Source organism: Allocatenococcus thiocycli (genome assembly GCF_921292965.1).
In the GTDB taxonomy this organism is placed as follows: Bacteria; Pseudomonadota; Gammaproteobacteria; order Enterobacterales; family Vibrionaceae; genus Vibrio; species Vibrio natriegens.
On the sequence record NZ_CAKLCK010000005.1, the window covers coordinates 57,672 to 115,342 of the forward strand.

At 43.0% G+C, this 57,671-nt stretch carries 50 protein-coding genes and 3 pseudogenes (2 of these 53 cut by a window edge); 21 read left to right on the top strand and 32 right to left on the bottom strand.

Translation table 11 applies throughout. The features are described 5' to 3' along the window. Positions 1 to 333, bottom strand: partial view of a GTP cyclohydrolase II gene (locus L9Q40_RS03170; protein ID WP_014232379.1) — the 5' portion only. The gene continues 315 nt to the left of window position 1, outside the view; only the first 333 of its 648 coding nucleotides appear in the window; it begins with the start codon at positions 331 to 333; its stop codon lies beyond the left edge, outside the window. Between the two features lie 680 nt (positions 334 to 1,013). Between L9Q40_RS03170 and L9Q40_RS03175 the strand changes: the two genes are divergently transcribed. Beyond that, the gene (locus L9Q40_RS03175) at positions 1,014 to 2,252 is read left to right on the top strand and encodes an ISL3 family transposase (protein ID WP_498791601.1); all 1,239 of its coding nucleotides are present in this window, start codon (positions 1,014 to 1,016) and stop codon (positions 2,250 to 2,252) included. 243 nt (positions 2,253 to 2,495) lie between these two features. Here the strand turns inward: L9Q40_RS03175 and L9Q40_RS03180 are convergent, their stop codons facing one another. After that, entirely contained in the window at positions 2,496 to 2,834 is a 339-nt protein-coding gene (locus L9Q40_RS03180) for an NfeD family protein (RefSeq protein WP_025767088.1), read from the bottom strand. A 326-nt stretch (positions 2,835 to 3,160) separates the two neighbouring features. Here L9Q40_RS03180 and L9Q40_RS03185 point away from each other — a divergent pair, with 326 nt between their 5' ends. From L9Q40_RS03185 to L9Q40_RS03195, 3 genes are all read left to right on the top strand, one after another. After that, positions 3,161 to 3,538 carry a DUF3316 domain-containing protein gene (locus tag L9Q40_RS03185; protein WP_025767089.1) on the top strand — a complete coding sequence of 126 codons (378 nt, stop codon included), beginning with the start codon at positions 3,161 to 3,163 and terminating at the stop codon, positions 3,536 to 3,538. Between the two features lie 104 nt (positions 3,539 to 3,642). Continuing rightward, positions 3,643 to 4,335, top strand: coding sequence for a heavy metal response regulator transcription factor (locus L9Q40_RS03190; protein ID WP_025767090.1), 693 nt, complete (start codon positions 3,643 to 3,645; stop codon positions 4,333 to 4,335). Beyond that, complete coding sequence (locus tag L9Q40_RS03195) at positions 4,328 to 5,683, top strand: heavy metal sensor histidine kinase (protein WP_498791990.1); 1,356 nt, start codon at positions 4,328 to 4,330, stop codon at positions 5,681 to 5,683. Before L9Q40_RS03190 ends, L9Q40_RS03195 begins: the two co-directional genes overlap by 8 nt. A 247-nt stretch (positions 5,684 to 5,930) precedes the next feature. Here L9Q40_RS03195 and L9Q40_RS03200 read toward each other — a convergent pair whose 3' ends face one another. Together L9Q40_RS03200 and L9Q40_RS03205 are read right to left on the bottom strand one after the other, a co-directional pair. Next, positions 5,931 to 6,374 (bottom strand): DUF411 domain-containing protein, encoded by a 444-nt coding sequence (locus L9Q40_RS03200; protein ID WP_025767091.1) that lies wholly within the window; start codon positions 6,372 to 6,374, stop codon positions 5,931 to 5,933. A gap of 18 nt (positions 6,375 to 6,392) precedes the next feature. Further along, positions 6,393 to 7,034 (bottom strand): c-type cytochrome, encoded by a 642-nt coding sequence (locus L9Q40_RS03205; protein ID WP_025767092.1) that lies wholly within the window; start codon positions 7,032 to 7,034, stop codon positions 6,393 to 6,395. 261 nt (positions 7,035 to 7,295) lie between these two features. Here L9Q40_RS03205 and L9Q40_RS03210 point away from each other — a divergent pair, with 261 nt between their 5' ends. Then, positions 7,296 to 7,481 (top strand): hypothetical protein, encoded by a 186-nt coding sequence (locus L9Q40_RS03210; RefSeq protein WP_148299820.1) that lies wholly within the window; start codon positions 7,296 to 7,298, stop codon positions 7,479 to 7,481. 260 nt (positions 7,482 to 7,741) lie between these two features. On the opposite strand, the gene L9Q40_RS03215 is transcribed toward L9Q40_RS03210, so the two are convergent. Both L9Q40_RS03215 and L9Q40_RS03220 read right to left on the bottom strand, forming a co-directional pair. After that, positions 7,742 to 8,104, bottom strand: coding sequence for a cupredoxin domain-containing protein (locus L9Q40_RS03215; RefSeq protein WP_025767093.1), 363 nt, complete (start codon positions 8,102 to 8,104; stop codon positions 7,742 to 7,744). A 14-nt stretch (positions 8,105 to 8,118) separates the two neighbouring features. Continuing rightward, positions 8,119 to 9,843 carry a copper-translocating P-type ATPase gene (locus tag L9Q40_RS03220; protein WP_498791993.1) on the bottom strand — a complete coding sequence of 575 codons (1,725 nt, stop codon included), beginning with the start codon at positions 9,841 to 9,843 and terminating at the stop codon, positions 8,119 to 8,121. Positions 9,844 to 9,924: 81 nt separating this feature from the next. Between L9Q40_RS03220 and L9Q40_RS03225 the strand changes: the two are divergent. Continuing rightward, positions 9,925 to 10,958: pseudogene (locus tag L9Q40_RS03225) on the top strand (IS110 family RNA-guided transposase). 169 nt (positions 10,959 to 11,127) lie between these two features. Here the strand turns inward: L9Q40_RS03225 and L9Q40_RS03230 are convergent. The 4 genes and pseudogenes from L9Q40_RS03230 to L9Q40_RS03245 all read right to left on the bottom strand — a co-directional run bounded on the left by L9Q40_RS03230 (position 11,128) and on the right by L9Q40_RS03245 (position 14,065). Beyond that, positions 11,128 to 11,706: a cation transporter gene (locus L9Q40_RS03230; protein ID WP_025767094.1), complete on the bottom strand. Its 579-nt coding sequence runs from the start codon at positions 11,704 to 11,706 to the stop codon at positions 11,128 to 11,130. A 47-nt stretch (positions 11,707 to 11,753) separates the two neighbouring features. Beyond that, complete coding sequence (locus L9Q40_RS03235) at positions 11,754 to 12,269, bottom strand: c-type cytochrome (protein WP_025767095.1); 516 nt, start codon at positions 12,267 to 12,269, stop codon at positions 11,754 to 11,756. 93 nt (positions 12,270 to 12,362) lie between these two features. Beyond that, positions 12,363 to 12,779, bottom strand: a complete 417-nt coding sequence (locus L9Q40_RS03240) for a hypothetical protein (RefSeq protein ID WP_498791995.1) — start codon at positions 12,777 to 12,779, stop codon at positions 12,363 to 12,365. 198 nt (positions 12,780 to 12,977) lie between these two features. Next, positions 12,978 to 14,065: pseudogene (locus L9Q40_RS03245) on the bottom strand (IS3 family transposase). 362 nt (positions 14,066 to 14,427) lie between these two features. Here L9Q40_RS03245 and L9Q40_RS03250 point away from each other — a divergent pair. From L9Q40_RS03250 to copI, 6 genes are all read left to right on the top strand, one after another. Next, entirely contained in the window at positions 14,428 to 14,805 is a 378-nt protein-coding gene (locus L9Q40_RS03250) for a DUF3316 domain-containing protein (protein WP_025767097.1), read from the top strand. 141 nt (positions 14,806 to 14,946) lie between these two features. After that, positions 14,947 to 15,342 carry a hypothetical protein gene (locus tag L9Q40_RS03255; protein WP_498791997.1) on the top strand — a complete coding sequence of 132 codons (396 nt, stop codon included), beginning with the start codon at positions 14,947 to 14,949 and terminating at the stop codon, positions 15,340 to 15,342. A gap of 82 nt (positions 15,343 to 15,424) precedes the next feature. Next, positions 15,425 to 16,789 carry a TolC family protein gene (locus tag L9Q40_RS03260; RefSeq protein WP_025767098.1) on the top strand — a complete coding sequence of 455 codons (1,365 nt, stop codon included), beginning with the start codon at positions 15,425 to 15,427 and terminating at the stop codon, positions 16,787 to 16,789. 15 nt (positions 16,790 to 16,804) lie between these two features. Then, positions 16,805 to 18,280 (top strand): efflux RND transporter periplasmic adaptor subunit, encoded by a 1,476-nt coding sequence (locus L9Q40_RS03265; protein WP_025767099.1) that lies wholly within the window; start codon positions 16,805 to 16,807, stop codon positions 18,278 to 18,280. Continuing rightward, positions 18,277 to 21,396, top strand: coding sequence for an efflux RND transporter permease subunit (locus tag L9Q40_RS03270; protein ID WP_025767100.1), 3,120 nt, complete (start codon positions 18,277 to 18,279; stop codon positions 21,394 to 21,396). Before L9Q40_RS03265 ends, L9Q40_RS03270 begins: the two co-directional genes overlap by 4 nt. A 30-nt stretch (positions 21,397 to 21,426) precedes the next feature. Further along, positions 21,427 to 21,921, top strand: a complete 495-nt coding sequence (gene copI / locus L9Q40_RS03275; protein ID WP_014204085.1) for a copper-resistant cuproprotein CopI — start codon at positions 21,427 to 21,429, stop codon at positions 21,919 to 21,921. 106 nt (positions 21,922 to 22,027) lie between these two features. On the opposite strand, the gene L9Q40_RS03280 is transcribed toward copI, so the two are convergent. Further along, positions 22,028 to 22,948, bottom strand: coding sequence for an IS5-like element ISVa2 family transposase (locus tag L9Q40_RS03280; protein ID WP_010446562.1), 921 nt, complete (start codon positions 22,946 to 22,948; stop codon positions 22,028 to 22,030). A 288-nt stretch (positions 22,949 to 23,236) separates the two neighbouring features. On the opposite strand from L9Q40_RS03280, the gene L9Q40_RS03285 reads away from it, so the two are divergent. Next, the gene (locus L9Q40_RS03285; protein ID WP_118121343.1) at positions 23,237 to 23,593 is read left to right on the top strand and encodes a hypothetical protein; all 357 of its coding nucleotides are present in this window, start codon (positions 23,237 to 23,239) and stop codon (positions 23,591 to 23,593) included. 322 nt (positions 23,594 to 23,915) lie between these two features. Here the strand turns inward: L9Q40_RS03285 and lamB are convergent, their stop codons facing one another. From lamB to L9Q40_RS03355, 14 genes are all read right to left on the bottom strand, one after another. Next, positions 23,916 to 25,145 carry a maltoporin LamB gene (gene lamB, locus L9Q40_RS03290; protein ID WP_118121342.1) on the bottom strand — a complete coding sequence of 410 codons (1,230 nt, stop codon included), beginning with the start codon at positions 25,143 to 25,145 and terminating at the stop codon, positions 23,916 to 23,918. 496 nt (positions 25,146 to 25,641) lie between these two features. Then, positions 25,642 to 26,979, bottom strand: a complete 1,338-nt coding sequence (locus tag L9Q40_RS03295; protein WP_025767103.1) for a heavy metal sensor histidine kinase — start codon at positions 26,977 to 26,979, stop codon at positions 25,642 to 25,644. Then, entirely contained in the window at positions 26,976 to 27,659 is a 684-nt protein-coding gene (locus L9Q40_RS03300; protein WP_118121341.1) for a heavy metal response regulator transcription factor, read from the bottom strand. Before L9Q40_RS03300 ends, L9Q40_RS03295 begins: the two co-directional genes overlap by 4 nt. Before the next feature lie 167 nt (positions 27,660 to 27,826). After that, complete coding sequence (locus tag L9Q40_RS03305) at positions 27,827 to 28,198, bottom strand: DUF3316 domain-containing protein (protein ID WP_025767105.1); 372 nt, start codon at positions 28,196 to 28,198, stop codon at positions 27,827 to 27,829. A gap of 364 nt (positions 28,199 to 28,562) precedes the next feature. Beyond that, positions 28,563 to 29,909, bottom strand: coding sequence for a hypothetical protein (locus L9Q40_RS03310; protein WP_025767106.1), 1,347 nt, complete (start codon positions 29,907 to 29,909; stop codon positions 28,563 to 28,565). 1,188 nt (positions 29,910 to 31,097) lie between these two features. Then, positions 31,098 to 33,050, bottom strand: a complete 1,953-nt coding sequence (locus tag L9Q40_RS03315) for a HAMP domain-containing methyl-accepting chemotaxis protein (RefSeq protein WP_025767107.1) — start codon at positions 33,048 to 33,050, stop codon at positions 31,098 to 31,100. Between the two features lie 180 nt (positions 33,051 to 33,230). Next, complete coding sequence (locus L9Q40_RS03320; RefSeq protein WP_262668358.1) at positions 33,231 to 33,524, bottom strand: hypothetical protein; 294 nt, start codon at positions 33,522 to 33,524, stop codon at positions 33,231 to 33,233. A gap of 100 nt (positions 33,525 to 33,624) precedes the next feature. Continuing rightward, positions 33,625 to 33,948, bottom strand: coding sequence for a hypothetical protein (locus tag L9Q40_RS03325; protein WP_025767109.1), 324 nt, complete (start codon positions 33,946 to 33,948; stop codon positions 33,625 to 33,627). Positions 33,949 to 34,129: 181 nt separating this feature from the next. Then, positions 34,130 to 35,965 (bottom strand): copper-translocating P-type ATPase, encoded by a 1,836-nt coding sequence (locus L9Q40_RS03330; RefSeq protein WP_498792004.1) that lies wholly within the window; start codon positions 35,963 to 35,965, stop codon positions 34,130 to 34,132. Further along, entirely contained in the window at positions 35,917 to 36,849 is a 933-nt protein-coding gene (locus tag L9Q40_RS03335; RefSeq protein ID WP_244265801.1) for a cation transporter, read from the bottom strand. Before L9Q40_RS03335 ends, L9Q40_RS03330 begins: the two co-directional genes overlap by 49 nt. Then, positions 36,839 to 37,285, bottom strand: coding sequence for a MerR family transcriptional regulator (locus L9Q40_RS03340; protein ID WP_025767110.1), 447 nt, complete (start codon positions 37,283 to 37,285; stop codon positions 36,839 to 36,841). The genes L9Q40_RS03335 and L9Q40_RS03340 overlap by 11 nt, the downstream gene beginning before the upstream one ends. Positions 37,286 to 37,748: 463 nt before the next feature. Further along, positions 37,749 to 38,195, bottom strand: coding sequence for a c-type cytochrome (locus tag L9Q40_RS03345; RefSeq protein WP_025767111.1), 447 nt, complete (start codon positions 38,193 to 38,195; stop codon positions 37,749 to 37,751). A gap of 643 nt (positions 38,196 to 38,838) precedes the next feature. Further along, positions 38,839 to 39,051, bottom strand: a complete 213-nt coding sequence (locus L9Q40_RS03350; protein WP_201769216.1) for a hypothetical protein — start codon at positions 39,049 to 39,051, stop codon at positions 38,839 to 38,841. Positions 39,052 to 39,057: 6 nt separating this feature from the next. Then, positions 39,058 to 39,507: a hypothetical protein gene (locus tag L9Q40_RS03355; protein WP_201769222.1), complete on the bottom strand. Its 450-nt coding sequence runs from the start codon at positions 39,505 to 39,507 to the stop codon at positions 39,058 to 39,060. 625 nt (positions 39,508 to 40,132) lie between these two features. On the opposite strand from L9Q40_RS03355, the gene L9Q40_RS03360 reads away from it, so the two are divergent. From L9Q40_RS03360 to L9Q40_RS03385, 6 genes are all read left to right on the top strand, one after another. Further along, complete coding sequence (locus tag L9Q40_RS03360) at positions 40,133 to 42,379, top strand: heavy metal translocating P-type ATPase (protein ID WP_498792008.1); 2,247 nt, start codon at positions 40,133 to 40,135, stop codon at positions 42,377 to 42,379. Between the two features lie 11 nt (positions 42,380 to 42,390). Further along, complete coding sequence (locus L9Q40_RS03365; RefSeq protein ID WP_118121338.1) at positions 42,391 to 42,744, top strand: cupredoxin domain-containing protein; 354 nt, start codon at positions 42,391 to 42,393, stop codon at positions 42,742 to 42,744. 41 nt (positions 42,745 to 42,785) lie between these two features. Next, positions 42,786 to 43,121, top strand: coding sequence for a DUF2933 domain-containing protein (locus tag L9Q40_RS03370; protein ID WP_025767114.1), 336 nt, complete (start codon positions 42,786 to 42,788; stop codon positions 43,119 to 43,121). Then, on the top strand, positions 43,114 to 43,776 hold the full coding sequence (locus L9Q40_RS03375) for a methyltransferase family protein (protein ID WP_025767115.1): 663 nt from the start codon (positions 43,114 to 43,116) through the stop codon (positions 43,774 to 43,776). The genes L9Q40_RS03370 and L9Q40_RS03375 overlap by 8 nt, the downstream gene beginning before the upstream one ends. 35 nt (positions 43,777 to 43,811) lie before the next feature. Then, a complete protein-coding gene (locus tag L9Q40_RS03380) occupies positions 43,812 to 44,183 on the top strand; it encodes a hypothetical protein (RefSeq protein ID WP_025767116.1) in 372 nt (123 codons plus the stop codon). Positions 44,184 to 44,257: 74 nt separating this feature from the next. Then, positions 44,258 to 44,521, top strand: coding sequence for a DUF5676 family membrane protein (locus L9Q40_RS03385; RefSeq protein WP_201769217.1), 264 nt, complete (start codon positions 44,258 to 44,260; stop codon positions 44,519 to 44,521). An 82-nt stretch (positions 44,522 to 44,603) separates the two neighbouring features. Here L9Q40_RS03385 and istA read toward each other — a convergent pair. After that, positions 44,604 to 45,442: pseudogene (gene istA, locus L9Q40_RS03390) on the bottom strand (IS21 family transposase); the annotation flags it as partial. Between the two features lie 794 nt (positions 45,443 to 46,236). Between istA and L9Q40_RS03395 the strand changes: the two are divergent. After that, positions 46,237 to 47,760 (top strand): ISNCY family transposase, encoded by a 1,524-nt coding sequence (locus tag L9Q40_RS03395; protein ID WP_498792017.1) that lies wholly within the window; start codon positions 46,237 to 46,239, stop codon positions 47,758 to 47,760. Between the two features lie 101 nt (positions 47,761 to 47,861). On the opposite strand, the gene L9Q40_RS03400 is transcribed toward L9Q40_RS03395, so the two are convergent. From L9Q40_RS03400 to gyrA, 6 genes are all read right to left on the bottom strand, one after another. Next, on the bottom strand, positions 47,862 to 48,269 hold the full coding sequence (locus L9Q40_RS03400; protein WP_140167519.1) for a hypothetical protein: 408 nt from the start codon (positions 48,267 to 48,269) through the stop codon (positions 47,862 to 47,864). Then, positions 48,269 to 50,425 (bottom strand): site-specific integrase, encoded by a 2,157-nt coding sequence (locus tag L9Q40_RS03405; RefSeq protein WP_498792021.1) that lies wholly within the window; start codon positions 50,423 to 50,425, stop codon positions 48,269 to 48,271. Before L9Q40_RS03405 ends, L9Q40_RS03400 begins: the two co-directional genes overlap by 1 nt. A 2-nt stretch (positions 50,426 to 50,427) precedes the next feature. Next, positions 50,428 to 52,173 (bottom strand): hypothetical protein, encoded by a 1,746-nt coding sequence (locus L9Q40_RS03410; protein WP_140167521.1) that lies wholly within the window; start codon positions 52,171 to 52,173, stop codon positions 50,428 to 50,430. Then, entirely contained in the window at positions 52,170 to 53,396 is a 1,227-nt protein-coding gene (locus tag L9Q40_RS03415) for a site-specific integrase (RefSeq protein WP_140167522.1), read from the bottom strand. The genes L9Q40_RS03410 and L9Q40_RS03415 overlap by 4 nt, the downstream gene beginning before the upstream one ends. A 171-nt stretch (positions 53,397 to 53,567) precedes the next feature. Further along, entirely contained in the window at positions 53,568 to 53,744 is a 177-nt protein-coding gene (locus tag L9Q40_RS03420) for a hypothetical protein (RefSeq protein ID WP_024372911.1), read from the bottom strand. Positions 53,745 to 54,425: 681 nt separating this feature from the next. Continuing rightward, entirely contained in the window at positions 54,426 to 57,050 is a 2,625-nt protein-coding gene (gene gyrA / locus L9Q40_RS03425; protein WP_498792026.1) for a DNA gyrase subunit A, read from the bottom strand. A 310-nt stretch (positions 57,051 to 57,360) separates the two neighbouring features. On the opposite strand from gyrA, the gene ubiG reads away from it, so the two are divergent. Next, positions 57,361 to 57,671: the 5' end (the start) of a bifunctional 2-polyprenyl-6-hydroxyphenol methylase/3-demethylubiquinol 3-O-methyltransferase UbiG gene (gene ubiG, locus L9Q40_RS03430; RefSeq protein ID WP_498792027.1), read on the top strand. It continues 397 nt past the right edge of the window; the window shows 311 of its 708 coding nt (coding positions 1-311); the start codon lies at positions 57,361 to 57,363; its stop codon lies off the right edge, out of view.

Consider the following 57,671-nt stretch of genomic DNA (forward strand, 5'->3'; position numbering starts at 1 on the left):
TTCCTGACGTAAGTACAGAATAATACCGCCCGATTCTCCCATACGTTGAATCGTTTCTTCTAATTGCTCACCACAGTCACAACGAGAGGAGTGAAAAACATCGCCGGTCAGACACTCAGAATGCATACGCACCAGTGGCGTTTCCTGAACTTGGTCTGCTTGTTTAAAGATAACTGCTACATGCTCTTTATCCGTCTTCAAACCACGGAAAGACAGGATTTCAGCATCAATATTACTCTTAGCCCCGACTTTAAAATCTACTCTGGCACGTACTTCAGCCATATCTACACTCACTCGATTTATTTCTTGATGCACTTTCGTTATTACATTCATGGGATGAACTCATGCTCTTCAACTATGGGGATTGATACCACATTTTTCAATGCATAGATCACTATATCTTAGATCTTTTCCTCTCAACGATACATGACGATGGATGACCTCCGTCACGTTGACGAAGTGTTATAATATAACATTTCCATCAAACTACAATCAAAAGTACCCTTAACATAAAATTAGATAAAAAAGTTAGAAATCCCTTTACAGACAAGGGCTACACAAAAAATATCTAACTTTTCACTCTAAAATCTAACTTTTTGAATTTATCTTACATATAAATGGAAAAAATTAGATCGGTTAAATTTGTAACTATGCTTAAAATTTTATCTAAGTTTTTCCATTTGGAAAGTTGTTCTGTGAGTCTAACTTGGTTCACTTTTGAACCGATGTCTGAGGTCAAACTATGTGTGAGATCAAACTAGGACACCAGCGAACAGAGCGATCTAGGTTTTCGCTATAGAATTTGAGTTGGTCGCTCAACTACAGGCACATCTTGCTCCGCAAGAGCACGGAATAAATTGTGGACAATTGCAAGTTACGATCTTAGGAGCACTTCTACTCTTCGGATTACTCCTAGGGCTCTTCTCCGCTTTCATGAGTCAAACAACATCAATGAACCTATCATAATCACATGATTTATAATGCTTATTTTTATTATAAGTTTGTAGTGTATTTTGTCGTCTTTGTATTCCTCGTTGTTTTGCTTTAAAGGTCAGTGTGTCGAATCTTGTTCAATAGAAGAAGTGTCCCAATCAGTTTTCGTTCGTTGCCGTCGAGACCGAAGATATAAGGTCAAAGATCCAATCACAGGTGCAACCTGCACCGTAGACCACTATGTCAAAAGACGACTTCAGGATCTGCCTGTTAGCGGACGGCCATGCACGATAGAAGTTGAACTGGCTAAAACCAGAGATAAAGACGGAAGACGGCTAATTGAAGATACTGACTATGTCTCTAAAGGAGGTCGCTATACCGCTCGCTTTTGCAAGTTTATCAGTGGATTATGCCGCCACATGAGCATACATGCCGTGTCTCAGCATTTAGGTATTCGGTGGGAAACAGTCAAAAACATCGATAGAGAATACTTGCGTTCAAGCCTGCCAGCTTTAGAACCCGAGAAACTAAAGAACTTACTCCACATTGGCGTTGATGAAGTAGCTAGAGCTAAACGACACGATTATATGACCGTCGTTTACGACCTTGTTTCTGGTCATTTAATTTGGGTAGAACATGGACGAAAAGCAGAAGTCCTTATCTCATTTTTCGAGCAACTATCAGAGGAAACAAAGGCTGGAATTAAAGCGGTATCAATGGATATGGGGCAAGCTTACCAATCAGCGGTAAGAAAAATGTTACCTCATGCAGACATCGTTTTTGACCGATTCCATGTGATGCAAAACTACTGCATTTTAATCAGAAAAGAGAGAGCGAAAGCTTTTAGGATTGGCTCGCACGATGAGAAAAGGATGCTTAAAGGCACACTCTTCCTCCTACTGAAAAATGCACAGAAATTGGATGACAAGCAGTCTGACAGACTCGACGATTTACTTGAGAGTAACAAGACGTTGTGCGTGATTTATATGCTAAAAGAGCAGCTACAAGCGATATGGGATGAGCCTTGTTACGAGACCATGACAGCCGCTCTTGAAGCTTGGTGCCGTCTAGCAAAGTCAACTCGGATAATGTCACTAAGCAGCTTTGCAGACTCAATATTAGAAAGAAAAGTAGGTATCTGTAACTACGCAAAATACAAGCTGACCAACGCTCGGGTTGAGGCTGGCAATGTATCTATAGGGTTACTCAGACGAAGAGCCAGAGGAGTAAGAGATACAGATTATTTTAAGTTGAAGATCAGACAAACATCGGTTCCTGATACCCACTCAACTTTTTACCCAAATATCAAGCTCACCTAAGCGGAGAAGAACCGTACATGTATTGCAAAAACACAGCCTGAAGCAAAGACAGCGTTTATCGCTAGCTCACTTTGGGGCAAAAGCAAGTTTAAGACAAGAAATTAACAGATAAGCGGTTGACATAAATACGTAAGCCAATAGTAGAAATGGTTTTTATCACCTTTTGGGTTTCAGTGGTAAAAACTCTAAATCAGGAGGAATCAATAAACGTATTTCTGGACGTTACATTTGGCAATGTATCACTCAACTCTTACTACGTTTAATGTCCAGCGTATTTCCATGAACCGAACAAACCTCGACATGCTCGCCTGATTGTAACTGCTCATCAGAAAGCGCATTCCAATATTCATTGTTTAAACGAACCTTATATAACCCGTTCTTTATGCCGACTATTGTCCCCACTTGGTGAAGAAGAGCTTCAGCCCCCGTAACAACGGGTAAATGCATCGCGCGATAGGCAAGCCAATAGATGATCACAGAAATCGTAAAAATCAGGCCATAGACTGGAATCGCGATGGATAAAGGAGCCAACCAAAAAATTGGCAGTACTAATAAAGGAAGAGCGAGTAAAACATGACACATAATGGATTGGCTCGATTGGTACTTTATATAATTATAGTTCGCAATCAGCGGGCTTTATATCAGGTTCCGGGGCAATAGATCTCTGCATCAAACAGAAAACTCTTACAATACTCTTGTACAATTGGACGCGCTATACTCTCTATTTGATTGAATCTAATCAAATTTGCTTCCAGTCTTTAAGCCCCCTATATAACAAATCCCGTTGTCCCTGCTCATGATTAAAAACTTACCTTTCATGACAAAAAAGTCACTTTACTGAAAGGGTGGTGTCAGAGGCGATATTCAATAATGTCAACACTGAAAACAAGCACTCAAAGGATAAAAACATGAACACAATCAAAACGGCTCTTTTCGTTACTGTTATGACAATTACCAGCGCGTCAGCATTGGCGCAACCTCTATACGCGGCGGGCAACTACGTTAGCCGTGAAGAGATGAAAACGATTTATGTCGCACCAACGTCATCGTCGGATGAAGCTTATCAACAAGCGTTATCCGAACTTAATACTCTTAAATCGTTGCCAGCGAGCGAACTGAACAAAGAGCTCAATATTTTGACCTTCAATGTGAAATCACGAAGCACTCACTTGAAAGACGGTGGTTTCGTCACGGTACAAGAGCGCATGAATGAAAATGGTCAACTGGAGTACCTGGGTAAGGTGAACGTCAAAGTGCATTATGTAGAACGTCGTGATAATCAATAATGTCATGTCAATGGAAAAGAGTATACTGTGGCTCACATCATGCTCTTTTTTATCTATTTATACTGAGCGTTTACCCATCCCGCTAATGCCATAGGTAAGTTAACTTGAAGATACTGATCGTCGAAGATGAACATAAAGCCGGAGAATATCTACAAAAGGGGTTGATTGAGTCTGGGTATGTAGTGGACTTAGTGCACGACGGTGTCGATGGGCTCTACCACGCGACCAGTGAAGAGTATGATCTGATTCTCCTCGATATTATGTTGCCAAAACTCGACGGTTGGCAGGTACTTAATACATTGCGTAGTAGCGGGATTCACACGCCAGTGATTATGCTGACAGCAAAAGAACAAGTAGAAGATCGTGTACGTGGCTTCGAGCTAGGCGCTAATGATTATGTGGTAAAACCTTATGCGTTCGCTGAACTAATGGCACGAATTCAAAATGTATTTCGTCATCATACTGCAGCGCAGGTGGTCGCTTCGCCCCAAATATTACGCGTAGCGGATTTGGAGCTGGATATGATCAAACGGGTTGCCACGCGAGCAGGACACTCTATCCCTCTTACTGCCAAAGAATATGCCTTATTAGAACTGATGATGCGAAAAACTGGACAAGTGCTTTCTCGCACCACGATTGCCTCGTTAGTCTGGGATATGAATTTTGACAGTGATACCAATGTCATTGATGTGGCGGTCAAACGCCTGCGCAGTAAAGTGGATAAACCTTTCGATAAACCAATGATTCACACAATTAGAGGAATGGGCTACAAATTAGAAGATATCCCCGATGCCTAAACTTTCACTCCCTTTATCTATGAAAAACAGGCTCGTGCTGATGTTCATTGGTATGACGCTTGTCACCTATTTTTCTTTGGCTTTCATTCTCCACTATGCGATAGAACGCCACTTTTACACTCAAGATTTCAACTATATCTCCAGTAGGTTTAATGCCATTGATAAGGATTTAGAAAAGTCGCCAGAATCAATATTTAAACAGTCAAACAGTACCCCACTCTACATGTGGGTGTTTAAAGGCAAAAACGCTATCTATCAAAACTCAAGCCTAACGATTCCTCAAGTTCGGGCCTATACCCTCAGCTCGCCACAAATTTTAAACAACGACCGGGCGATAGAATGGAGCGAAGATTCGCTTAATATTCGTGCCTTTGCATTTCAGACGGGCGATTATGTGGTAGTGCTTGGTATGAGTATTAATCACCACTTTTTATTTTTAGACAAGTTGAATTGGATTCTATTCTGGTTACTTGGCTTTGCATTTTTATTCTCTTCTGTATTTAGCAGCTTTATCGTAAAGCGAGGGCTTCAACCGCTCGTTGGACTTAATAAGCACATTCAGCAAGTTTCGCTAGAACAGATGGGGATCCGTATCGATCCTGATTCTTTGCCAACAGAACTGCGAGACTTGGCAAACAAGCACAATGCAATGCTCGATCGATTACAGATGGGGTTTCGTCGGTTAAGCGAGTTTTCTTCGGATATTGCCCATGAATTAAAAACGCCACTTACCAATATTACGACGCAAAACCAGGTTATTTTGCGAGCCTGCCGATCACCAGAAGAGTATCAGGATGCGATAGCCTCAACGTTGGAAGAGCTCTATCGCATCACTAAGACCATCAATGATTTGCTGTACATCGCGAAAGCAGAAAACAAGCTAATCCATCGCAATGACGAAGTGTTCGCAGTGCATGAGGAACTTGCTCGCCTAGTGGAGTATTTTGAGATACTCGCTGATGATGCCGAAGTGCAGATAGTAAGCTCTGGTAAAGGGCGACTTTACATGGATAAGAATATGTTTGAGCGAGCCGTGGGCAATTTGCTTTCTAATGCCATTCGCCATGCTTATGCTCATTCGACGATCATTATTAAAGTACAAGAAGTCGGCAAACACTTAACAATATCAGTCAGTAACCAGGGTGACGAGATTCCTAAGCAAAGCTTACCGTATATTTTCGATCGTTTTTATCGGGCAGATAAATCACGCCAAAATCTGGGGAGCATTGGCGCTGGATTAGGCTTATCCATCACTCAATCAATTGTGCACGCCTATGATGGTGAGATAAATGTAAAGTCTAAAGGCCAACACACGACCTTCCAAATCACCTTGCGCTCCGCGAGTTAGTTATGTCTCATGGCAAAAACAATCCGGCCAGTAGTATGTAAGTGGCCGGATTGTTGCCTGATAAAGAATTGAACACTAGCCAAAGAAATAAGCTAACGCTAAGATCAAGACTAACAACACACCTATCCCTTTAAGCATAGAACCCATTTCGTTATTGTTGGGGCCTCCTGCAGGAGGTCGATTACAGCAACTCATAATATATTCTCCATGTTATAAGCCAATACCAAAATTCTTAGGCAGTGGCAGGTTAGTCATATTTTTTATACAGGCTTGGTTTACCATTTTTATCGAAAGCGACAACGTTGAAGTTTTTATATGCTTCTCCATCACGAGCCATACCTGGGGAATAACGAGGCATTCCTGGTACTGCTATGCCTGATATATTTGCCGGACGTTCTTTTAGAAGACGGGCTACCTCTGCCTCTGGCACATGACCTTCAATCATATAGCCATCAATAATCGCGGTATGGCATGAGCTAAGCTGTTTAGGCATATTGAAAGGCGCTTTCACTGAATCCCAGTTGTGTTGTTTGTGAACGTTGACTTGATAGCCTTCTTTCTCCATTGTGGCCGCCCATTGACTGCAACAACCACAAGTTGGTGATTTATAAAGTTCCACGACTGGATTAGCGAAGGCATTTACACTAAACACAAGTGCTGAAATTGCGGTAATGTTAAGATACTTTTTCATCAAATTTCCCTTAATTTTTTAGAACATGACATGCATGTCAAGAACATGCTGTTTGTACTTCAATCTGTAATCACCGGCATTTGCGGTCCATGAGTAGGATTTGGTCTCATAAGGTTCAATTGACAATGCACGGCCAGATCCAATCGGCTTCAACGTCAAATCCAGGGTTTCAAAGGTTTTGTTTAAAATAACCAGTTGATTAGTATTGCTTTTGTCGACGTTTACTTCGGTGTATGAAACGTCACCATCTATAGTCCATTCTATGAGCTGTAGATTACCTAAGGCTTTCAGATATCCCGCCAACAGATACTTTTCTCCATCGCTAAGCGCATTATTCAGGAGCTGCATTGTCGGTTCATTTTTGAGCGCATCATTTATCTGGCTTAATGAGTGGTCTCGTATATTGCCTCCCACGTTACCACCCCCTTGTGCAAACAAACCATGGCAGGCGCTGCAGCCATAACCACCAATGGTACGAAAAAGCGTTTCTGCTTGTTTAAATTTGGCGGAATCCAATGTTAATGCCGGAACATCTTGGTTTGCCTCTTCTACACTCATTTGTTCCTTGGTGTGATTCGTACCTTCATGGGCAAATGCTGTCAGTGCATGAGAACCTAATAGAAAGGCAGAAAAACAGACTAAAAATCTTCTGGTATTCATGAAGTTACCTTCTCGCGCTTATAAGCACGGCTACTAAGTGTTCGTTAAACTAATGACGTGGTTGAGCAGGTTATATTGACAAGCGCCATTTAGAATGAGCTTGTGAATGTAACGATGGACAGAGCGATAGCCCTTGAAGGGTTTAGACTATTGGAGGTCGGTATAACGAACGAGTAACCGAGTTGGCATACTCGACAGTGTCCGCAAGGAAAGGTATCAAACGAGAGGTTTGATGATGACTAACGATAACTTGTGATATGAGTGGATAACTGGCCGTACAGCTTGCGGGACAGCATTGATGCGCAGAAACATCGCTATTTGCTGTGTTATGGCAGTCAGTTTTTACAGCGAGAGTCTCATGTTGTGATGATGAACAATCAATGTGTGCATCATGTGATAGAGAGAGTGACGGCTGCGCACCAGCCTGATTTAGAACTGGTGAATTAAGAGATGCATTAACAGGCATACTGGAGAGCACTAAAGCAACCAGTGTTAGCCCCGTCAACCAAATTGTGTGCAGCGATTTTAGCATCACAACCTCTCAATTACCGATACAATATCGATTTACAAAACTCACTTAAAAATATAAACCCTTCCCCTAGGGAAAGGTCAATAGGATCGAATAAAAGACCATACTAATACTGAGACTTTATGGCATGTATATCCAGCCCTATTCTTCTTATCAGTCTTTGGTCAGCGCCGACACCTCATTTTTTATCAATAATAACTAACGTACCACGGTACATTTGCATTTGGCAGGTAAAGCTATACTCTCCAGGTTCTCCGGGAGGCAAATAAACATCTTTATTTTTGTTCAGTGGCAGCTCTTCACTAATATCGAAGTCGGCAAACACCACGGTCGCAGCGCAAGGTGAAGCATCTTTGCGCAGAAACCGTAATGTTATAGGCTTACCTGCCTCTACTCGTACACGTGATGGCTCATAGGTACCGTTTTCAACTTTTATCGAGATCACTCCTTCATCTGCCGTCACCTCTTTTGCTTTATACAGCCAAAACCACCAGACAATTAAACCTATTAACAGCAGCCCGAGTAGATTAATTATTATCATGTCATTCCCTCCCGTTAATGTTCTTTTGCCTTGAACAACCGTAATCGGTTTGCATTACTCACTACGGTTAATGATGAGAATGCCATTGCCGCGCCAGCGATTACAGGATTTAACAGCACCCCGAAGAACGGATAAAACAGTCCGGCAGCAAACGGAACACCAGCGACGTTATAAATAAACGCTCCGAATAAGTTCTGTTTTATATTACGCAACGTTGCTTTACTTACCGCTATAGCATCCGCAAGACCGTGTAAGGAGCCTCGCATCAATGTGATATCAGCACTTTCTATGGCCACATCGGTTCCTGTACCGATGGCAAAGCCAACATTGGCCAAGGCCAGAGCAGGAGCATCATTGATACCGTCACCGGTCATGCCAACAATTTCTCCCTCCGTTTGTAGCTCTGCAACTTTATTCGATTTATCTTCTGGCAAGACTTCTGCGAAAAACTCCTTAATTCCCACTTTTTCGGCCACGGCTTTAGCTGTTGCCCTATTGTCGCCGGTGAGCATCACGACCCGGATACCATTGTTCTGCAATCGCTTGATTGCACTGATGGAGTCTTCCTTGATCGGATCGGATACGGCAATGATTGCAGCCAGCTTACCATCGACAGCAAGATAAATAGGAGTCTGCGCTTCTTTGGCCATTAGCTGAGCCGTTTCGATATGTGGTTCAATATCAATTGACTGATCGCGCATCAGCTTTTCGTTACCAAAAAACAACCGATGTCCACGGACGACGCCTTCTACTCCATGTCCGGCTATCGCCTGAAATTTCTCAGCTTGTTCAGGAACCAAGTCCCGATCTTTGGCTGATTCAACAATCGACAACGCCAATGGGTGTTCGGAACCTGCCTCAAGGCTGGCAGCCAGTTGCAATACTTCATTTTCATCAGAGGCTTCTGCCAGATAGATACGGGTCACTTTAGGCGACCCCAACGTTATCGTGCCGGTTTTATCAAGGATCATGGCGGTTATTTTTGACGATGTCTGTAAAGCCTCACCATTTCGGATCAATACTCCGGCTTCTGCGGCTTTACCGACCCCAACCATAACAGACATAGGTGTAGCCAAACCCAGAGCACAAGGACAGGCAATAATTAACACAGAGGTAGCAGATACTGTAGCAAAAGCGACTGCGGGGGCTGGGCCAAAGTTGAGCCACATAAGGGAACTGACGATGGCAATAATCATCACTACGGGAACAAAGTAAGCAGAGATGACGTCAGCAAGGCGTCCAATAGGTGGTTTTGAGTTTTGTGCCCGTTTCACCATGTTTATAATTTGAGCCAACGCAGTATCTTTACCAACCCTAGTTGCTTCAAATAAGATTGACCCACTTTTATTCATCGTTCCTGCGACCACCTTATCACCAGTGGCCTTCTCGACCGGCATAGGTTCGCCTGTCAGCATCGATTCATCTATGCTGGTGTGGCCCTCTAGTACCTCCCCGTCCACTGGAACCTTTTCTCCCGGCCTGACTCTGACGTTATCACCAAGCAGTACTTCCTCAATGGCAATATCAACATCTTTACCATCTCGAATTACCCGAGCCGTCTTTGCCTGTAAGCCAATTAACCGCTTAATCGCTTCTGATGTTCGCCCCCGAGCTTTTATCTCTAGGGCTAAACCAAGGTCAATTAAGCCAATAATCATAGCGGAAGCTTCGAAATAGACATGGCGTGCCATTTCCGGTACAAAATTTGGGAAAAAACCACGACCATGGAATAAAGCCATGCCGTTCCAGATGTATGGACTCCCTCTCCCAGAGGAGGTACGGTCTTAATCCGACAAAAGATTAGCCAAAGGAGTCCATACATGAAAGATACTAATATATTGGCTATTGATTTAGCAAAGAATGTTTTTCAAGTCTGCAAACGAGATCCAAAAGGTAAAGTCATCTTCAACCGAGAGCTTAGCCGAGCAAAGCTAAAAGAACTGCTTGCTAAGCAACCACGATCAGTGGTGGCGATGGAAGCTTGTAGTAGTGCGCAATATTGGGCCAGGCTAGCACGTGCTTTTGGTCACGAAGTCAAAATCATTTCCGCAAGAACCGTTAAGCCTTTTCAAACTAAGCAAAAAACGGATCGTAATGATGCTTTAGCTATCGCAATCGCCGCTTCTCAGGAACATATTCATGGTGCTCGCGTGCAATCTGCCGAAGAGCAGGCCCTGCAATCATTGGAGCGAGCTCGTCATTTAGCTCAGACACATCAAATAGCTCAGAGCAATCAAATCAGGGGCTTACTTGCAGAGTTTGGTATTATCGTGCCACCAAGCTTATCCCAGCTTCGCAAGCACATTCCTTTTATTCTGGAAGACGCTGAAAATGGATTGCCTAGCGCTTTTCGTGAAACACTGAATTATCTGTGGCAGCACTTATTGCTGCAAATCGAACATATTGACACTTTGGAACAACAGCTCGAAAAAGCGGTAAAGCACGACACGACCTGTCAAAAATTGATGAAGTTAGAAGGTGTCGGCCCATCGGTGCTTTAGGGCTGGCGGTGCGTTTAGGTCAGGGTGAGAATTTTACCACTGGCCGTGAAGCATCAGCAAATATAGGGCTAACGCCAAAGCAGCACAGTTCAGGTGGTAAAGAACGTATTGGGCATATCTCAAAACGTAATGCGGACAAGCGACTTCGTTCTACTCTTTTTCAAGGAGCGCTTTCTGTTATCACTCAAGTGACCAAACGTCCAGCCAGAACAAGCAAAGAGCGTTGGCTACAAGCTTTAGTCGAGAGAAGAGGCAAAAAAATCGCAGCGGTTGCTTTAGCAAATAAAACGGTGAGAACCGCCTATGCGATATTAAAGAATGGCACGGAATATCAGCCAATCTTATTGGCTTGATATTCCATGTTTAATCAGCAAAGAGCGATGTAAAACAGGTAAGACCGACCAGTAGAAGCAAGTTAGGTTCTAAGGCACTTTTGATGCCGCCTTCTAGAGTTTGCCTATTGGTGCGAGTACATTTTAGGGCGAGGTAGCTCCTCAATAAAGCCCGTATATAAGCACGCATCTATACTTGTTTAAAACAGTTTTTTGTTGATTTACTTAGGGAGTCCATATAAGTACCTAGTGCAATGAGGGTATCCATATTAGCGCTATGGTTGACAAAAGACTTCCATGCACCAATGTAAAAATGCTTACCCGAGAAATACATTACGCCTAAAGTCAGCAATCCGACGACAAACCATGCAATTCGCTCTGTGGTTGTTGTGACTGTCATTTCACCGACAACAATACTGTAGAGCATTAAAGGAATACCAATTGACAAGGCGACTGTCATTTCTCGTATCAAGCGCTTGTAGTATGCCCAGTCTGCTTGCTCTTTGTCGTCAAGCAACTCTTCATCGCTTGCTTCTTCGCCACTTCTGGCGTTATACCCCGCACGCTCAACCGCTTTTATCAACATCTCAGGAGAGGCGCTTCCCGTTACTGTCACGGTACGTAAAGCAAAGTTCATTGTGGCATTGTCTACGCCATCAACCTCCAATAAAGCTTGCTCTATCTTTCGGGTACAACTGGCGCAGGTCGCCCCATCGATAATTAGCTCACACGTTACGCCATGCTCATTATGGATATGAGAATTGTTCACTTGAACCTCCTCTGCTTATTGAGGCTTGATACAACCCACTAGAAAGGTTAGTGATCCTGCGCCTCTGTCCCCGAAGTACCTTCGGCCAAATAATTGACTAAATCATCTAGATCCTGTTCACTCATCATCCAACGCGGCATTGTCGAATCCAGATGCTCTCCGGACGGGTTGACACCGAAGATGATCACCTGTTTAAGACTTTCTTTGTTGTATGCCGGATGATCGCCATGTCCATCACTATGTTCGCCAAACAAAACCTCGGCTTTCAATGAAGGAGCCTTCTGCCAGAAAGACGGATACATCCGCCGACCACCTTCGCGTTGCTCGCCATGGCAGTCGGCACAAGCAGTAAAATGCATCCGAGCGCGCATATTCCCTCCTTGATAAGCAATCATGCTTCCGGTTTGACTTCTTCCGGTGAAATAGATCTGTTCACCGTTTGTAGGGTATGTGCGGCTCTTATCTACTGTGGAATACATGTGGCTAACCGACATATCACAACCGACTAATACAAGGGTGGTAAGAAGCCATCCCCACCGTAGTTGCCTTATTTGTATTTTCATGCCTAATCAACCTTTATGAAGAGCTAAAAATTACGACACAATAGGTTCCGTTACCGTAAAAATAGCCCAGTCAGGATCAGATTGGAGATAACTTTATTCGTGACCATGACTCTGCTGTTGATGGATTTCATCCGACTCCAGCATTTGTTCCATCATCATATTCATCATGCCCATCCTCTGTTCCATCATATTCATGCGTTCATCGACCTTCATTTGATCATGCTGTGCGCTCGTATCTCCCATCATCATATGCATACCTTCCTGCATACTATTGTGGTGTTCTCGTAGTAATTGCTTACGCTTTTCAGGGTCACTTTCTTGCTTAATACTTGCCATTAGCGATTGCATTTCGTGCATATGATTGTGCATCACATCCATTTGATCGCCACTCATCATTCCCATCGCCATTCCACCTTGTTGCGCACCGTGGTTTTCCTGATGCGCACTGGCAACAATAGGTGTCGATGCCAACACGGCCGAGACTGCAATGGTAGTAATCAACGTTTTCATACGATTCTCCTTAAATAATTTTTGTCTGAAAAATCTAAAGCTGTTTAGGAAACCAACCGGGAGTAAGCTTCATGTACTGAAGATATTCATCACCGAATTCTTGTATTGAGTATTTCTCTTCGCGATTAGCAAGACGTACATAGAAGTGGACCCCGATGGTTGGACACATAAGCTAATTTCTTAAGTGGTTGATCTTGCTCATGCAGCGTATCTTTGCCTGCCGAAGTAGGCTTCATCAGGAGTGAGGTCATTGGGTCCTTGATGATTACGCTCTTCATTATAAAACACCATGTAGAGACCGATTTCAAGTTCTGCCTCTCGGGGTGTGGTGTAAGCTTTTAAATAAACCTCCTCATATTTTAGGCTTCGCCATAGTCGTTCGATAAAGACATTATCAACCCAGCGACCTTTCCATCCATGCTGATCCGTTCCGTGGTCAAGTAACTTCTCCTTGAAGTCAGAACTGGTGAACTGGCTACCCTCATCGGAGTTAAAGATATCAGGTGGCCCGTAGTGTTGAAGCGCGTCTTCAAGAGCTTCAATGCAAAAGCTTGTATCCATGGTGTTCGAAGCGCCAAGACAACACTTTACGGCTATACCAGTCGATAATGGCGACTAGGTACAGGAACCCTTTAGGCATTGGGATGTATGTGATATCAATAGCCCAAGCTTGGTTCGGGTAAGTGGCTTCAATATCACACAACAGGTAGGGGTAAACCTTGTGAGCTTTGCTTGGGATAAATCGCTCCAATGCCCATATCTAGTATGATCCGAACAATACGCTTGCGATTAACGTTGTGGCCCTTTTTAGCCAGCTCGGTTCGAATAGGCCTACTGCCCATGAACGGATATTGAAGGTGGATCTCGTCAATCATACGACGTAATTCAATCTCTTCAACAGAGAGTCCGACAGGCTGATAATAAGCCGTAGAGCGAGCAACATTGAGAAGCTCGCACTGACGCTTTATTGGTAACTGGGTGGATTTATCCAGCGAACTCTTTCGCTGTGCTCGGTCTAGCGACCGAGCACTTTGGCCAAAAAATCATTTTCCATAGTCAATTGACCGATCTTGGCGTGGAGTTTGTCCACTTCTTCGGAGCTGTCCTTGCCCGACTGACTTTTAGAGGCAAAAATCATGACAGCATTTTCAAGCAACTCTTTCTTCCATGTTGAGATTTGGTTAGGGTGCAGGTTGTACTTCTGCGCTAACTCAGCGACAGTTTTATCACCTTTGGCGGCAGCAAGCTTTGAATTCAGGAGAGTGGTTTCTACGTTTTCTAGTCATAATCTGTTCCAGTATTGTTGGGTAGTATCAAAACAGATCAATCACTTAAAGTCATGTCCGAAAATTGGGGATCACAAAATTGGGGACCACTTCTCTGGCACGCCATTGGACAAAACCAATTTAGGGTTTCTACTTAATTTAGTTAAATACGAATTACTTTACGTAGGGGAAACTCCTTTTTCTCTGCCAAATCACTAATGTAAAACGCCTTCCTTCATTGATTGAATACACTTTTATATAAGCCAATTACTGGTTTACAAATCTACGCTTTATGACAAAAAAGTCATTTCTCAGAAAGAATAATGTCAGCATTGGTGTTTAAGAATGTCAGTGCTGAAAATCATAACTCTGAGGACAAAAACATGAACACAATCAAAACCGCTCTTCTTGTTTCTATAATGACACTTACGGCTGTACCTGTATTCGCACAGCCGTTGTACATCGGTGGTAACTACATCAGCCGCGAAGTCATGAAAACTGTCGCTGTTGCTCCGACGTCAACGTCAGATGAAGCCTATCAACTAGCATTATCTGAGCTGCATCTTCTAAAAGCTATGTCCGCACAAGAACTAAATAATGAACTCCTCATTCTAACTTTCAATGTGAATTCAAACAGCACACATTTAGAGAATGCCGGCTTCGTAACAGTACAAGAGCGAATGAATGAAAATGGTGAGCTGGAATACGTGGGTAAGGTTAATGTTAAAGTACATTATGTAGAGCGTGACAATAATCGATAGCAATAAATATTTTGTTGTATTACTTAAAGCCAATAAGTAGAATCGCGTTTTAGTTTGCAGTAATTTAAATCGATTTTATTGGGACATATATAGGATCGTATCGATCTACTTAATACTATCATTCAAAAATAGATATAGAGTATGCGCTTAAATTTCATTCCGACAACTTGGACCACTCTCTGGACATTAGCAGCTTTGCTTGTGTCTGGATTTGCATCAGGTTCAACAGTGATGAACAGCGCAAATTCGCACGACTTACAACAAATGGTTTCCTTAATGAGTTGTCAGGCACAACAGATGTCATCTCATCATCAAACTCTTGAGGAAAAAGACACTGTAAGCACTAAAGGGCACTGTGAAGTCGTCTCTGATACAGCCCAAAGCTGCTGTGACACTACCTGCGTAGCCTCTGTGGCGACTCTGACCATACCTCATGTTTTAATCACTGTAAGTACCTCACTCGCTCTGGTCACATCACCAACCTCTGGTGATGTTATCCGTAAGACGCAAAGCCTCTATCGACCTCCGATAGCATAAATCCATCTTAAACATTTAGGTTCCGTAAATTCGTACGGAAAAGCTCTCGTGCGCGTCACGCGCTCTGTGATGGATTAAAAAAGTGAAATTTAAACAATGTCTTTTGGCGCTGTCTATCAGCGCAGTGGCATGGACGACTGCGTCTGTATACGCTGGTGAGCAAAAACCAGGTAACGCAGAGTCTATGGCCGCCAATCAACTGTCTCAAATTATCGCGACAGCACTGACGAATGACGATTCTCGCCGTCAATTTTATGCACAGGCACAAGCTGTACGAGCAACAGGTACAGCCAGTTCTACCCAGCAAGATCCAAAGCTCAAATTTGGGGTATCCGGCCTGCCGGTAGACAATTTCGCATTCGATGAAGATGCGATGACCAATATCTCTGCTGGTATCTCACAGCAATTTGGCCGTGGGGATACGCTTGAGTTAAACAGCGTTAAAGCCAACCAGCAAGCCAGTGGAATCGAATTAAAAGTGACCGCCAGAGAACTGGAAATTATCAATTCGATCACAAAAGTCTGGCTGGAATTGGGTTATCAACAGGTAGCGCATAATATCCTGTTTGAAAACAAACAACTACTGGAAGAGCTGGAAGCTTTCATTCAAACCAATTACGCCATAGGTAAAAGTGAAGCTCAGGATCTAATTAACGCCCAGCTTCAGGTCACTAAACTTGATGAGAAACTTCAGGCTAATGCACAGACACAACAAAGACTGACTGCTCAGTTATCCGAGTGGCTTGGATCTGATTGGTTACTCAGTGCAAATCAGTTACAGGCTTCGAATACTCTGGACTGGTCAGCTTTGCAGACGTTGGAAAACACCACGAGTAACGGCAACTATTACTCGCGACTTAACCAATACCCAATGGTTCGTATGGTTGATGCTACCATTGAAGCTAGCCGCACTCAGGTCGATATTGCAAAAGAGTCCTACACACCGCAATTTGGTGTGGAAATGTCGTATGGCTATCGTCAGGCCAACAACATGAAAGGAGAACCGGCATCGGATGTGGTCAGCGCCTTTATCACTATGGACGTTCCTCTATTCACAGGAAACCGTCAGGACCAAAACTTAGCCGCAGCTCAATATGAGGTTGGAGCTGCACAATCTCAAAAAGATACCTTGCTCAAACAGCTCAATGCGAAGGTCAACTCGTTATTTGTTGATCAAAACAACCTGTCACAACGCATTGAACGTTTTGAATCAACACTGATACCTCAGGCTATTTCTCAGGTAAAAGCCACCGAACGCGGTTACCAGAACAACACCGCACAATTCAATGATGTGATCCTCGCCACCCGAGACGAGCTCGCTCTAAAACTCGAATATCAACGCCTTATCACCGATTTAAATCTGACGAATAACAATCTGTCAGCGCTACTCAATAGCTATCAATATCAGGTGGATACGCCACAACTCGCTACATCGTCAGAGCAGTAATAACGAGGTCAACTAATGAAAACTATTCACGTAACAACCATTGCGCTCATTCTTGGCGCGACACTGGGCTTTGGTGCTCAAACGATATTAACGCATTCGGCTTCAGGTAATGAGACAACCAGCAATACCGCAAGTAATGCTAAAGCCAGCAATGAGCCCCTTTACTGGGTCGCACCCATGGACCCAAGTTACAAACGCGATAAGCCGGGCAAATCCCCAATGGGTATGGACCTAATTCCCGTTTATGCCGAAGATGGTGCCGGAGAAAGTAAACCAGGAACGGTTACCATTGATCCTTCCGTTGAAAACAACTTAGGTGTCAAAGTGGTCAAGGCTCAGCTTACCCCGCTGTCACCAAGCATTGATACTGTGGGTTACATTGAGTTCGATGAAAGCCGTTTATGGCAAATCAACGTCCGTGTTTCGGGATGGGTAGAAAAACTTAACGTCAACGCTATCGGCGATAAAGTGAATCAGGGGGATGTACTATTTACTCTTTACTCACCTGAACTGGTTAAGGCGCAGGAAGAACTTCTTAACGCTTACCGTACCGGTCGTAGCGGATTAATCAAAGGCGCAACTGAGCGTCTCATCACATTAGGCGTAGACCGCCCACAAATCCAATCCATCGTAAAACGTGGCAGAGCGTCTCAGTCCATTGACATTAAAGCAAAAGCAGACGGCATCGTTGCCAGCTTAAATGTTCGTGAGGGTGGGTATTTGTCACCCGCTCAAACCGTGATAAGTGCAGGTCCGCTTGATAACGTGTGGGTTGATGCTCAGGTCTTTGAACGTCAGTCACAATGGGTGAAAGCCGGCAGTAAAGCAACAATGACGCTGGATGCACTTCCAGGACAGGAATGGAACGGTGAGATTGACTACGTCTATCCTATCTTAGATCCGCAAACCCGAACTCTCAGACTACGCCTTAAATTCCCCAACCCACAAGGTGAGCTGAAACCTAACATGTTTGCCAAGATCACCTTACAGCCTGTCACCGATGAATCCGTACTGACCATTCCAAAATCAGCCGTCATTCGTTCCGGTGGCATGACGCGCGTTGTACTGTCTGAAGGCGACGGTAAGTTTCGCTCTGCGCGTATCCGTATCGGACGTGAAGCCGGAGATGAGGTCGAAGTTCTTGAAGGGCTAACCGATAAAAGTAACGTCGTTTCCTCCGCCCAATTCCTGTTAGATTCAGAGTCCAGTCAATCCGCTGATCTGTCTCGCATTGATGGTGTCGGTAACAGCAACCAAAGTGTGTGGGTTGAAGCCAACATCACCATGCTGATGAAAGAGTTCGGCATGATTACCCTTCAGCATTTACCTGTAACCGAATGGCACTGGGATGCAGGAGAAATGAATTTCAACGTTGACCCCGACGTTGAGCTATCCGGTCTTCAGGAGGGTGACCAGGTCCGGTTTCTAGTTGAAAAAGATAAGGACAATTATTCATTAAAAGAGATTGAGCATCTGGGAGGCGAGCAATGATCAACACCATTATTCGCTGGTCCCTGAGCAATCGGCTTATCGTGCTACTGGCAACGGTTGCTCTGGTCGCAGCGGGCCTGTTTAGTGTTAAAAATACTCCAGTTGACGCCATTCCGGACCTTTCCGATGTACAGGTTATCATCAAAACCAGCTATCCGGGACAGGCACCACAAGTAGTGGAAGATCAGGTGACTTACCCGCTTACGACAGCGATGCTTGCAGTACCCGGTGCAGAGACCGTTCGTGGCTACTCCTTCTTCGGTGACTCCTATGTTTATATCATTTTTAATGATAAAACCGATATGTACTGGGCTCGCTCCCGGGTGCTGGAATACTTAAGTCAGGTTGCACCTAAGTTACCTGAGAGTGCCAAACCCACACTTGGGCCAGATGCGACTGGTGTCGGTTGGGTGTTCAGTTACGTATTGCAGGATAAAACCGGGCAGCATGACTTAGCGCAGCTACGCAGTTTGCAGGATTGGTTCTTAAAATACGAACTGCAAACTGTCGATGGTGTATCAGAAGTGGCCACCGTTGGCGGTATGGTTAAGCAATATCAAATCCAGATTGACCCAACAAAACTGCGGGCCTATAACCTGACACTTCAACAAGTGAATATGGCCATTAAAAACGGTAACCAGGAGACCGGGGCCTCCGTCATAGAAGTTGCTGAAGCAGAGCATATGGTCCGTACCACCGGTTACCTGACCAGTATTGAGGATATCCAGGCGTTACCACTCAAAGTAACGAAAGAAGGGACACCTCTGATGCTAGGTGATATCGCTGATATCTCAGTGGGTCCGCAAATGCGCCGCGGTATCTCTGAACTCAACGGTGAAGGTGAAGCTGTGGGTGGCGTTATTGTCATGCGCTTTGGCGAGAATGCAAGCAAGGTAATCAGTAATGTCAAAACCAAACTGGAGGAATTGAAACTTAGCTTGCCAGAAGGTGTTGAGATTGTTCCTACTTATGACCGTTCAACGCTCATTAATGCAGCCGTCGATAACCTTTGGAAAAAACTGGCGGAAGAGTTCATTGTTGTGGCAATTGTCTGCGCACTGTTCCTGTTCCACATTCGTTCATCTTTAGTTATCGCGCTAAGCCTGCCTGTCGGGATCCTGTCTGCATTTATCGTTATGCACTGGCAGGGTATCAACGCGAATATCATGTCACTGGGTGGTATTGCCATTGCGATAGGCGCGATGGTGGATGGTGCCATCGTAATGATAGAAAATGTGCACAAGCACATAGAACGAACACCGCTCACCGATAAGAACCGCTGGAAAATCATTGGGGATGCGGCTCAGGAAGTGGGGCCCCCGCTATTTTTCTCGCTACTTATTATCACGTTAAGCTTTGTGCCAGTGTTTGCACTCGAAGGACAGGAAGGCAAGATGTTCTCACCTCTCGCTTTCACTAAATCCTATGCAATGGCCGCATCGGCGGGTCTGGCGGTGACATTAGTGCCGGTATTAATGGGCTATTTTATTCGAGGTAAAATTCTCCCTGAACATAAGAATCCGGTGAACAGAATACTGGTTGGGCTGTATCGTCCGCTGCTTAACATTAGTCTGAATTATCCAAAATCGATGATCGTAATCGCGATTGCCCTGATGGCTTCCGCTTACTATCCAACCAGCAAACTTGGCAGTGAATTCATTCCTCCTCTGGATGAGGGAGATTTAATGTACATGCCAACCACTTTCCCTGGTATTTCCATTGGTAAAGCCCGTGAATTATTGCAACAAATGGATAAGCTGATAAAAACCGTTCCGGAAGTGAAATCTGTGTGGGGTAAAGTTGGCCGTGCTGATACTGCAACTGACCCGGCACCACTGACGATGATCGAAACGGTTATTCAACTGAAACCTCGCGAAGAATGGCGAGAAGGAGTCACAACAGAATCTCTGCGTAAAGAGTTCAATAGTCTAATCCAGTTCCCCGGTGTCACCAATGCCTGGGTAATGCCGATTAAAACTCGTATAGACATGCTCTCTACCGGGATCAAAACGCCTATTGGTATTAAAATTGTCGGTCCGGAGCTAAAAACGATTGAGCGTATTGGCTCTGAGCTTGAACCTATCTTAAATGGTGTCAGAGGTACCGCCTCTGTCTACGCAGAACGTGTTGCCGGTGGGCGCTATGTGACTGTGGATATCAAACGTCGCGCCGCTGCACGCTATGGGTTGAGTATTAAAGATGTTCAGCAAGTAGTATCAACGGCTGTTGGCGGAATGAATGTGGGTGAAACCATTGAAGGGCTTGAGCGTTATCCTATCAATGTTCGATATCCACAAGACTACCGCGACTCTGTCGATAAACTGCAAAACTTAACATTAGTCACTCAAAACGGTGCCCGAATTGCGCTGGCTGATGTCGCAGATGTTCGCTATGAAGACGGTCCTCCTGTGATTAAAACCGAAAATGCCCGCCCGAATGGCTGGGTATTTGTCGACATTGAAGACCGTGATCTGGGCTCTTACGTCAGTGAGGCTCAAAAGCGTGTGGCGGACGAGCTGAAACTCCCATCAGGGTATTCACTTGCCTGGTCTGGTCAGTATGAATATATGGAACGTGCTAAACAGCGCCTCAGCATTGTTATTCCAATTACCCTCACCATTATTACGCTACTGCTGTTTTTCAGCTTTGGTCGTGTGGGAGAAGTACTGATCATAATGACGACACTGCCACTCGCGATGGTTGGCGGGCTGTGGCTGATGTACGCTCTCAATTACAACATGTCTATCGCTGTAGGGGTCGGCTTTATAGCTCTGTCAGGTGTGGCCGTAGAAATTGGGGTGATCATGCTGGTTTACCTGAATCAGGCCTGGCACTTCACCAAGCTTAAAGCTCAGGATAAAAAAGTGCCCTTACTGCCTGATGACCTGAACAACGCCATTCGCGAAGGTGCCGGACTGCGTGTCCGCCCGGTAATGATGACTGTCATCACTGTTATTATTGGCCTTATCCCCATTATGTATGGAGAAGGCGCCGGCTCCCAAATTATGCAGCGCATTGCTGCACCCATGATTGGTGGTATGGCATCTGCCCTGCTACTGACTCTGCTCGTTATCCCAGCAATCTTTAAGTTGTGGAAACAGCATGAAACAAAGTAAATATCAGCTCCAATATTAAGGAATATACATATGAAAAAACTCGCACTAGCTATTGCCCTGACGGTAAGCTCTTCTGTTGCACTAGCGGATATGACAATGACTAACCAAGGAACAATGGATCATGGCAATACGATGAGTTCAGAAGGGATGTCAGATGTCGGCATGCCTGCCCCAGGCGTAAAACCGACTAAAATTGCTTATGTCATGCTCTCAGACGATATGAAAATCACCTTTAAACAAGAGGTAAACATTGAACCTAATGACGTTGTTCAGTTTGTGGTTATGAATACCGGAAAAATCAACCACGAATTTACGATTGGTTCTGCAAAAGAGCAGTTAGAACACCGAGAAATGATGAGAAAAATGGGCGGCCAACACATGCATGATTCAGGCAACTCAGTCACTGTCGAGCCAGGAAAAGCCAAACAGCTAACGTGGCATTTCCATGGTGATACAAATGTAGAGCTTGCATGCAATGTTCCGGGCCACGCTGAAGCGGGTATGACTAAAAACATGACACTTTAACCCCGATAAGCCCCAAGAGTTATCTTTTGGGGCTCAATTTAACTCACTAAGCGGCTTTGTTGCGTAATTCAGACGAGAAACCAAACCTCCTAAAGTTGAGCGACTTTTATACAATATACTGAGTTTCAGGCATACCAAGCCCTGTAAGTTTGTTCAGTGCTTTGATCATGGCGTAAGTCTCGCCAACCTGAGCGTTGTAATTTCTTAGACTTAATTTCCCACCTAGCAACTGTTTTACTCGGTACATTGCGGTCTCTGACAGAGAGCGCTTATGATAGCCATACCGCTTTTTCCACTTCTTGTTGGAGCCGTAGAGCTTCTGGCAACCTACCGCTAAGTTACGAGGATGCCCTTGTTCCCAGAAGGCTGCTCCTTCTCTTGGCGGGATGAGCGGAACAGCTCGCTTGATCCGTATGGCATCATGGCAATTCCTTGTGTCATAAGCGCCATCGCCTGATATCTCAATGATTTTACGACGTGTTTGCTTGAGTAAGTTGGGGAGCACTTCGGCATCAGTGACGTTAGATAAGCTCAGCTCTGCTGCGACTATTTCGTGGGTGCTTGTATCTACCGCGATATGCAGCTTACGCCAGACTCTTCGCTTCCCATCAGTTCCATGCTTCTTGACCTTCCATTCACCTTCGCCATAAACCTTGAGGCCAGTGGCATCAATGGCCAGATGTTGTATTGCTCCTCTGGTTTTGGTTTTAAATGAAACTTCAACTTCCTTAGCTCGGCGGCTTATACAGGTGTAGTGCGGGCAAACAAGCGGGATGTTAGCCAGCTTAAATACGGAGTCTAGAAAACCTTGCAGCGCTCTCAAGGGCATAGAGAAAACGCGTTTCACCATCAGTGCGGTAGTAATGGCTAAGTCGCTGAATCGGCGAGGTCTACCACGCTTGCCTTGTTTGTTTTGCTTCCACTCAGCTATCGCTTCCTCATCAATCCAAAAGGTCAGAGAACCACGGTTGATTAAGGATTTATTGTACTGCTTCCAGTTAGTTGTTTTGTAACGAGGTTTAGGCATGAGGCTACGACGATTGATGGGCGTAGCCGCTCAGATCGTAGTTTCTTGATTTAGTTCCATCGAATTACGCAACAAAGCCTCACTAAGCTACAATCAAAGTAACTTTTCCCCATCAAGTGACTCTTATTACAATTTATAAACGATACGAATCACTGATCTGTAACCGATGTTTACTGTAGACAATTCGACATGACAGCTATATATAAATCAGGTTCGAATAGAAACTATTCTGCCTTATATGTCTTTCTTTATTCTTTTTTCATAAACTTCTTCTGGGAGATGTGGCAGATGCCATTATTTACGTTCTCTCAGTCAACAAACCTGCCGGCAATGAACTGGATCTGTACTCAGGCATCTCTGGGGGATGGTGTCATCGCTGTTATTTCATACTATTTTGTCTTTTACGTAAACAAAAAGCATTGGCTATCAACCGCTTCATTAGTGGATGTTTTTCTTTTTATTCTTCCAGGAATTGCATTGACCATTGTGCTGGAGCACATCAATACTAGATTTTATTCGCGCTGGGAATATGACCCGCTTATGCCGATTGTGCCAATAATTGGCATAGGTTTGTTTCCACTTTTACAGTGGCTTGTCATCCCTCCAATGGTTTATCTGGCTAGTAAAAAAAGAGCCGAGCAATAAGCTCGGCTTCAAAAATAAGGCAGAATTCAATGAAAAATACAATTACGATGATGGACTTCTATATCACCAATAAATTAGTGAACAATATTAGTATACAGAGTAACACCTGAACTTCGCCTGACCAAACAATGACAAAAATGTCATAAAAGCATTTTATTTCCCTATCAATCCCAATAGATATAGTTGAATCTGAAACGAAAGTTCAAAATCAAAGAAAGTAACAGTGATTTTAATGAGTTACAGCATAAAAAATCCGAGTAATTTAATACCACTCGGATTATAGTTTGCTAGAAAGCAATCAACTCAATGATGTTTTATTTAATTACCACCAAACCTCAGCTTGTACACCTAAATTAAATTCACTGTCTTTTCCTACTCCTAAAGCGTCCGTATTATCGAAGTCGTTAAAATGACTAGCATACAAGCGAATTTCTGGACGTGCCCAATAACTTAACCCCGTAGTCCAAGCTTGAGCTACTGTGATTTTACTCCCTGACTCTTCGGATCCGTCACCTACATTTCTATTAAAATATCCGACTTCAAGCAAGGTCTTCATGTTCTCATCCCACTTGTAAACCGGGCGCACTACGGAAGAAAAATAAGAGATATCATTCGTTTGGCCTGCATCAATATCATCGGTAGAAGATGACCAGACAAGCTGATGCCCCATTTCCCATTGGTCTGCAATTTGAGTAACCCCCCAGTTAATAATTCTGTATGCTGCCGCTCCGCTCTCAGCTTCTGCTCCGTACCAAGAACCATCACCATATTCAGCAATGGCTTTACCGTAGCCTTCTGTACCGAACTGGAACACCGTTTTGTTCTTACCAAAACTAAAATTTTGCGTCAGCTCAACACTGAATAAGACACCATTTTTTACATCGCCTTCATAACTACTACTCTCGTTAGTGAGAGCATAGTCCCCACCCACCTCTAAAGAAGCATTTCGCCAAAGTGGGATATCAGCCAGTCGAACATCCAGGACATTGACGTTTAAGACTCCGCTATTATTCCCTTCATCGACAACTTCATCACGGTCTGTTCTTATCCAGGCAACCGAGAGTTTACCGGATTCAGTTTGGATGCCTTCAACACCTGCACCTGCTCCGGAAATATTCCAGTAGTAAAAGTCAGCCAAATCGACATTATGTCTTTGGTAGTATCGTTTCCCTCCCCAAAGCGTTGCTTCAGGAGCGGACTTAATTATTCCATTCGCCTGAACATTAATTTGAGGTAGTGCTACGGTAAAATCTTCATCTTCGCTAGTTTCCCATCCTGTAGAACCATCGGTGTAAATAACAGCCATCGACTCAACGTCGAAAGATAAGCCATTTTGATTGTATACCTCATTTTTAACACCCCATTCCCCATAGGTATCATTCTCATTACCTAAGCGACCTAATTGGTTCTTGTGGAACTGAACATCCTGACCATTGTTTCCACTCATACCAATACCACTGCGAATATACCCAAAATAGGAAGTATCGGAATCGGCTAATGCATTAAAAGCACTGAGTACAGACACCACTAATATTGTTTTTTTGAGTTTCATTATTAACACCTCTTTATATGAAGTTTTATTTACGGAGTGGTGTCAGACTAAGACTTTAAAAATGACAACAAACTGTCACAATAATGACAAAACTATAATTTGAGGGGAATTCGAATAATTTTTCGCTCTAAAATTTGGACACAGACCATACCCTGTAACTTAATGATAAAATAAACGCAACAAACAACAATAACAACTGAATGTATACAGCGTGGTATAAAATTCCTAATGTGATATTTATTTTTATTGATAAATAAATGGCGATCAAAAAAATGCTGAGTCTACACTCAGCATGAAAAGAATAAGAAATGAAAAAAGCGTTCTCATCGAACCAATAATTATGAGAACAAGGTTAGAATAAAGGATGTATACTGATTTTCACCTGACTGAAATATGACAATAATGTCATGAATTGTAATAAATAGGCACTTAAGTTTAATTTAGACAACAATATTGCCACAAAACGGATTCATTAAAGAAATCTAACCAAGCCCGTTTATACCTCACCCTTTTTCATTGTGAGATTAAACTCAGTGATTCTTTCTCTGGAAGACACTGTGATTTCGCCACCATGTGCCTGGACAATAGATCGTGTAATGGCTAAACCAAGCCCAGCGCCAATACTTCTGCTATGTTTCCTGGACTTGTCGGCTCGATAGAACCGATCAAACAGATAGGGTAAAGAACTCTCCGGGATTGCCTCTCCAGTATTTTTTATCTTGATAGAATTGTATTCTTCACCTTCTACAATCTGTATGGATACCATAGAGCCAACATCACAATGCCTCAGCGCGTTAGAAATAATATTGCCAACTGCACGTTGCAACATCTGTTTATCACCAAACTGCTCACAATCTCCACTTAACTCTAAACAAACTTCCTTTTCGTCAGCCATCAATTCATAGAACTCAAGGAGTGGCCTGATGATTTCTGTTAATTGGAGCACCTCTTTATTACTGTGAAGCAAGCGATTTTCAGACTTAGCTAAATAGAGAGTATCTTTGATAGTCTTGTTCAGCCTTTCCAGTTCCTCCATATTGGAAAGGAGTATTTCCTCATATTCATCCACCGCTCTTTTAGAAGATAAAGAAACGTGCGTCTGAGTCATAATATTGGTTAGAGGCGTTCTTAATTCGTGTGCGATATCAGACGAAAACTCACTGAGTCGATTGAAGCCACGCTGTAAACGTTCCAACATTTCATTTTGTGTTTCAACCAGTTGCACCAGCTCTACGGGAAGCTCTTCAACCGGTACTCTGATATCCAAGCGATTCGCGCTTACTTTACTCAGATACCTCTGTAAAACGAGCAGAGGCTTTAGCCCTTTGTGAACAATAAAAACGGCATATACACCTGATATTACGCTCGCTATGACAAACGCCCAAAATAGAACAATATTAAATTTACTAATAAATAAGAGATGATGGTCAACATTGAGTCCAAGCACAATAGCGCCGTATTGTGGGTGTTTTAGCTGAAACCGGAAAGCTCGATATGCGTGTCCATCGACCGTCCATTCCATCGAGTTCAACCTTGTTGAATTGTTGGGCAGAGATAACGTCGTGTTTGTGAACACAGGTATACCCTCCCGGTCTAATACCCAAAGATATGCCGATTCTGCCTTTAACGCTGTAATAGCGTTATCACTTAAACTATCAAACGCGGAAAAGATTGTTTGGAAATGGTTATCGAGGCGTTGGTAATCTTGCTGATAAAAATGATGTTTAATTGAATACTGAAGAATTAAGGCAAATGAAGCAAGCACAACGAACGAAGATGCGATGTACATGAACATCAGCTTAGTTGCCATTGAGTTTTTAATTTTCAGCTTCATTCTAGAGAATCATCTAATTTATAGCCCATTCCACGCACCGTATGAATTAATTTAACATCAAAGGGCTTATCAATTTTAGCTCGCAACCTTTTAACTGCCACATCAATAACATTGGTATCACTATCAAAGTTCATGTCCCATATCAAAGATGCGATAAGTGAACGCGACAGAACTTCGCCACGTCTTTGCAGAAAGAGTTCTAATAAAGAGAATTCTTTGGCAGTCAGAGCGATCATCTCACCACTTCTGTAAACAGTCCGCTTCAAAAGATCCAGAGATAAATCAGCAAGATCTAGAGTTGCATCATTCTTCACTTGCCTATTTTGGTGCCTTAACGCATTTTTAACCCGGGCAAGCAACTCAACAAAAGCAAAAGGTTTGACGACATAATCGTTCGCTCCCAACTCTAGTCCCTTAACCCTGTCTTCGACCTGATCTTTTGCAGAAAGCATAATGATTGGCGTATTTAATTGACTGCTTCGCATTGTCTGTAAAACTTGCCAACCATTTAACTTAGGAAGCATGATATCTAATATAATAAGATCATAATGATTAGTAGTCGCTTGGTAGAGTCCATCGACACCGTCATAAGCGAGATCAACAACGTAGCCTGACTCTGTAAATCCCTTTTTTAAGTAGCTGCCTGTTATAGGCTCATCTTCAATAATTAATAGCTTCATTTTTAATAAATATCATGGTGTTATGTGCTTAAAGCTTTGAAATACATATTAGCTCAAATAACTGAATGGGATCTTGCTGAGTGAATATTCAGCAGACTCCATTTAGCACAGAAGTAACAATGACTCATTGACATTAAGAGCAATCAAGTCATTGTTACTTCGTTGTTTTAATGGTCACGAAGTTCTGCGTAATGATAACTGACGTTGACTTCCCCTTTATACAGTATCTGTCCAGCATTATTCATAAATTCCTGTACAGTAATATAACCGTTTTTATTCAAATGGACGTCGTTATTGGTTGATGTTGTAATCATCAATTTACGGTCGAGCTCTTGTGTCGAGCTGTTATCAAGTTCATGCAATTTCTGTAAGCCTAATTTATAAGCTTCTTGTTTTGAAGAGACCGCTTCGGTGTGAAATGTACGAGTTGCCAACCTTTCCTCATAATTGCCAAAAGTATCAATATACTGGCCAGCTAGGACGTTTCCACTTAGTAAAATCAAGGCTGCTGTCGTAAAAGTCGTTTTCATCAGTTTCATTGGATTTCCTTTTGTTGCGTTGATATTTGTAACTTGATCACATCTTAATGGTGCCATGGTGTCGAACTCTGGTCTTTAAGATGACAATTTTGTCATATTTCCTTAAAGTTAATGAGTTGAACTCATTGGTTGATATCAACGCTATACACAGAAAGATTAACAATGGAAACGGTCCGAATGGTAAAAATCGGTTAACCCATTAATAAGAAAAAGGTTATCCATAAGGCTCGACTTTGATTAAAACTCATGAGAAGAACATCCTGGATTCAATAAAATAATAATCTTGAATGATTTGATAACGCAGAAAAACGGTCAAGCGACTGCTTGACCGTCATAATAAAATTAATTGTATTTAATGATTCAATTAGAATACGACATTGAGCATAGCAACAATCTTGTATGTGTCCTCAGAGCTTTCTTGATAGAAATCCCCCATAAAACCGTAAGAACCACGCAAACTCAAGTCATATATACCCGCAAATTTTTTGCCAAACTGTGCAGCCAATTCAGCACCAAGATTCGAACCATTTGCCTGTGAAGCACTCTGAGGGGCATCGTCAGCCACTCTGAAGTAACCAGCGCCATACTTAACATAGTAGTCATCTTCTAGCATCTGATCACCAGAGAGCATCAAACCCAACAAGCCGTACCCTTGGTAAGCCGCATCATAAACTGCCTTACCGCCTTGCGAGCCGTTGTTATAGTATGAATCGGTTCCAAATATCATCAGGTTACTATTGTTGAGCTCATAACCTGAATTGTTTTCAGCAAAACGATCTGTCCCATTACTGCTGTCGTCAGCAGGAATATAGATACCGTGGACTTTAATATAACCGCCAGTCCAATGTTTTTTAGCATAGAGATTTAACATGAATGCTTCCCCATCAGAAGCATTTGAGTCCATTCCTGACGCAATCTTATAGAGTACAGAACCGCTATAAGCCATGTCACCATAAGTGTAGTCAACGTAGGATCCAAGATAAATATCGTCCGTTCGAGCAGCCGTGCCATTAATGGCATCTTCGTTCCTGTTGTTGATTGAGCCTCCAGTAAAACCGTAACTTAGATTATCGTTAGGGTTTAACTCACCATTCAACACGTAGAAGTCGACGTCGTCTGACGAATCTCTTTCTCCTTCATCCCATTTAAACCACCCCCCGCTCAGGTTGACCATGTCTATATTGCCCAAAAACGAGATGCCGTTCATGTCATCATCAGTCACGAAACTCTCATATTTGCCAAAACCATACCCTTGAATACCCGTTCGTACCTTCCAGTCCGTATTCGGTAGTCTAAAATCAACGTAAGCGTTTTTTGTCTCAATACCAACGCCATCAGAACTGAGTTTGCCACCTGAACCTGCGACCGTCTTACTGCCTTTTTCACCAAAGGGAGCATCGTACTCACCGTACCAAACCACAGAAACATTTTCATTCAGGTCGCCGGTGACCTTCATGCGCAGACGCTGATCAACCCAAGTACTACTATTATCGTCAGTTTCATCGAGGCTTTCCGCCGTGCCTTGCATACGGTAATAACCATTAAGCCTGATAGCAGATTGGTCATTTTTTAGTTTAGCGACTTCTGCGGTCAGTTGATCAATTTCACCCTTCAAACCATCTAGCGATGGTGAAGCGACATCAGCCAGTGCCGGAGCTGTAATTAGTACCACTGCCAAAGGAGCAGCCATTTTTAATTTTTTTTCAATCATTTATGCAATTTCCTTGTGTTGTCGAAACAGGACAAAAATCTATTGATTCTCATATAACTTTCGACATTCCTACCCCCTACTACAGAAAGAGAGGGGCCATTTAATTGCATGCCAGTACTAACAAAGTCACGAAGGAGACAAAGAAAAATATGCCATATAATATTATGGTATCGCCCCACTCAACAAAATTAAAATACTGGCAAAGCAATATCACGCTGCTTTCTACTCAAAAAATAATTAAGCAGACAAAGCTGCTTAATTTGTTCTAACCATGCATATTTTTGAATAGGTAATCATTCATCTAATTTCTATAACGGAGAAATTAACAATTCATTCATGTCATAAACATGACTCAGAAATGACATTCGTGTAATTTTAATATCCTTTGCCATTTGTATTTTAAGTATTCCCAGCACAGAGGAAAATATAGAAAAAAGCGATAAAAGCAGTTCATTGCTGTAGAAAAACATTTAGAAGCGTGATGTTACCAAAAGCAATTGCTTGGATAAAAACAAAAAAAATCAAAACCTCACATAAACAATAACAAAACACCCTCTGCATCGTAAAGCTTAACAATTACCTATCATCCTATTAATTTTTCTGTAATTAATAATTAAGAACAATGGCGTTATGTCTTATATTTATTGTTAATTCCATGACAAATCTGTCATTCCCTGGTCAGGAAAAATTCATTATATTGCATTTATACTAGAGATCCACTGCTTACTCATATGGAAACATTTGAGTTCATTATTTTATTTATCATTTATAGCTGAGCATTAGGCTCAGCTTTTTTTATTATCACTACTTAATAAACATTATCTCCATCTAATATGAGATTAAACAGAGAGAGAATGAATAATAACGACAGAAGATACGAATACGAAAAATCTGGTTCGCTCTTTTCACCAAAGAAACAAGCAGTACTGAGATGAACGATTAGCAATAGACCTAAGGAAGAGGGCACCAAATTTCATATTTGTTGAACTTCCTTGTCTCTTCAATGGCAGAGAACGAAAGAGTGCCACGGTAAGCCCGCGCAGACACAGCACTTCAAAATATGAGAACCGACCTGAACAATCTATCAACCTCATTTCATGTGGCTCAGCTACCCAACGTCTCTTTTTAATTAAAGCGAATTTTTATACATCTCAGCTCAACCAGGCACCATCCAAATAATTTGCTGATTTATGAAAGCTTAAACTGACTGATCAGCTTACTCAGTTGAATTGATAAACTACCGACATCACTACATAACGAGTTGATATCCATAATCGTGTTTGTATTTCTACGAGCAATTTCACCAACGGATTTCATATGTTCACCGACACGATCCGCGACGATACTTTGCTGACCAGAAGCACTAGCAATTTGAGTATTCATATCAGAAATAACTGACACGGACTCTTCAATAGCCGATAGTGCGTCGCCCATGAGGCTAACCTGTTCAACACTGGACACGGTTTGAGTTTTACCATTGTTCATTGCCTGAACAGCATCTTGGATACCATGTTGTAGTTTTTCAGTGATAGTATGTATCTGAGTGATTGACTCTCGAGTTCGCTGTGCAAGTAGCCTTACTTCGTCAGCAACAACCGCGAAACCACGACCATGTTCCCCCGCTCTTGCTGCCTCAATGGCCGCATTTAAAGCGAGAAGATTCGTTTGCTCCGCGACTTCATAGATAACATTTAATATATTGCCAATATCACCGGACTCAACTTCCACTACAGATAATTTTTCAGCAGAATCACCAACGGATTGAGCTAGCTTATTGATTATCTGCGTGGTCTCTTTTGCAATGATATAACCTTTCGTTGCTTGCTCCCTTGCTTCACTTGCTGTTTGTTCAGCCATTAAAGTATTTTGAGCAACATCTTTTACGGTCGCTGTCATTTCCGTCATTGCAGTTGCTACGGAATCGGTTTCCTGTTCTTGTCTCTGGATACTGTTGGAGTATTTCTCCGTCAGATTGATCATCACCGAAGATGTTTGATTCAGCTCTTTACCGGCTTCAGCAATCGTGCTGACCATACTTCTCAATCGTATCGTCGTAACATTGATCGCATTGAGTAACGTTCCAACCTCATCTTTTCGAACACTTGATTCGTCAGAGCAGCCCGATAAATCTCCCTGAGAAAGCTTATCTGCTGCATCGATAGCTTTCAAAATGGGCTTAGTAATCGAGATAGTCATCAAGTACGCCAAGACAGTACCGATTAAAATGGCAATAAATGAAATAGCAGTAGTAAACTGGATACTCTGCTTTGTTGTTGACTTCAATGCCAGTTCGGTTGTTCTCTTGCTATCATTGACGGTAGATTGAATCTCTAATATGTCTTTTTCTATTTCAGTTTCTAAACCTTTAAGGCGAACTTGAATCAATTCTTTTCGGGCAACTTCGGCCTGTTGAATCAAACTCATTGCTTGAAGATACGATTTGTGTGACGTGTGATACTGAGTAAGGAGGCCTTTCAATGAATCCTCGGTTAACAGGTTCTTTAACGCCATAGCTTCGCCTTTCAACTCTTGCATATCTTTCAAGGCTATATCGTAATTTTCATCACTGCTTGACTGTAGAAACTTCAACACATTGATCCGACTTGATAGCAGCTTTTCCTGAACCAGAGATGCCCGATACGCAGAGTCTGTGTCACCATAATCATAAGCCTTGACTGCAAGTTGACGCATGGTACTGAACATATGCTCACCACTCCGTTCAAGGACACCATTCAAAACATCGCTTCTCTGTTTTGTTTGGTTGATTACATCTGAAAATATTTCATCATATTGATGCAGTTTATTTGATATGTCGTTAAGCACTTTTGCATTTTTCATGTCGAATGAGGGTAAGTGCATCTGAAGGGCTTTGTCCAACTCCGAGATATGTTTGTTGTAGCGTTGAATGTCTGTATCACTATTTGACAATAAGTACGCTCGTGTATCTTCTTTCACTTCAATCAATTTATTTCGAATATGATAACTAAAGTCAGACACTTCACTAAGGCGACTATACGATTCTATACCCAAATCAGCCTTATTCAGCGTGAAAATACTCATCATCACTATAATGGAAAGAAATACCATAAGAGTCGCAAAACCCAGGCCTATCTTTTGACCAAGTTTCAAGTTATTAAACATTTATATTAATCCAGCAAACATTCGACACATCAGATAGTTATACATGAAGTTACAAAATATTCAGATGATCTATATCATGCTAAAAATCAATTAAAATTTTGAAAAAAAAGAAAAAAGCCCGGCCATAAGCACGAGCTAAATTTAAAGTAGATAAAGAGAAATTGTGTACGGAATCGGTAACTAGCTTTCTTTTTCCATCATATTTGTTCCCATTGCTTTGTCGCAACCTTTCTCCGACATCATCTGATGCATTTCAGTCATCATGGCATGCATTTGCGTCATCATCTGCTGGTGATTTTCCATGTTCTGCATCATATCCATCATGGGCATCTCAGCAGATGAAGTCGTATTACTCTCTGAACTGTGGTGTTGATTATGCGAACCTTCGGTTGCGCTGTCTTTTACCATATCCTGTGCAAATACTGGTGCAGAAATAAGGCTACCGATCAGCATTGTTGTAAGAACAGTTTTCATTATTCAATCCTTATTCTCTTTTTTAAATTTAAAGTTGTACGGCGTTATCAAAAGACTTAGAAATCTTGGTTTCCTGATTCGTTGCTTTGAATGAGATAAATCAAGCGCTAAATCGACCACCATCATTCGTTTTATCTTCTACCATTTGCACCTCTTTCTTATCCTGCGGTTCTTGAGAAGCATCCTGATCTTTTGTACTTCCTGGCATCATAAATTTCATCATCACCCCGTGCATGACCAAACATAAAATCAGAGGCACAAGTGCAGTACCAAGCAGAGACGGACTAAACGAACTCATGGTTGAGGAGAGAACCAGGAACGGTATTCCGACCATCAGCAAAACACATAAAAGCATCATCCAACCATGGCCTTTGTGCGCGCCATGTTCCGAATGGCAACTGTGATTTTTGTTGTTAGCTTTCATAACTTTCTCCAAATTACTTACTCTGTCTATCTAATGCTGATCTTAATCTACCGTACCTGTCAGTAACCGGACTGTAATGATGACAATATCGTCATTTTCTGCCGAGTTCTTTCCCCCAAAACCACCAGATGATCAGTACAATGGCTGTAAGACCTATTACGTTCACCCACATATCAACCTCCTATTTATTACCGATAGAACGGCCAGGCTTGTATAAGCGTAACCGGTTTGCGTTAGTGACGACCGTAACAGATGACAGCGACATAGCTGCTCCTGCAATGATTGGGCTTAGAAGCCAGCCCGTAAATGGAAATAGTAATCCTGCTGCGACCGGTATACCCAGGGAGTTGTAAATGAACGCCCCCCAGAGGTTCTGTTTGATATTCGTCATCGTTGCACTGCTGATCCCTATAACATCTGAAATACCATGCAGAGAGCTCCGCATCAGAGTGATATCCGCACTCTCAATGGCAACATCGGTGCCGCTTCCGATAGCAAACCCAACGTCGGACTGAGCAAGTGCCGGAGCGTCATTGATCCCATCGCCAACCATGCCGACAACTTTTCCCTGTGCCTGAAACTCTTTAATCCAGCGAAGCTTATCCTCTGGCATTAGCCCTGCGTAAAACTCGTCAACATTTGACAAGCTCGCAACCGCCCTAGCCGTATTTTCGTTATCTCCGGTTAGCATGACGACATGAATACCTTGTTTGTGGAAACGATCAATCGCACTTCGGGCATCTTCTCTTATAGGATCGCTGATACCAAAAAGAGCCTGAATATCGTTATCTAAAGCAAAGTACACCACAGTATTTGCATCTTGTTCCCACTGGATGGCGTATTCACTCACGGTCTCTGTTTTCAGTCCAAACCGATGCATAAGCTTATCGTTACCAAGGAGCAATCTTTTCCCGTTGTAGTGAGCCTGCACTCCCATACCGGTTAAGGACTCAAACTCGGATACTTGTGGTGACTCTCCAGATTGAGCGTGGAGTTGCGCATAGCTGGTTAATGCCTGAGCCAATGGGTGGTTAGAGCCTTTTTCCAAAGTCTCAACCAGCGACAAAATATTTTCTTCACCCGAAAAGACACGGAAGTTTGTGACCTCAGGTTTACCCTGTGTGATGGTCCCGGTTTTATCCAATACGACAACATCCAATTCACTTGCCCGCTGTAAGGCTTCTCCGTTGCGGATCAAACCTCCAAACTCTGCCGCCTTCCCAACTCCAATCATGGTAGATATTGGCGTCGCTAGCCCGAGAGCGCAGGGACAAGCGATAATAAGTACTGAGGTTGCGGCAACAATCATATAGGCCAGCGTTGGCTGCGGACCAACGTTGTACCACATCAAAGCAGTCATAATAGATAAGATCATAACTGTTGGTACAAAAACGGCAGAAACCTTGTCGGCTAAGTGACTAATAGGAGGTTTCGAGTTCTGCGCATTGGAGACCATGCTGATAATCTGGGCAAGAACAGTGTCACTACCTACCTTTTGCGCTTCAAACACAAAACTTCCCTGACCGTTTATGGTGCCTGCGGATACCTGGCTGCCCGTTTGCTTCTCTATGGGAATTGGTTCCCCGGTTAACATAGACTCATCTATCGTCGTACGCCCATCAGTGACCACACCGTCCACAGGAATTTTCTCACCTGCTCTTACCCGGATCTTGTCACCCCGCATCACCTGTTCGACAGGAACGGAGACATCTTGTCCGTCACGAATCACCACCGCAGTTTTTACTCTCAGATCAAGTAACCGTCTGATAGCCTGAGACGTTCTGCCTCTGGCCCGAACCTCAAGCGCTTGCCCAAGGTTGATCAAACCGATTATCATTGCGGTCGCCTCAAAATAGAGGTGTCTGGCACTTTCAGGTAACCATTGAGGTCCTAAAACTACCACCATTGAATAGAGCCAGGCCGTCCCAGTGCCGAGTGCAATAAGGGTATCCATGTTGGCGTTACGATTTAAGAACGCTTTCCAGGCTCCCTTAAAAAATGCTTGCCGGCTCGCCACAAAATAACCAATGTCAACAAACCGATACCAAGCCAGAGAGCTTGCTCTGAGAAGGTATTTACATTCATAGGGCCACCCAGCAGGCCATAACCCATCAATGGAATACCCAGTCCCAGACCGATAATACTTTGCCTGATTTTAAACCGATACTCTTGGGCTTCCTGCTCTGCTTTGATATCTTCCGCCTCATCAGCATCAACGATTTCACTGGCATCGTAACCAACCGCCTGAATCGCCTGAATAAGTGATAGTGTTGATTGATGAGACTGAATGGTCGCTGTACGGTTAGCAAAGTTGACATCCACCGATTCGACACCTTCCAGATTTGTCAGAGCCCCCTCAATGGTATTAACACAACTGGCGCATGTCACTCCCTCTAAAGCCAGATTCACCGTCTGTTTTTGAGCCAATAAATCCATATCATCACTGGTCGTATTAGCTTCAGTCACATCGCGAACGGCGGTATTCCGCTCTTCGTTTAGGCCACTGTATCCTAACTCCAGTAAAATACGTTCCACCTCAGAGTCACTGACATGGCTATTGACAACTAACCGCTGAGCCAAAATGTCCACTGACACATTAGCGTTATTATCAACATCTCTAATGCCAGACGTAATTTTTTTAACGCAGTTTTGGCAAGAAACGCTAGCCAATGTTGTTTCGTATTGGTGAATTACGGGCAAAGTCGCAGCATATCCAGTGCTGGAAATAATTTGTATCGCGTTTTCTGGTTCCAATGTGGTAATAAGATCTGTTTTATCTTTACTATTATTAATAACCAGCGAGATATCAGGATCGCTTTCCCTTAAAGCGGAAACGATCTTTGTAACACAATTGCCGCAACTGACACCTGATAACGCAAGAGAATATTCTTTAACCTTCATTTTTTTCCTCCCGAGAGGTAATAGATGGATGTTTATCTGACCAGTCTTCAATCAGGCAGCATATTGCCTTCCCGTCAGGAGTCATGTCTGGTTCATCCACCCACTCGGAATAAGTTTCTTCCATAACAGCCAGGTGCATCTGATATTCTTTAATTTTTTGTTGTGTCTCAGAAATTTTATCACTCAGCATTTTCCGCACTTTTGGACAGGGAGAATTTCCTTGCTGAGAGTATTCTATGATCTCTTCAATCTGGCTTAAGCTAAAGCCAATACTTCGTGCATGACTAATAAACCGCAATCTATCCACAGCACTCGGTGGGTAAATTTTATAGCCGTTACTTGGGTCTTTCGTCGCAGAGATCAGTCCTTTTCTGGTATAAAAGCGAACCGTTTCCGCAGTAACCCCGACTGTCCGGGCAATTTCAGTTGTCAGCATACTTAACCCTCCGAATGGCAACTAAATAGTGAGATAACACAAAATTCCTAAGGATAATCAACCAAATAAAAAAACTAACAACACAATGACTGCTAACATACCTAAAGTCACTTTCAACAATAATTTAGGGTCACTGGTTCCGCCATTGGGCGCTTTATTACAACAACTCATAATGAACTCCTTACATCTTTATCTATGTTTCTATTTTGAGTTTAAAACCTGTGTGCAACACATAGGTCAAGAGACTATCGTAAATTTTCCTTTTATTCAGAACCTGAAGGACATATCAAGAACATGCTGGTTGTATTGCAATCTGTATTCACCGGGCGGTACTTTCCACGTATACGATTCTGTTGCATAGGGTTCGATTGAAAGTGTGTGAATATTACCAATCGGCATCAAAGACAAATCGATAGAGTCAAAAGTTTTGTTGAATATAACCAGTTGATTATCTGATTCTTTATCAATTTCCCACCTTGGTGTATGAAACCTCTCCATCAATCGTCCACTCAATGAGTTCCAATCTACCCAAAGCTTTGAGATATCCAACCAGAGCATATTTATCTCCATCGCTAAGCGCATTATTCAGTAGCTTCATTGTTGGCTCATTCTGAAGGGCATAATTTATCTGGCTTAGTGAATGGTCTCTTATATTTCCCCCCACGTTACCGCCCCCTTGAGCAAACAGACCATGGCATGCGGTGCATCCATAGCCACCAACCGTACGAAAAAGGTTTTGGGCTTGTTTAAATTCAGCAGAATCCAGTGCTAATGCTGGTGCGTCTTGGTTCACTTCTTTCAAACCAGAGTCCCTCTCTGGGTCATGCATACCTTCATGAGCGAATGCTGTGACCGAATTCAACCCAAGTAGCAAGGCAGCAAAGAAAGCTAAAGGTTTTCGAATATTCACTGATGATTTTCCTTTTCGAGTTGATAGATACTGCAAAAATGCTCGTTAGCTAATAACGAAATTGAGCAGGTCATACAGACAAACTTCATGCAAGATAAGCATGTCAAAGCCACTGTTGACGAGGGAATTAACCGTTAAGAAGGAATCAGACTATTGGAGGGTGATACAAATTGCCTGTTACCGAGTTGATATACTCAGCAGTTTCCCTGAAGAAAGGGATACGTTGGGGTGTTTGATAGTTTGTAATGATGACTTGAGAAATCAGCAGAGCGCTAGCTGCACAGCTCGAAGGGTAGCACTGATGCTCTAGATTCATAACATTGGTTGAATCATGACAATCTGTTTCGGTCGTTATTGATTCGAGTTGTGATGACAAACCCTTTAAATGCTCATCATGTGAAAGAGACGATACAGTTAAAGAATCGCCCCTATTTTTGAGCGGCATATTAAGAGAAGCACTGGCAGATACACTAGAGAGCAATAAAGCAAACAGTGTGAGTCCGGTTAACCAAATTGTATGCAACTGCTTTAGCATCACAACCTCTCAGGTATCCTTACAAAATTGTGTTTATGACACAACCTAAGAGAACTTATAAACCCTTCCCTTAGGGGAAGGTCAATAGACACAGGGAAAGTAATGCTGTTAATCTTTCGCTTCAGATTCATGCTCCATCATCTGTCCCATCATCATTTGCATCATACCCATGCGCTCTTCCATCATGTCCATACGCTTCATCATGTCTGGCTCACCCATTTTATCCGACATGCCTTTACCCTGATGTTCAGTCATTTTCATTCTGTCTTGCATAGGCATACATTTATTCATCATCTGCATGGCCTGCATATGTTCCTGCATTAATTGCTACCGTTTTTCCGGATCGGTTTCACCTTTGATTTTGTCCATAATTTTGAGCATTTTTTGCATATGCTCAGACATATCTGCCATCTGTTCGCGGCTCATCATTCCCATCATCATGGTGCCGCCCATGGATTGGTTTTCATCAGCTTGGGCATATACTTTTTCAGCAAAGATTGTTGAAGACATTACAGCGGTAACAACGATGGTGGAACACAGTGTTTTTATAGAATTTTTCATAGCATAATCCTTAATAAGTTGTAGTCGTTTAATCGATAGTAATTTGGGGAATCCATACATCTCGGTAAAAAGCGCAATGATAAAGGCAGAAAAAGCCCCAAGACTGCGCCAGTCAGTTTTCGTTTTCGGCTTGGTAAAACTAAAAGCGAAGAAAATAAAGATAGCCGAATTCAATATCACCAGCGGCCAAAAACCATAAGCGGAATCGTCGTGCATTTATCGTTCTCCCGTTCTAAACCGTTTCAATGGTGATACCGATCATTGCTCTCATAATTATTGATCAGATGAGAACGCTAGAGTATTAGTACTTATTCATTTCAAGCTAAGTGTAGACTCAGCATTTTTTGCTCTCCAATTACTTCCCAATAGAAATAAACATCAAGTTAGACAGCTGTGTCACTTTATATGCATTCAGTCGCTCTTGCTATTTGTTACTTTTATTTGAGCGTTAAGTTACAAAATATGGTCTGCATCCACATTTTAGTGCGAAATTTTATCCGCAGATGCCTCATATTAAGGTTTTGTCATTTTTGCGACAGTTACTTGTCATTTTAAATGACTTAGTCTGACACCACTCCGTAAATAAAACTTCATATCACGAGGTGTTAATACCGTCTAAGGCTACCTGCGCTTCATGTCGAATTAATCAAAGCCAGTTGGAGAGTTACGGTAAAGTAAGGCCTTGACCTGTGCCTTAGACATAGGTCTAGACTACAAATGAGCATATGACCTAGGTTTAGACGATGGTAAAAAATGACACAGATTAGTGTGGTGCTTTGTCCAAAAACAGTTGGTACCAGCCAAAAAAAAACCTTCGTAAGGCTAAGAGAAGGAGAAAACTATGATCACAGAATTAACGGAACAACAATTATTGATTGAAGGCGCGAGTTGTGCCAGTTGTGTCGGCAAAATAGAAGCCGCACTGAATCATACACCGGGCGTTCAGAGTGCAGAGATGAACTTTGCAGACAGAACCGTTCTGGTATCTGGTACAGCGGATACTCAATCATTGATCAAAGCTGTAGAATCTGTTGGGTACAACGCTAAACCTCTCGACGAAGATACTACGGATACAGATACTCTTGATGAAAAAGAAGCTGCCGATTGGGCGTATTACAAAAAATTGATGCGAGATACTTTTATTGCGCTTTCGCTCGGTGTCCCTTTGATGGTCTACAGCATTATTGTCGGTGAAATGACAGTTGAAACCGATATAGAGAGGTTGTCATGGTTAGTCGTTGGCCTGCTAACGCTAGGAGTGATGTTCTTTTCCGGCAGGCATTTCTACATAGGCGCGTGGAAAAGTTTTAAAAATCACTCAGCCAATATGGATACGCTGATCGCATTAGGTACAGGTACAGCATGGGTTTATTCAATGGTTGTCGTGTTTGTTCCCGACGCCGTTCCACTGATGGCTCGGCACGTTTATTTTGAAGCCACCGCCATGATCATCGGTTTGATTAATTTAGGCTTAGCACTCGAAATAAAAGCCAGAGGGAAAACCTCAGAAGCCATCAAGCGTCTTATCGGATTGCAAGCCAAAACAGCGATCGTCATTCGTGACAACAAAGAAATTCAAATAGATATTAAGCAGGTTTTACTTAACGATGTAGTGAAAGTAAAACCGGGTGAAAAAATTCCTGTCGATGGTGTTGTACTTGAAGGACGTACTTCTATTGATGAATCAATGCTCACCGGTGAACCTATGCCAGTTGAAAAAGTTAAAGAGGACGACGTTGTCGCCGGTACGTTGAACAAATCTGGCATGATTTTATTTAGAGCGACACGCGTTGGCAAAGATACTGCGCTGGCACAAATCATTAATATGGTGAAACGAGCACAAAACTCCAAACCACCGATAGGTCGATTAGCCGATGTGATTTCAGCGTATTTTGTCCCTGTGGTGATGATCATTTCAATATTAAGTGCTCTTGCATGGCTTAACTTTGGGCCAGAGCCTGCGATTGCTTTTGCCATCGTTTCTGCAACCACAGTGTTAATCATCGCTTGTCCATGTGCACTAGGCTTAGCGACGCCTATGTCTGTTATGGTCGGGGTTGGAAAAGCAGCAGAGGCAGGCGTACTCATTCGCAACGGAGAAGCGCTACAAACCGCCTCTAAAATCACTGCCATGATTTTAGATAAAACAGGCACGATTACCGAAGGAGCACCTAAAGTAACCGATATCGTTTTAGCGCATGCTATAGACGAAAAAAACGTGTTGCAGCTTGCCGCTAGTTTAGAAAGCGGCTCAGAGCATCCTCTCGCACAAGCGATTGTTGAAAGCGCTTTAGAAAAAGGGGTTAAATTACTAAAAATTGAAGCGTTTAACGCCATAACGGGATTTGGTGTAGAAGCAACCTGTGAAGGTAACATCTTATTTTTTGGCAACGATAAACTAATGAAAACAAAAGGTATCGACCTGTCTAACTACACAAAGCAGGCACAATCCTTAGCCAAAGAAGCCAAAACTCCCATGTACTTTGCTATCAATGGCGAGCTTGCAGCAATTATTGCCGTTGCCGATCCGATTAAGTCTGATTCTATTTCAGCGATCAAGCGACTTCAGGCAAATGGAATACGGGTCATCATGTTAACAGGTGACAACAAGGAAACTGCTGCGGCTGTGGCTAAAAAAGCAGGGATTAACGAATTTTTAGCAGAAGTGCTTCCTGAGGATAAAGCCAACAAGGTTCAAGAACTTCAAAACAGTGGAGAAATCGTTGGTATGACAGGCGATGGTATCAACGATGCCCCAGCTCTGGCATTAGCCGACGTAGGCTTTGCAATAGGCACAGGTACAGACGTAGCGATTGAAAGCGCAGATATAACCCTAATGCGTGGCTCTCTTCACGGGCTCGCTGATGCGATAGCAGTGAGTAAAGCGACACTGCAAAACATCAAGCAAAACTTGTTTGGTGCGTTTGTATATAACGTAGCGGGAGTCCCTTTTGCAGCAGGTATTCTTTACCCCTTCTTTGGCATCCTACTGAGTCCTGTCATTGCGGGGGCGGCAATGGCGTTTTCGTCATTAACTGTGGTGTCAAATGCCAATCGACTACGTTTATTTAAAGCCAAAGACCACTAAGGAGAATCTCTATGATGGTGATTAATTTATCCGGCTTAGCATTAATCGCGCTTATTGTTTGGTGGTTCTGGTTATACAAACCTACTAAAACTATTGTTAAAAACAATGAAGTGGTAATTGAAGTGAAGGATGGGGTCTATTCGCCATCATCAATTCAATTGAACTCCAATCAACCTATTTCACTTAAATTTTTACGCAAAGATCAAACACCCTGTTCTGAGACTCTGCTAATTCCATCATTAGAAATAAGTGAACAGCTTAAACTTAATTCTGAAACATCAATAACACTGCCTAGCTTATCTCCCGGTGACTACGAATTTCATTGTCAAATGCAGATGTATCGCGGTGTCTTAAAGGTGGTTTAGATAAACGTATGCTTACAACTTACAGCCAGTAGGAGTTCAACATGAAAAATGAAAGCCCTAAATTTTGGTCAACGCCGACAGGCTGGGCTGCTCTGGCACTGATTGCCACAGCAACTTACTTCTTGGTGTTTGAACATGGGCAACATGTCCTGCCATTTCTTCCCTATTTAATTTTATTGTTATGTCCTTTGATGCACGTATTTATGCACAGCAGCCATGGCAAGGATGGACACAATCATTCACACACAACTGAACATGATAAGAAAGAGAACTTTCAAGAACTGAGTGAAAAGAACGCAGCCTACCGCGATGGCTACATACAAGGACTAGAAGAAGGACGTAAAACATCGCACAAAAAGGAGAACAACCATGAATGAGACCTATGATTATGGCCTATGGTCAATGGTGATACTAAACTCAGCGATTTTTATCTTTTTTGCTTTTAGTTTTGTCAAACCCAAAACATCAACTGACTGGCGAAGTCTTGGTGCATTTTCTGCGTTCATAGTTGCCCTATTTACTGAAATGTATGGTTTTCCATTAACTATCTATTTCTTGTCTGGATGGCTGACTAAAAATTACCCAGAAGTAAATTTCTACGCACACGAAAATGGGCACTTATTGCATACCTTCTTTGGTTTTGAAGGCGATGCTCATTGGGATCTGTTCCACATTGCAAGCATGGTGTTTATCGTTACTGGCTTCTTTATCTTGTCATCAGCGTGGAACGTACTTCATCACGCACAAAAGCAACATCAACTTGCGACTACAGGATGGTATACAAGATGCCGTCATCCCCAATACGTAGCATTTATTCTCATCATGTTCGGCTTTTTGTTGCAGTGGCCGACGATTCCCACACTTGTGATGTTTCCAATTTTAGTAGTTGTATATGTAAAACTTGCTAGGCGTGAAGAGGCTTATGCTATTTCTGAGTTCGGAGCAAAGTACCGTGACTATATGAACACAACCTCAAGTTGGATTCCAAATTTCAAAAAAACTAAGAAAGTAAAAAGCATGAATCAAAAGTGATAGAAATATTCTCATTCACATTAGGAGATAAAAAAATGAGCGATTTAGATCATAGAGTTGGTGTCAGAGAGCAGAACTTAGTAGTGCGCAATCTGAGGTTAAGTAATGTTACCAAAATAAATTGCGATGCTCTCATTGAAGAAATAGACCGTGTATTTGGTATTGATGAAGTGAGTTACAACATAAAAGATGGTGAGATACATCTCGCGTATGACGCTGTAAATATCAATCTTGATGGGATTGAAGAACTCATTAAAAAGCATGGTGCTGATGTTCATGATGATTGGTGGACAAAAACTAAAGAGAGTTACTACAAGTTTGTTGACCAAAATGTTAGGGACAACGCGAAACACGAGCCTTGGAGTTGTCACTCAATGCCTCCGAAGACTCACAAGAAGAATAAATAGCACTAACCGCTTCACTTTCACGGAGAACTAACTCTGATTGAGGCTAATACATACTGGTCGGTTTAAGGAGAGGTATGATGAAAGTTCGTGAAAATGCACTTGCCGTCGCTTGTGCGGCAGCATTTGGCCTGATATGGATTATTTGCTCCGTACTGGTAATTATATTGCCAACAATGATGTCAAATATTACGGGCAATATGTTACATACTGATTGGAATACCATGGGATGGCACATATCTACATTTGGTGTAGTTATAGGAGGAATTTTATGGGCTTTTCTAGCTGGTATATTGGGTTGGCTGGTTGCGAAAATTTATAATATGCAGCTTCGAGGTTGATTTGTAATATCACCCACCCACTTTAAGGGCTGAACTCACAATTGATTGAGCGGGTAAACATCGATGAAGATCCGAACCAATTGAAGGTATGGAAGATTCGATGACGACGCATCATGATCCAACGCTCAACGATAAGGACGGCATTCTCTGCCTTTGCTTTACCTTTGGGACTATAAGGGGACGTGCTGGCATAACCGCTGTGCGGTAATGTTAAGCCAGCTTGCGGTAACTATCGTTGAGCTTGGGTTCGTAGCAATCCGTTTTGGTGAAGGCTGCTTTTAGGTTGTCAGGCACAAGAAGCGCCGACACACCGCCGAAATGTTCAAAGGCATAGGCATGAGCTTCCAGCCAGTGTTCTAGCCGCTGGCTTTCACAGACCTCGACATAGGTGTAGTTGGAAGCGCCTAACGTCGCCACGAAGATCTGAGCGTTGCGGATTTTTCCGGTTTCAGGGTTCACCACTGGGATGGTTGGCCCACAGTAGTCGATGAACAGTTTGTCACCGGCCAGGTGGCTCTGACGCATACTGCTTTTCTGCTTCTTTAACCAACGAGTGTAATGCTCGCAGAACTGGGTGTAACGATAGGCTCTCTCCTGATATTCAGCCAGATACTCTTCCCACAGAAGATGTTTGCTCATGCCTTTACGTTTCAGTTCGACAAAACACTGAGCGAAGTCCGGCATCACCTTTGTGTTGCTGGTTGTTTTGTCACGGTAGAGAGTCTGAGCCAGTTCGGTATATGAGCAGTTTTCGGGAAGTGGCCAGCTCATTGCGCTTTGTTCAAAGCGGGTCAGTATTTCTGAGACCGTCGAGCGACTGACTTTCGTGCAGGAAACTATCTTTCTGGTCGATAGATTGCACTCATATTTAAGGCGTAATACCTCTTTAATGTTTGTCATAGATGTTCTCTTTTTCGGCATTATCACTTCCTTGCTACGTTAAGATGCATAACAAGAACAGTGAGTTATTGATTTAAAAGAGAAAAGAGGGATATTCTGGAGTAACCGGCCAGGGTTTCCGCTCAACCGGACAGTGATTCCGGAGTTAGTGGAAAAATGGCTGGTTTATCCCGGAAATGGTGTCCGGTTTAAAACGGAATCGGTGGCTGGATAGCTCCGGAATACTCACATAGCTCAGCACACAATCGGTGTCTTCTGCATATTTGAATGCTGCCTTACCGCTTCATCTTGCGCGGATTCGTGTCGGTGCTTTTCATATTCCGCTAGTTATGAAAATGAGAATAGAGCCATCGCTATATTGTTAGCACCCTATAACGGTAAGAAATAGTCATAATGGACTCCTCCAAACTGTTCAACTAACGGTATCCACATACGAGCATATTTCTCAAACTCAGGGATTTTCTTTCTAAATCGGTGTACTCATCTAAGTAGCATTGTCTATTAACCAAAAATTGCTTCAAATCACTCTCCAAAGTCATCAACATGTCGATATGCGCATTCGATGATATTAAATGCATAAGATTAGTTCAGTCAAAGACAAACAAGTAGAAATGCTAAGAGTACTTGCACTAACGCAGTTTGGGGCATTTCCGTGTTACATTCCCCTCCTACACACTGTGATCACCAAGCGATTCTGTCGTACCTTAACTACCAACCGATTTTGTCGGTGAACTAATTACCAAGGGAAAATGACGGATCCATTTCTATACCTAACCCTTTGAATAGGTCAAATCACCATTCAGGGGTTAGTAAGGATGATCATCATGGACTCTCGCTCCCAGCTTACTGTTGATGTGATCGCTAAAGTCACTCAAGGTAAGATCAGCATTCACAGTGCTGCCAAACTCCTCAATAAATCCCGTCGTACCATAGAGCGTTATCTCCACCGCTATCGGCGTAAAGGCATACGCTTTGTTGTTCATGGCAATAAAGGACGTGAGCCTGTCAATAAAACCCCTGATTCACTGAAAAGACAGGTTCAGCAACTGATCCAAACTAAGTACTTCGATTTCAATTTGCAGCATCTGGCCGAGTTGCTCACGGTCAACGAAGGCTTGACCATCAAGCGGGAAACTTTGCGAAAGTGGGCGCACGCTATCCACCATGTGAAGCGAGCCAAGCGTCGTCGTAGCCGAGTAAGAAAGTACAGGGAACGAATGGAGCAGCCTGGACTGATGCTGCAAATGGACGGCAGTCCGCATCAATGGTTTGGTGAGCATCGCTCATGCTTGATTGCCATCATCGACGATGCGACCAGTGATATCCATGCCGAGTTCTTCCCTTCCGAAACCACGGAAGGCTGTATGAAAGTCATGAAGGCGTATATCGAAAAGCGAGGTCTGTTTAAGACGCTCTACGTCGATAGAGCGGGTATATTCGGTGGTCCAAAACGCAGTAACTTCTCTCAGATGCAACGCGCTTGTGAAGAGCTAGGGATCGAAATCATCTTTGCGAATTCGCCCCAAGGCAAAGGACGTGTCGAACGGGCATTCGATACGTTCCAAGACAGGCTGGTTCCAGAGCTTCGGCTGCATCATATTACCGATATTCAAAGCGCCAACGAGTATCTTCAAAACCAATTCATTCCACTGTACTGGCAACAGAAAATCGCGGTGCAGGCGAAGAACCCGAGGTCGGCGTTCAAGGTTGTCCCTGAACACATCAACCTTGATACGGTCTGTGTTCACAAGGAATATCGCAAGGTTCGCCGAGATCATACCTTCAGTTATAACAATAAAATGTATCTCATCGACTCGCCCATAAGGCACTCCATCGTCAATCAGAAACTGGAAATACGCTGTCAGTTCGATGGTGCATTCTCAGTCTATTTTGGTCACCGAAAACTGCATATTACCGAGTTAGAAGAACCACCAAGAGCGAGTGAGTATGGGATGGAAGTCCAGCGCAAGTTGGATGTCATCGAGCTTGCCGACCGTCTGGGTAATGCGACGGAAGCCGCTCGGCTCACTGGTTGCTCGCGCCGAAGTATCTACAACTATCAAAAGGTATTAGCCGAGGAAGGCATCCTTGGCCTTAAGCGCATTAACAAACCGCTGCACCGCAGCAAAAACAGCATACCTGAAGAAACCGAACACAAAATTATCGAGCTGACCTTAAACAATCCGTATCAAACCTCAGTACAGTTGAGAACCATACTAAAGAAGGAGTACAACATCACCGTCAGCAGTTGCACGATACGAAATATCTGGAAGCGCGAGGCACTAAATACCAGAGCGCTGAGAATACAACGCTCAGCGGCATTAAATAAAGAAGTCTAGCCTGTGGGCTAGACTTAAAGGTGAACGACAAAGTCGCTTGGGATTTATCCCGTCAGGCTCCCTTGGTAATCACATTCCCCTCCTACACACCGTTCTTCAATTTATGCTTTCAAGTTATGTACGTTTGTTGAGTCTTTGCGTGTTTTGGTTTTGTAGCGGTGCAACTCCCAAGTCATCTGTGCGACTTTATCCGCCATCACCTTCAGCTCATCTTTGAACTGCTCGTTCTCAGCTCGAAGCTTTTCATTTTTATTCAAAATCTCTTGGTACTTATCCTTTGAAACCTTTGCTTTAGCTTTATTAGCTTCAGCCTTTACAACCCCTACATTGCTAGGGTCAGTGGTATACTTATCTTTCTCTGCTAACACCTTCTCAAGCAGGACAATATGATTCTTCAATGACCCATTAGAAACGCCTGCTCGCCTTTCAACAGCATAAGGACTGATTTTTTTGCCTTCTTTCAAAAGCGCTTTAAACGCATTCTCTAGCTTTGTTGCCACCGTCGCCATTACAGAGCCTCTACTCGATATTTTTCAAATTGAATGTTGTGGTCAGCCATCACTTTTTCCGCAGCCCTAATATCACTTAGTTGCGTAGCGAGTGAGCTACGGTTGAACATTTCCATTTCTTTCATTTTTTCAATTTTTTTAATACATCTCTCTCGCCTTATCACCCAGTTTTCTGCTTCAGCCTTGTTTACATTCAGGTTCTCACAGTCCCTGCCTACGCATTTAGATGGCTCAAACAAATGCCCCATGCTACATAGCTCACCAGAAAAACAAGTGCCAAACCCTGTCGATTTGTTTCCGCCTTTCGTGTCTTCAACCAACTGATTAAACCTAGCGTCACCAACCACCATAGGCTCCCCACTCATGAACTTCATGAAGCCACCTGATTGCTCTTCTGGATGCTCAATCATGTCCTTAAGGTACTCAGAGTGAGATTCTATTTCTTTCTCTTGGATTTTCTCTTTAATTTCGGCTGGATTTTGAATGCCGAGTAATGTTAGAACCTCTGAATGACTTGCGTAAATAGCTGTCATCGCAAGGTGTATATGCTTAAATTGATGCTTCAACGAGGCTAATGAAACCAATCCATGACCAACCACAAAATGAGCAAATGTCCGTCTTAACGAGTGGGGATTAAAACGCCAGTACAATTCTCCACGACCATTTTTCTGTATTGGATAATACTTCTTGTGGACGATGGGATTTAACAGGTTAAAAACTTCATCCATATCTTCTGGAAGGTAACAAATATCGATATGAAGACTGTAATCGTAGAAAAGATGGCCTAAATTCTTAGTATTGAGTTGAAGATCTTTTAACTGACGGTTAATAGTATCACCTGTACATCCTTTTCCTTTGAACGAAAAACGTGGTGAGAGGTGAATATCACCAGAAACAGAACGATATTTATCATTGAGCACCGTTAATATTAATAACGCTTTCTCACAGATTGGCGCACACGCCCATGTATCTTCACGACTTAGCTTTTCCAACTTATCCGTCCAAGAACGCATTGTGCAGAGCTTAACGCCATCAATATCAACCTCTTTGTATGAGTCACCATCAATCTGGGTTAATTCACTCACCCTCATTCCCGTGAATGCCGAACAAGTGCCAAAACACGCCCCTTCAATCATTCTAAAAGCTTTAGTGGCTTGCTTTTCAGTCAACCCTTTTGATTGGGCATACGCTTTAACATCCAGTAAAATATTATCTTTCTTATAGGTATCAATAACGCCTCTATGGGCTTTACTGCGATAGATAGACTCAACTTCGTCCTTGGCTTTATCACGATAGTCATCAAGCACCTCTTGAAGAGAAATACCTTTGCTTTTTGCTTTTTCCTCGACCTCAATTTCGACAATGAGTTCCTGATACAGAGTTTCGATGTCTTGTTCGATATCATGCTCAGTCTGTAATGAACGATACTCTGCCTCCACATCCGCTTCGAGGTCTCGACCGCCTAAGAAATCTCGGTAGGCAGACTCCACATCCTGAATTAAACGGCAAAGATATTGTTCGTAAATAACGGGGATGACAGTAGGATAGTGCCCTCTACCATAAGCGGCATATTTCTTAGCAACTTTTCTTGCAGTCTCGCCTTCTTGGTAGGGAATCTGAAACCTAGCGCTCTCTGGAAAATGGGAATTAACCTGCGTGAGTACACTGAGAGCGTCCAGTTTTTTTACAATAACTTTTTCACTCGCCCCACGCAGTGACTCTTTGATTTGCGAAAATACAATGTCACTTGAGATATAAGAAAAAACGTTAATGGAAGTATTCGCAAATACTCTCAGTAGTAAGTCGACATTTGTCTGTATGCTCCTAATCTGCTCCAGCTTCCTAAAGGTTTTCCCCTCCATACTCAGCAAAGTTTCTTTGCCACCCCATATCAACCAATACATTCGCTGTTTAAACTCTAAAAGCAGTTTGGGATTATGCTTTTGGGCTTGGAATTTTAAGGTGTAGTTCGATTTTACCTCGTTCTTGGTATTGAACAGGTCATTAAAATCCCAAGCATCATCTTCAAAGTAAGAAGCAGGGCTGCCATCTCGCTTTACGCTGACTACAGTTCTTGCCGTCGGCATGGGGTAAGCTTCGTCAATAGGCAAAGCGTATTTTTCAAACAATGCGTGGTCATGGCTAATGCTGTACATGCTTACCCCTTAAAAATATCTTGAATAGAATCTTCATCCCAAAGAGGATGGCAACCTTGGCGCTCTAGATATTTTTCCGCTGCCTTGAGGTTTCTTTTCTTGAAGCGTTTCTTTATGTCTCGAATCGCTGACTTCACCTCGCTGAAATTCTTGAGGAAGTGGTCAAGGCTTTTATGGGCTGTAACCGCCTCGTTGAGACGAAGCTCAAATGACAGCAAACGCCAGATGTCATGCACCTCATCAACAACAGCAAAATTTCGGCACATAAAGCATTTGATGACATAGCCACAAGAAGTATTTTTCACATCGTCATCATCTAACAATCCCGTTTCTAGATTGCTTTTTTGAAACTCACGTTTTTGCGGAACATCTTCACCTTTACATACCCCTCCGTTAGCAATGTCGTCCACAGGCATACAAGAAGACGCCCTAAGCGCATCGACTTCCTCACTAGACAAAACCTCACAACGCTGCGCCTTTGTTGTTGCTATCGCGGCAGTAACCCCTCCAGTTGGGTTACTGCCCAGCGCAAAGAGTGTGGCTGCTCCAAAAGCCAATTCACGATGTGCGACTGCTTTTGAATTCTTGCTGTAGTCTGAATTATTCCATGTGCTTTCCGATGAATTACGACTGCTCTCCATCGCGCCTTGTCGCCCCAGTTTTTCTTCTGCGTACTGCTTAACGGATGACTTCAAACGCTCACAGTTTAAGGAAAAATCTGGATTTGCCGCTTCCACTGTTTGCAGTAAAACTGAGCGTGTCATTAGACCCGTAATGTAGTCCTTGAGATTGTAACCAGTTGGCATCTTGCCATTGCGTCGTCTAAACAAATAATGCTTATCTAACCCCAAATCAACAGCGTTCAGCTTCGACAATTCGAAGTGTTCTTCAAAAAAGGTTTTCGAGACAGCCCTTGGGGTAAATGAACGAGGCTCTTCTTTGTAGCCACGGCTTTTCAAGCCTTTTACCGAGATTCGGTTGCCGCCTGCCTTATCAACACTCCAACCATCTTCTACCACAAAGGTATTCAGCGCTTCTGTTTTTCCCACTGCGGTGTAATACACATAGAGGAACACCGCATTGGATATCAGACGATTAAATGCAATTTCACGCTTATATTCGCTGCTGGCCTCATCTAAATACTCTTTGTAGAGTAATTTTCTATCCGACAACAGTGCGCGAACGATGCGCTTTAACTCTTTCTTGGTGTAGTTATTGGAATCTAACGATGCACCATTGGTATCAAGGTTTCGGGCTGCTTTGGGTATCTGTCCAAAACCAAACTTTTTTAGGATTGAGTTATAGTTTGAAGCTGCCGACCCCAAAGTTTTGGCTTTTATCGGCTTGCCATGCAATCCGACACCGGTTGTTCGCTGAGATAGCCATGCAGCCTGAATATAGTTCACACACGTTTCTGCTGAGAACTCAACCTTTGACTTTCTCTTATGGGGTTGACTATTGAAGCTGTGTTTTAAAATTTTACCTATCTGCTTAAAGTTCTCTGCCTTACTCGACTCTGCCCAACCTGATTGTTCAAATTTAGAAATCAGCAGAGCAACATGCTGCTTAGTGCTGTATTTCAGCCAGTCTTTGAAGTCGCATGTGCAGTTTGAGCCATCACCATTTACCCAGATATATTTCCATTGATGAATCTTGGACAGTGGGTTGTCTGATTGCATTTCATCGGTTGAAATTGAGCGATAGGTACGAACGTTATCAGGCTTATCTGAGTCGAAGTTCTCCGTCATATGATGTGTTCCTCTTCCAATAGCGCCATCATTAACTCAGGCACTTGGTTCTTGGTTGGGTTGCCTTCCCAATGCGTTAAATAACGCATAGTCACAGATAAGTCCCTGTGTCCAAGTTCATCTTTCAGTAGTTTCAGCGCCTCTGTCGTTCTCAAGTCGGGTATATTGAGCAAGAGGTCGAGCTTATTCGCCGCATAAGTCGCTCTCGTATCATGGAAATCATGGTCGAAGTGAGGATTGCTGTTTTCCTTAATCGCACTTCTTAATCGCCCCCACAGCGTATCAATGGAATTTGACCGTTGCCCCTCTTCTTTAAATCGATTCCCTTCCTTTGTGATAAATACAGGCGCATCTTCATCACCTGTATTGAAAAAGTAGAGCCGTTTACGCTCCTTGTACCGTTCACTTTCACAGTAGTGAGTTACTTGCTCCATTAACCAAACAGGCATCGAAATAGTGCGGTCTTTACCGTATTTGGTATAACAACCATGAGAAGGACCAATCTTGATATCGGTGTAGGTTTTACCCTTAAAGCCCTTGGGTACTTTGAAATGGCGAGGCTTTATATCCGCAACCTCAATCGCTCTCAGGCCAGAATTAATTGCAGTCGCCACCAATAATCGAAACTCACCAGAAATTCCCGCACGATGCCAATTGTCTCGAATGTGCTTTATGTCTAAGTCATTCATTGGGGTAAGTTCGGTTTCTTGCTTAGGACTCTTAATGGTGATATCCGTCAGCATTTGACCGTACTTGTTATGACCATGTACCTCAAACGGAAGCTTTTCCACATAGCCATGACGTAAACAAAATACATAGAATCTTCGAATGACAGATAAGGTCGATGCCCCAACGCTTCGGCGCATGTTTCCTTTAGCAATCTGATTGTCTAAATAGTTTCTGAACAGATAAATGGGATAACGCTCAAGCTCTTTATTTTCATCATTCCAATTGAGGTTGTTCTTCCCTAAATAACGAAAAAAGCGAAGCAGAGCATACGAAGTTGGCTCCGTATCTTTAACCCCTTCAACAATGCGACGGCTCATAATATACGCATTGGCATAGAACTCTGGCTCACCACTAGAGGAGAATAATAGATTAACGCCATCAAAGCGCATAGGCTTACTCACAGTGAAGTTTAATGAGCCTGATGAATCACCTAACTCAATATCACCAATTTCTATTGATCGACTTGTTGCTACAAGGTGGTAAAAATGTTCCATACAAAACTCAATCAAACTATCTAAATTAAAGTTAGACTATCAATCTAAATTAATCAAATAAAAACATAGGTAGTGTCACTTATATCAAACAACTATTTAGATATGTTGGCTGTAAAAAAACCCCAGACAAATTTTGCCTGGGGTTGATAAATGCGAGTGTAAAAAAGTGGATTAATGTGTTTGACGACGCTTCCAGACGGCAAACTCTACCCATACGGTTTCGAGTTCTTGAATTTCTTCGTCGGTCAAAACGGCGAGAGTTGAAGTAACTTGTGGCAATCTTAGTGCCTGCATAGCGCGAATATGCGCATGAAAGTCCTTTCTTAACTGCGATATAACTGAATCCACTCGTTTACCTATTGAGATCTTTTATTACGTACCCAGCTTAACGTTTTCATTTTATATATGCTGGAGCCTTCGAAATCTTAAGAAAGAATAACACTCTACTTGTTATTTTCACAGATTGTTTCAAATTATGGAATTACAGTCACACAACTAACACTAATTTGACTTGTCTTTATTCTAGCCAATGATTAAAAGCTGAAATCATTCACCGACATATCATGTTCTTCGACGTAGGCTAATTCCCCTCTAACTCATCCACTCTCATATATATGAAGCTACCAATTGCCATAATGAGGCCTTATCACACCTGAGGTTCGGTTCATTCTCACCGAACCAAACACTTAGAAGTTATTTGGCTATAAAGACGACCACGCAATATGCAATAACTTTAACACTATATACACCGACTCTATACAAACGCCGTTATACATGAGACGAGCTCGAGTTAATCGGTTTCGAATACGCACGAGGATTTATATTAAAACCTCAGATAATGAGAAACATATAAGTAGCAACAGAATATAAGCAGTAACTATATCTCTCATTTATTAAAATCAAAGACACTCGTTATATTCGTGTGAGTTAATACCAACAAGAACAATATATTTGGTGGATTTTAGGGTAGGCACTAAAAAGCCGAGTAAAATACTCGGCTTTTAGTTAGAAGAGATGCAGAATTAAAGATTAATCTTCGCTATCTTCCGCAGCAGGAGCTTCAGGAGCTTGTTGCTCTGCACTTGGTTCCGTTGATTCGCCTTCTTCACCTTCTGGTAAATCAGCGTCTTCAATTTCATCAATGCGTTGCAGGCCTACTACTGTTTCATCTTCTGCAGTTCTGATCAGTGTGACACCTTGAGTGTTACGACCAACCTGACTAACTTCTGCTACACGAGTACGAACAAGAGTACCAGCGTCGGTGATCATCATCATCTCGTCGCCTTCTTCTACTTGTACCGCACCAACCACAGGTCCGTTACGTTCAGAAACTTTGATAGATACTACACCTTGCGTTGCACGACCCTTAGTTGGGTACTCGGCAAGCTCGGTACGTTTACCATAGCCATTTTCGGTCACAGTCAGGATGTCACCTTCGTTTGAAGGAACAATTAGAGACACAACTTGGTCATCTTCACCCAACTTTATACCGCGAACACCAGCAGCAGTACGACCCATAGCACGTACTTTATCTTCGCTGAAGCGAACAACTTTACCTGCTTTAGAGAACAGCATGATGTCGCTGTCACCATTGGTGATATCAACACCGATCAGCGAATCATCATCACGCAGGTTAACGGCGATAAGGCCGTTTGAACGAACGTTGGCAAACTGGTTCAGTGGTGTCTTCTTAACTGTACCGTCACCCGTCGCCATGAAGATGAACTTATCTTCAGAGAACTCATCTACACGCAGGATAGCCGTGATACGCTCACCATCTTCCAGAGGAAGGATGTTAACGATAGGCTTACCACGAGCAGTGCGGCTCGCAAGCGGTAATTGGTAAACTTTCAAGCGGTAAGTTTTACCACGCGTAGAGAAACACAGGATGTTGTCGTGGGTATTCGCCACTAGAAGACGCTCAATATGGTCTTCGTCTTTCATCTTAGTTGCGCTCTTACCTTTACCACCACGGCGCTGTGACTCGTAGTCGCTCAGTACTTGGTACTTAACGTAACCGCCGTGAGACAGAGTGACTACTACGTCTTCACGAGCAATCAGCTCTTCCATGTCAATGTCATGGCTCGCTGCAGTAATTTCAGTGCGACGTTCATCAGCAAAACCGTCACGAACGGCTTCTAGCTCTTCACGAATCACTTTCATCAAACGCTCAGTGCTTGCAAGAATGTGCATTAACTCAGCGATTTCATCGAGAAGCTCTTTGTATTCCGCCAGAATCTTTTCGTGTTCCAGACCAGTCAATTTGTGAAGACGTAGATCTAGGATTGCTTGCGCTTGTTGCTCTGTCAGGAAGTACTGACCGTCACGGATACCGTATTGAGGCTCTAGCCACTCAGGACGCGCAGCATCAGTACCAGCACGCTCTAGCATTGCTGCTACGTTGCCAAGATCCCAACCACGTGCGATAAGGCCTGCTTTCGCTTCTGCTGGCGTTGGTGCTTTACGAATTAGGTCGATGATTTCATCGATATTTGCTAGTGCAAGCGCCAAACCTTCTAGGATGTGGGCACGTTCACGAGCTTTACGCAATTCGAAAATAGTACGGCGAGTTACCACTTCACGACGGTGATCCACGAAGCACTTCAACATGTCTTTCAGGTTGAATAGCTGTGGCTGACCGTTGTTCAGCGCTACCATGTTGATACCGAAAGTCGTTTGCAGCTGAGTTTGAGCGTAAAGGTTGTTCAGAACCACTTCGCCTACTGCATCACGCTTACATTCAATAACGATACGCATACCATCTTTGTCAGATTCGTCACGTAGCGCACTGATGCCTTCTACTTTCTTATCTTTAACCAGTTCAGCAATCTTCTCGATCAAACGAGCTTTGTTCACTTGGTAAGGAATTTCGGTAACGATGATGGTTTCTTTACCGTTTTTCTCTGTTTCGATGTCCGCTTTTGAACGCATGTAGATCTTACCGCGACCTGTTTTGTACGCGTCTACAATGCCTTTACGACCACTGATAAGTGCTGCCGTCGGGAAATCTGGACCAGGGATGTAATCCATTAGTTCATCAATAGTGATGGCTTCATTATTGATGTATGCAAGGCAGCCATCGATCACTTCGCCAAGGTTATGTGGCGGGATGTTGGTCGCCATACCTACTGCGATACCAGAGGCACCGTTTACCAATAGGTTTGGAATTTTTGTTGGAAGAACCGCTGGAATCTGCTCAGTACCATCATAGTTAGGTACGTAGTCTACGGTTTCTTTATCTAGGTCAGCCAGAAGCTCGTGGGCAATTTTTGCCATACGTACTTCGGTATAACGCATTGCCGCAGCAGAATCGCCATCGATTGAGCCAAAGTTACCTTGGCCATCGACCAGCATATAACGAAGTGAGAACGGCTGAGCCATACGTACGATTGTGTCGTACACAGCACTATCACCGTGAGGGTGATATTTACCGATTACGTCGCCGACAACACGGGCTGATTTTTTATATGGTTTGTTCCAATCGTTGCCTAGTACGTTCATCGCGAATAAAACGCGACGGTGCACTGGTTTTAGACCATCACGCACATCTGGAAGAGCACGACCCACGATTACTGACATCGCGTAGTCTAGATATGAACCTCTAAGCTCGTCTTCAATGTTTACGGGCGTGATCTCTTTAGCTAAATCGCTCATGGAGCCATTATCCCTCTATTATCTGATCGTAATTACGATACGTGTAAGGCGAAAAATATAACACACATTTCATCACTTCGGCATCCCTTTCCCTCTCCTTTTATCAGGTTGTGAGCTTTGTTGAGATTCAAATGTCGAGAATTTGCACACTCATCCGATATCCTTATGAAAAGTGACTATATTTCGTTCAATATTAAGCAAAAATAGAATTCTGGTGAACAAAACGGGGATTAATCAGTTTAATACTGATAAAACGTTAGAGTATACTGACGCCCTCTAAAGGACTCAGATTGAATGCAGTACAACCATTATGACTAAAGCACAAAACGTCGACCCTAGTGAAATTAAGAAATTCGAGGACATGGCTTCTCGTTGGTGGGATTTAGAAGGTGAATTCAAACCACTTCACCAAATTAACCCACTTCGTTTGAACTATGTACTCGAAAAAGCAGATGGTTTGTTTGGCAAACGCGCACTCGATGTTGGTTGTGGTGGTGGCATTCTCGCAGAGAGCATGGCAAAAGAAGGCGCGATCGTAACCGGGCTAGATATGGGTAAAGAGCCACTAGAAGTGGCGCGCTTGCATGCTCTGGAAACGGGCACAAAGCTAACCTATATCCA

What these genes read in the sequence shown, in the direction of transcription:
- copI (WP_014204085.1), top strand. Translation starts at nt 21,427, where the DNA reads ATGAAAAAACTCGCACTAGCTATTGCCCTGACGGTAAGCTCTTCTGTT.
- L9Q40_RS03320 (WP_262668358.1), bottom strand. Translation starts at nt 33,524, where the DNA reads ATGAAAACTGTTCTTACAACAATGCTGATCGGTAGCCTTATTTCTGCA.
- L9Q40_RS03240 (WP_498791995.1), bottom strand. Translation starts at nt 12,779, where the DNA reads ATGAAAACGTTGATTACTACCATTGCAGTCTCGGCCGTGTTGGCATCG.
- L9Q40_RS03200 (WP_025767091.1), bottom strand. Translation starts at nt 6,374, where the DNA reads ATGAAAAAGTATCTTAACATTACCGCAATTTCAGCACTTGTGTTTAGT.
- L9Q40_RS03405 (WP_498792021.1), bottom strand. Translation starts at nt 50,425, where the DNA reads ATGTACAGCATTAGCCATGACCACGCATTGTTTGAAAAATACGCTTTG.
- L9Q40_RS03220 (WP_498791993.1), bottom strand. Translation starts at nt 9,843, where the DNA reads ATGGCTTTATTCCATGGTCGTGGTTTTTTCCCAAATTTTGTACCGGAA.
- L9Q40_RS03215 (WP_025767093.1), bottom strand. Translation starts at nt 8,104, where the DNA reads ATGATAATAATTAATCTACTCGGGCTGCTGTTAATAGGTTTAATTGTC.
- L9Q40_RS03205 (WP_025767092.1), bottom strand. Translation starts at nt 7,034, where the DNA reads ATGAATACCAGAAGATTTTTAGTCTGTTTTTCTGCCTTTCTATTAGGT.
- L9Q40_RS03370 (WP_025767114.1), top strand. Translation starts at nt 42,786, where the DNA reads ATGAAAAATGAAAGCCCTAAATTTTGGTCAACGCCGACAGGCTGGGCT.
- L9Q40_RS03395 (WP_498792017.1), top strand. Translation starts at nt 46,237, where the DNA reads ATGATCATCATGGACTCTCGCTCCCAGCTTACTGTTGATGTGATCGCT.
- L9Q40_RS03300 (WP_118121341.1), bottom strand. Translation starts at nt 27,659, where the DNA reads ATGAAGCTATTAATTATTGAAGATGAGCCTATAACAGGCAGCTACTTA.
- L9Q40_RS03410 (WP_140167521.1), bottom strand. Translation starts at nt 52,173, where the DNA reads ATGACGGAGAACTTCGACTCAGATAAGCCTGATAACGTTCGTACCTAT.
- L9Q40_RS03355 (WP_201769222.1), bottom strand. Translation starts at nt 39,507, where the DNA reads ATGCACGACGATTCCGCTTATGGTTTTTGGCCGCTGGTGATATTGAAT.
- L9Q40_RS03265 (WP_025767099.1), top strand. Translation starts at nt 16,805, where the DNA reads ATGAAAACTATTCACGTAACAACCATTGCGCTCATTCTTGGCGCGACA.
- L9Q40_RS03350 (WP_201769216.1), bottom strand. Translation starts at nt 39,051, where the DNA reads ATGCAGGAACATATGCAGGCCATGCAGATGATGAATAAATGTATGCCT.
- L9Q40_RS03285 (WP_118121343.1), top strand. Translation starts at nt 23,237, where the DNA reads ATGCCATTATTTACGTTCTCTCAGTCAACAAACCTGCCGGCAATGAAC.
- L9Q40_RS03295 (WP_025767103.1), bottom strand. Translation starts at nt 26,979, where the DNA reads ATGAAGCTGAAAATTAAAAACTCAATGGCAACTAAGCTGATGTTCATG.
- L9Q40_RS03185 (WP_025767089.1), top strand. Translation starts at nt 3,161, where the DNA reads ATGAACACAATCAAAACGGCTCTTTTCGTTACTGTTATGACAATTACC.
- L9Q40_RS03335 (WP_244265801.1), bottom strand. Translation starts at nt 36,849, where the DNA reads ATGAAGGTTAAAGAATATTCTCTTGCGTTATCAGGTGTCAGTTGCGGC.
- L9Q40_RS03340 (WP_025767110.1), bottom strand. Translation starts at nt 37,285, where the DNA reads ATGCTGACAACTGAAATTGCCCGGACAGTCGGGGTTACTGCGGAAACG.
- lamB (WP_118121342.1), bottom strand. Translation starts at nt 25,145, where the DNA reads ATGAAACTCAAAAAAACAATATTAGTGGTGTCTGTACTCAGTGCTTTT.
- L9Q40_RS03235 (WP_025767095.1), bottom strand. Translation starts at nt 12,269, where the DNA reads ATGAAAATACAAATAAGGCAACTACGGTGGGGATGGCTTCTTACCACC.
- L9Q40_RS03325 (WP_025767109.1), bottom strand. Translation starts at nt 33,948, where the DNA reads ATGAAAGCTAACAACAAAAATCACAGTTGCCATTCGGAACATGGCGCG.
- L9Q40_RS03270 (WP_025767100.1), top strand. Translation starts at nt 18,277, where the DNA reads ATGATCAACACCATTATTCGCTGGTCCCTGAGCAATCGGCTTATCGTG.
- L9Q40_RS03310 (WP_025767106.1), bottom strand. Translation starts at nt 29,909, where the DNA reads ATGATTGAAAAAAAATTAAAAATGGCTGCTCCTTTGGCAGTGGTACTA.
- gyrA (WP_498792026.1), bottom strand. Translation starts at nt 57,050, where the DNA reads ATGAGCGATTTAGCTAAAGAGATCACGCCCGTAAACATTGAAGACGAG.
- L9Q40_RS03415 (WP_140167522.1), bottom strand. Translation starts at nt 53,396, where the DNA reads ATGGAACATTTTTACCACCTTGTAGCAACAAGTCGATCAATAGAAATT.
- L9Q40_RS03180 (WP_025767088.1), bottom strand. Translation starts at nt 2,834, where the DNA reads ATGTGTCATGTTTTACTCGCTCTTCCTTTATTAGTACTGCCAATTTTT.
- L9Q40_RS03400 (WP_140167519.1), bottom strand. Translation starts at nt 48,269, where the DNA reads ATGGCGACGGTGGCAACAAAGCTAGAGAATGCGTTTAAAGCGCTTTTG.
- L9Q40_RS03255 (WP_498791997.1), top strand. Translation starts at nt 14,947, where the DNA reads ATGCGCTTAAATTTCATTCCGACAACTTGGACCACTCTCTGGACATTA.
- L9Q40_RS03305 (WP_025767105.1), bottom strand. Translation starts at nt 28,198, where the DNA reads ATGAAACTGATGAAAACGACTTTTACGACAGCAGCCTTGATTTTACTA.
- L9Q40_RS03195 (WP_498791990.1), top strand. Translation starts at nt 4,328, where the DNA reads ATGCCTAAACTTTCACTCCCTTTATCTATGAAAAACAGGCTCGTGCTG.
- L9Q40_RS03315 (WP_025767107.1), bottom strand. Translation starts at nt 33,050, where the DNA reads ATGTTTAATAACTTGAAACTTGGTCAAAAGATAGGCCTGGGTTTTGCG.
- L9Q40_RS03360 (WP_498792008.1), top strand. Translation starts at nt 40,133, where the DNA reads ATGATCACAGAATTAACGGAACAACAATTATTGATTGAAGGCGCGAGT.
- L9Q40_RS03375 (WP_025767115.1), top strand. Translation starts at nt 43,114, where the DNA reads ATGAATGAGACCTATGATTATGGCCTATGGTCAATGGTGATACTAAAC.
- L9Q40_RS03250 (WP_025767097.1), top strand. Translation starts at nt 14,428, where the DNA reads ATGAACACAATCAAAACCGCTCTTCTTGTTTCTATAATGACACTTACG.
- L9Q40_RS03365 (WP_118121338.1), top strand. Translation starts at nt 42,391, where the DNA reads ATGATGGTGATTAATTTATCCGGCTTAGCATTAATCGCGCTTATTGTT.
- L9Q40_RS03380 (WP_025767116.1), top strand. Translation starts at nt 43,812, where the DNA reads ATGAGCGATTTAGATCATAGAGTTGGTGTCAGAGAGCAGAACTTAGTA.
- L9Q40_RS03280 (WP_010446562.1), bottom strand. Translation starts at nt 22,948, where the DNA reads ATGCCTAAACCTCGTTACAAAACAACTAACTGGAAGCAGTACAATAAA.
- L9Q40_RS03385 (WP_201769217.1), top strand. Translation starts at nt 44,258, where the DNA reads ATGATGAAAGTTCGTGAAAATGCACTTGCCGTCGCTTGTGCGGCAGCA.